Source organism: Sphingorhabdus sp. EL138, from assembly GCF_945862485.1.
Lineage (GTDB): Bacteria > Pseudomonadota > Alphaproteobacteria > Sphingomonadales > Sphingomonadaceae > Sphingorhabdus_B.
This window is the reverse complement of the sequence record NZ_CAMAYF010000017.1, coordinates 1-43,480: the sequence shown is the minus strand read 5'-3', so window position 1 is coordinate 43,480 and position 43,480 is coordinate 1. Positions and strand designations below refer to the sequence as shown.

Here is a 43,480-nt window from a genome sequence, read left to right as displayed (position 1 = left end):
ACCATGCATCCGCAGATCATGGACCTGATTGCGATATGCGCGCGCCATCAGGTGAGCCATGTTGTGCTGGCCGGTGGACTTCCGCCCAAGGGCAGTATTGAGGCCATTAAGGATTTTGGCGCAAAGGTAATTTGCTTTGCCCCTGCGCTGACACTTGCGAAGAAATTCGCGCGATCGGGCGTCGATGCGCTGGTTATTGAGGGCAGCGAGGCGGGCGGGCATATTGGGCCAGTAGCAACGTCGGTATTGGCGCAGGAAATCTTACCAGAGCTTGGCGAGCAATTGCCGATTTTCGTCGCGGGCGGCATTGCCCGTGGCGGCGCGGTGGCAAGCTATCTGGAAATGGGGGCAGCGGGGGTCCAATTGGGCACGCGCTTTGTTTGTGCACATGAAAGCATAGCGCATCCCAATTTCAAGGCCGCATTCCTGCGCGCCAATGCGCGCGATGCAGTGGCCAGTGTGCAAATTGATCCGCGTTTACCAGTTATTCCTGTCCGCGCGTTGAAGAATAAGGGTACCGAAGAGTTTACCAAGAAACAGGTAGAAATTGCGGCGATGCTCGATCGCGGTGAAATTGATATGGAAACCGCGCAGCTTGAGATTGAGAAATATTGGGCAGGGGCGCTGCGCCGCGCGGTGATTGATGGCGATGTCGAATATGGCTCTGTCATGGCCGGGCAGTCGGTGGGCATGGTCCATGTCGAGCGGCCTGTAATCGATATCATCGCGAAGTTAATCAATGAGGCCAACGCCGCTTTGGCTAGGTGATGGATGTTTCCTCTCCATCGGCTAAAGATGGAGAAAAATTACCGTCTTGCCAATGCAATACAGTGTGCGCATATCAGCGGCATGACCGATGAAAATCTGCCGGAACTTACCCCGCTTGACCCCGCATTTATAACGACAAGCCGGATAACCTCTGCGCTGGGCTTGCTGCCATTTGTTATTGGAGCTGGCGTACTGGAGTTTGCACAATTGCTACCGCCCGGCACCTTTCTTGTGCCCGTGTTGTTGGCCTATGCGTTTGTCGTCTTTACTGTGCCCGCCCGTAAATATCGGTATTGGGGCTATGATATGGGAACCGACCGGTTGCGCATCGTGCGTGGATATATGTTCTACAGCGATACGATTGTTCCCTTTGGACGCATCCAGCATATTGACGTCGATCAAGGCCCAATCGATCGGCGCTATGGCCTTGCCAAGCTGACGGTGCACACGGCCGGTAATCACAATAGCACGGTGGCGCTGCCGGGCTTGGCACATGCCGACGCTCTGGCAATGCGGGAGGCCATTCGTGCCGCTATTCGGCAAGATATGCTGTGAACGAAATCAGCGATGCCCCAACTGAGTTGACAGGGCAGGACGGCGAACGGTTGCACATAAGCGGCCTGTTTGTCGGTTTTGTTTCGGGCCTGCCGCAATTGCTGTTCCCTTTGCTTGCTGCGGTTTTTGGCGCGCGCAAAGCAGATAATCCTGCGCTCATCCCGATCATGATCGTGGCTGTGCTGGCGCTCAGTCTATTCTTCCGCTGGCTTGGATGGCGGCGTTTTCGCTATCATGTCGGCGCGGACGATATCCGCGTTGAAAAAGGCATATTGAACCGCACGGCCCGTTCCATTCCCTATGACCGCATTCAGGATGTGAGCATTGAGCAAAAGCCGCTGTCGCGCATGATGGGGCTGAGCGAGGTCAAGTTTGAAACGGGCGGTGGCCACGGTGATGACGCAACGTTACGCTTCGTCACTTTGGAGGAAGCGAACCGGTTGCGCGCGTTAATCCGCGCGCGCAAGGCGGGCGAAGTATTAGCGCAAGATGTTCCCCAAATGGCCGCACCCGAAGATACAGAAACGATCTTCGCGATGGATGACAAACGTGTTTTCATCCTTGGCCTCTATTCCTTTTCGCTCGTAATTTTTGCGGGTCTTGGGGCCATTGCCCAGCAGTTTGATTTTCTCCTGCCGTTCGATTGGTGGGATTTGAAACGATGGGCTGGCTTTGCCAAAGAAAGCGGCGTGAGCGTCAATAGTATCAATGGTGTCGGCATAACGGGGCATCTTATTCTGGCCTTTGGTGCTTTCACCAGTCTGATTTTCATTGGCTTTGCCACAGGCGTTGTCCGTACATATTTGCGTGAATATGGGTTCCGCCTGACAAAGACGGCAAAGGGGTTTCGGCGGCGGCGCGGTTTGTTCACCTTGACCGATGTCGTGATGCCCACGCATCGCGTGCAGGCAGCGGTTGTGCAGACGGGGCCCATCCGCAAACGGCGCGGCTGGTATAGCCTGAAATTCGTCAGCCTGGCGCAGGATAGCAAGGACGAAAGCAATTATGTCGCCGCGCCATTGGCGACATTGGACGAGCTGTGGCGCATATCGCAGGCCGCAGGGATCGGCGCCCCCGATGGCGATGAACGGCTGCGTAAAGGCGCTGCCTTGCACTGGATAGTTCAGTGGTTCCTGCTTGTGCCGCCGTTACCGATCGCGGTGGGGGCGTTGGTGATTTTCGCCGATGCGCCCCTTGCGCCGACATTATTGCTACTGCTGTTGTTGGGCATTGCGGCATTTCTGTTTTGGTGTGACTGGCGCAGATATCGTTTCGGGCTGGATGATCAGCAATTATACCTTCGGCGCGGTTGGTGGCGTGAGCGATTTACGCTTGCGCCGCAGGTGAAGGTGCAAAGCATAGAGATTGCGCAAGGGCCGTTGGCGCGGCGTTATGGTCTCGCGTCGCTCAAATTCGGGATTGCAGGCGGCACGCTGGAAATGGTGGCCCTGCCGCTGTCGACGGCGCAGGCCATTCGCGCGGCGGTTATGGAAAAGGTCGCCGCTGTCGATTATTCAGCTATCAATCAACCGCGTTAGTGACCTGCGTTTCAATCACGCTGCCATCGTCCTTGCGCAGCGTCATCGTCACCTTTTTTGTCGCCCAATCAATATCGATCTGCCCAAAGTTGGGGATGCCCCAGAACCCGCCTGTTCGGCGCGGGTCGGGTTCACGTTCACTGCCATCACCTTTGCCAAAGGCAAAATTGAGCGAGCTGGATGTAAAATCCCATAATGGCTTGGACAGGCCAGGGGCATTGGTTTTGTAGAAACCACCGCTATGCCGGTCACCGGTCAGGAAAATGGCGTTGTTCACGCCCTTCTGGCCGAGCAACGCATAAAGCCGTTCGCGTTCCTTGGGAAAATTGGTCCAGCCTTCAAAATTATGCGCATCGGTGATGACTTGTGTTGATGAAATGATGAAGCGGACATCGGCTGGTTTTTCGAGTTCCTGTGCCAACCAATCCCATTGCGATTGGCCCAATATCGTCGCTTTGGGGTCCATATTGGGAATATACCAACCCAGCGTTGGGCCGGGGTCGCGATAGGGCATGGTTGCAAGGTCGGAACGGAAAAAGCGGCCATCGAGCATGATGAATTGCACGCGTTTGCCCTTTGGTCCGACGATGCGGCTTTCATACACGCCGGGACGCGACTTTACTTCGTCGGAGGAACCCCAGTAGGTTTCATAGGCTTTCTCCGCCCATTCCTTAAAGGCAAAAGCGCCGCCGGCGTCATTGGCGCCATAATCATGATCATCCCATGCCGTCATCATTGGCACGCTGCGGCGGAACCGGTCAAATTCTAAGCGGCTGTTCAGCTTTTTATAGCTTGCCGCCAGCGTCGGGATATCGGCGCCATTGGTGGGCCTTGTGTCGCCATAGACATTGTCACCAATCAATAAGAAAGCCTGCGGATTCTGTGCGGCGATGACATCCCAGATTTTCATGTCGCGGTTTTCGTTCAGGCAACTACCAAAGGCAAAGCGCGTGATCACCGTATCTTCGGCCAGAGCGGGGTTTGGAGCCGCTTTAGGCAATTTGGTGTCAAGGGTCGCGTAATAAGGCCGAAGCGCCTCCTGCGCGCTCTGTGGGGCAATGGGGGTCATATTGGATGTCGACGTGACATTGATCGCGCAACCGGAGAGCAAGAGCGCGATAAATGGGAGGGCATATTTCATGATCTGACCTTGCCTTTGATGCATAATTGGACAGTCCCTTCCTCGTCCCTGAAGAGATTCGCGTCAATCCCGTAAACATGCGCCAGATTGGTCGGCGTGATGACGTCTTCGACGCTGCCTTGCGCAAACAGCTTACCGTCATGCAGCAACAATACATGGTCGGCAAAGCGCACCGCATATTGCAAATCATGCAGCACCGCGACGACACCTTTTCCGGCTGCCGCCTGCCGCCGGAGCAAAGCCAGAATGTCGAGCTGAAAGCCCGGATCTAGGTTTGCGAGCGGTTCGTCCGCCAATATCCAATCGGGTTCGCCCGCCAGCACACGCGCCAGCAGAACACGGGCGCGTTCGCCGCCGGATAGCTGAGTGACTGGACGATTTGCGAAGCTTTCGGTGGCGGTCGCGGACATTGCTGCGGCTATGGCTCTGCGGTCGTCTGCCGATAGGCCCGCACCGCGCATATGGGGAATGCGGCCAAGCGCAACCAAAGCCTCTGATGTGACCGCCCAATGCGTTTCTGCGCCTTGCGGCAAAAGGCCAATGTGACGGGCGCGGGTGGTTGGGGCCATGCGGGTGATGTTTGCATCATCAAGGCTGGCGGTCCCGCTGCACGGTTTCAAAAGGCCCGCAAGGCAGGCGAGCAAGGTGGATTTACCAGCGCCATTGGGGCCAAGAATGACGGTGAGCTTTCCGGCCTCAAATGTCGCGTCAATCGCGTCCAATATGCGCTTTTGCCCATAAGCAAAACCAAGATTTCGGACGGTCAGGGTCATGCGTTACCCCTTCGATAGCGCAGCAACAGCAAAAGGAAAAACGGCGCGCCCAGCACGGCCATGGCTATGCCCAGCCGCACTTCGCTGGGGCCGGGGAGCAACCGGAGTAGGCTATCGGCGGTCAGCGTCAGTATCGCGCCGCCCAAGGCCGAGGGCAGCAATATTTGCGATGGCTGCTCCCCATATATGGCGCGGATGAGGTGCGGGACAATCAGACCAACAAAGCCAACCACACCCGACACCGCGACCGAGGCGCCGACGGCAAGTCCAACGCCCAGTACGATAATCCACTGCAGCCGGAACAGGTTGATACCAAGGCTTTTTGCGCCATTTTCGCCCAAGGTCAGCGCATCCAGCGCGCGGCCGGTGGAGAGCAATAAAGCGACACCCAGCGCCATGAAGGGCAAAGCTGTCGCAACATCGACCATCAACCGATCGGTGAGCGCGCCCATCAGCCAGTTGATAATCTCGCTCGCGGCGAAGGGGTTCGGCGCGATGCTGATGACAAAGGCGGTCAGCGCACCCGCCAATGTCGACAGCACCATGCCGCCTAAGATAAAGCCAATTGGACCGCCATTTCGTGAAATTACCAGCAATAACAATATGCTAGAACCTGCACCTAACATCGCGCAGGCAAATAAGCCGAAGGGCAGCAGGTTGAGCCCGAAGTAAATCGCAACGACACCGCCAAATGCCGCGCTGGCTGACACGCCCAGTACCGTCGGGTCGGCCAGCGGGTTGCGCAGATAGCCCTGTAGGACCGCGCCCGAAAGCCCGAGCACCGCGCCAATGCAAAGGCCAAGGAGCGCGCGGGGCAGGCGCAGTTCGAGGAAAATCCAGCCATCGGCAGTGTCCGCCGCCCAAGAGGTCGGCCAAATCCAGACCTTCCCCGCCATCAGCGACAGCAGGAACGCAGCGAGCGTGAGGAGCAGGAGGAGCGATGTTAAGGCGCGCTCATTCATGGCATATCCTGACGGAAAGTAGCGCGTGTCTTGGACAAGATCGCCGATACTTTTATGATCGTCTGACCGCCGCAGAATAAAAGCCTGTCGGGGAAATCGACAATCCGCGTGCGGTCGCCCAAATGGGCCAGCAGCTTTTGCCGTGCGGTCATTTCACGGGCATCGGAACCGTGCGGATGGGTGGGCATGAAGATGACCACTGGCGGGTTACGCATCAGGGTTTCTAACGGCAATATCCCCCATGAAGATAGGCCATATTGTGCGCTGGCGTTGCGAAAGCCGTGGCGCGCCAGTAATTCGTCCTGCAACGTGCCTTTACCCGCGACAAATCCGCCATTTTGCCAGATAATCGCCGATACAGATGGTCCGGAAAAAGGGGTGTTGGGTAGAGATTCCTGAATGTCGGAAATCAGGGCTTCTCCGGCATTTACCCTGTCGAGTACGGCCGCGATCGTCCGGATCTGTTGCATGTCGTCCGCAATCGTGGGCGCGACCCCCAAAGCCACCGTTTTTATGCCCGCGCGCGCGAGCACCGCGTTGGTGCCCCCGCTGGCCAGATTTCCGGTGAGTACGATTTTGGGCCGCGCCAACAATAATTCCTCTGCGCTGATGCCAATGGCGGGCAATTGCCGCGCCCATGCCACAGGAGCGGACGCGCTATTGGGATGATGCGAATAGATGCTGACCGCCGTGACTTGGCCGGGCAAGGCAATTTCAGCGAGCACAGAGTCAATGCACGGATTGTTGGACACGACGCCATTTGCCCTGATAGCGGGCGGGCTGCCGCATCCCGCCAAGGCAAAAGCCGCAAGGAGGCACCTGCCAAAGCGCATCAGAATTTGGCCCGCACGCCGATCGTCGCGTTGCGGCCAAAGCTGTTATATCCGGTGACGACAGTGTAATCTGCCTTCAGCACATTATCGACGCGGCTATACACCTCCAGCATGTCGGTCAGCGGCATCGACAGCCGGAGGCCGATCAACGCATAGCCGTTGATACGCACAGTGTTCGCGGCATTGTTGAAGCTGTCGCCGATTACCAGCAAGCTGCTGCCGACGGACAGGCCGAACGGCGTCTGCCAATCGGCGGTCAGGCTGGCACTATGTTGCGGGCGCAATGTTTGCCGTTTGCCGAAATTGGCGCCCGCCGTGCGGTTGATAGCGTCCACTAATGTGTAGCTTGCTTCGATATTCAGAGTGTCGATGGGGGTGAGGCTCACACCCGCCTCAAGCCCTTTAGCGGTCACCTTGTCGATATTTTCCGATTGGCCCGTGACCGATGAAAAGGCAATCAGGTCATTGCTGCGGCGGTTGAAATAGGTCGCGAAGATTTGCGCCTTGTTGCCCAGAAATTGATGTTCAACGCCCAGATCGAAATTGCGCGCGGTTTCGGGCTTAAGGTCCGGATTGCCATAAGGCGGTTGCCCTTCGGTGAGGGTAGGCGCGCGAAACCCTTCGCCATAAGTTGCGCGGAACGTCGTCCGCCCGTCATTGGGGGTGAAGGCCGCATTACCGCCAAAGCTTGTTTGCCCGCCATAATCATCATAAGCATCATGCCGCATACCAGCGGTTAATGTCAGGCCGGGGACGGGACGCATGATGACTTGGCCAAAGCCGCTGCTTACTGTGTTGCGGGCGATATCGGGCGCAGCGCCCTCAAACGAGGTGCTGGCGAAGCTGCGTTCATATTCTGCGCCAGCGACGAAAGTCAGCGCATCGTTCAGGTCAAACGCCGCATGATATTCGGCGCGGTCAATTGCGCCGCGCACGTTGAAATTGTTGAAGCTAAACACAACTGGATCCGTACCCACCCGCTTTATGTCGGTGCGGGTGTAGGCGATCCGGTTTTGCAGGCGGCCATTGAGCAGGTCGAACTGCGCGCCGACATAGCCAACGAACTGGCGGTTGCGCGACACGGGCAAGCCATTGGCCCCAACGCCAAAGGCTGAGTCATATTCGACCGTAGCGCGGTTGTAATAGCTACGAAAATCAAAGCGCACGCTGTCGCTGAGATTGACCTTTAACCGCGCATTGCCCGTCAGATTGTCATAGCCATCGCGTTCGCTGCCACCCGCGAGCGCGGAAATGCCGTCGCTGTTTACAAAAGAGCCGCCGACGCTGCCTTCCAATACGCCACTGCTGCCCGCAATATTGGCGTTTAGTCGTTTGGTGTCATAAGCCCCATATTCCGTCCCCATGCGGCCTTCAAAACCGGTCACGGGCGCGATGGATTGGACATTTACGACGCCGCCAATGGCTTGGCTGCCCCAGATGATCGCGTTCGGCCCACGCAAGATTTCTACGCGGCCAATATTGCCTGTCATCAATGCGCCGAAGTCGAACGCGCCATTGGGGCTGGTGAGGTCGTTGATCCGCACGCCGTCGATCAACACTAAGGTTTGCGCGCTGCTGCCGCCGCGAATGAAGGCGCTGCTCTGCCCGCCAAGGCCGCCGCGCGTGGCGATGCTGACGCCTGGCAAGGTTTGCAGGGCATCGGCAATGGTGGGGCTTTGCAATTGTTCCAACCGGTCGCGGTCAACAATGTCGATGGCTTGTCCGGTTTCGGATCGCGGCTGGGCAAAGCCGCTGGCGGTGACAACAATGTCACCCTCTGCCGTTTGCGCAAAGGCCGTGAAGGGCAGCATCGCAAGCGCGGCTGCCGTCGTCTTTAACAGGGTCATGGATCATTCTCCTTCGCATGACGTTCAACAGTATGTCGTCACGCGGAGGCAAACCCCGATTGCGCCAGTGTCCCGCAAGCACAAAGGACAAACCGCAATCAGGCAGGTCTCCTGGCTTCCGGGTCAATGCGCTTGCTCCGCCTTCCCAGTTTCACGGTCACCCGTTTTTCCAGTGGCATATGGAGCAAAAGCTCGCCGGTTACAGTTGCGGGAACAGCGCCGGATTTCCGCCGGCTTCCCTATTATCCACGCTCTCGCGCAGACCTGGTGCGTAATGCGGGGTTAGGCGGGTTTTGGTTCGAGAGCAAGGGGCGGCGCGATGATGCGCTTAGTGCCGTGTTTTGCCGGGGCGTTGCATGCCCCAAAATTGGGGGCCTTCGGGGACTTGCCAGCTATGTTTGATGGCAAAGCCAAAGCTTTGGTACAAAGGGATATTATGTTCGTCGGCGGTTTCCAGATAGGCGGGTAGGCCATCTTGATCGACGCGGTCTAAACCTGCGCGAATTGCCGCGCCGCCAAATCCCTTGCCCTGAAAATCGGGGTCGCAACCGGCAAAATGCAAATACCAGACAGGTTCCTGCGGCAAATGCTTTTCGATCAAATTGGATATTTCAAGCCCGCGCAAAATCGAGAAGCGCAATTGCTGCACAAAGGGAATGAACAGCCGCGCGGTGTCGAATAGGGTATCGCGCGCTTGGCCGGGGCCGCGCCATAAGGTAACCGCTTCTATGCCGTCCGTGCCGAACACGGCGCCTTTGCGATGTTCGTCGCGCAGGAACAAATGGAATGCACCCGTCAGCCGCCGTGCGCGCAATTTGGGGTCGGGGATGACATAGCTCCAACCGGACTCATTCTGGAACGCGCGCGCCAAAGTCTCGGCAATCTCCAGATTGTCTGTGGGCTTAAGCAGCTTTGCGTCCGGCAAAATTATCCCTTTGCCTGCGTCATGATGGGTAGATTGCGAACGCGCTTGCCCGTCGCCGCGAACAAGGCATTGGCCAAGGCAGGAGCCGCAGGTGGCACGCCGGGTTCACCAATGCCGCCCATTGGCGCGCCGCTGTTCAGGAAATGGATATCCTGCACCAATGGTGACTGCGCCATGGTCATCAACGGATAATCGCTGAGGTTGCTTTGCTGCACCTTGCCTTTTTCCAAGGTGATCGCTTCGCCAATGGCCGAGGACAGGCCCATAATCGTGCCGCCCTCAATCTGCGCCATGGCGGCGTCGGGGTTCACGATGCTGCCTGCGTCGACAACCGTCGTGACCTTGTGCACCTTTGGCATGCCGTCTTCGCCAACCGAGGTCTCAACAACCATTGCGACGATGGTTTTGAAGCTTTCGACCAAAGCGACACCGCGCCCGCGTCCAGCCGGAAGTGGGGTGTTCCATCCGCTGCGCGCCGCGACTTCGTCGAGAACACGCAAATGCCGTGAATCCGCCTTTAAATGATTGCGGCGGAAAATGACGGGGTCTTCGCCTGCGGCATGTGCCAGTTCGTCCATGAAGCTTTCATTGTAAAAGCCTTGCTGCGTCGAGTTGACGGAGCGCCACGCGCCCGTTTGCTGGTTCGACACATGTCCAAAATGCCGCCGTGACACGGCAGGCAAGATATAGGGAAATACGGTCTCGCTCTCCGCGCTTTCGGGTTGGGCATAATCATTGCGGAAAGCGGTTATGCGCTTCTTGTCGGTCAGCGATGCGGTCAGCACCGCGGAGCTTTGCGGACGATAGGCGCCTTGCGCAACTTCTTCCTCCCGGCTCCAAATCAGCTTGACGGGATAAGGCAATTGCATGGCCAGTTTGGTCACTTGGCCCACAATTTCCATATACATGGGCAAGCGGCGGCCAAAGCTGCCGCCGATGATCATGGGGTGGAACGTGACGTCATCGGCATCAAGGCCGGAAACCTCGACCGCCATCATCTTGGTCGCCAACGGGTCCTGCATCCCGCCCCAAATCTCGAGCTTACCATCCTTATATTGGGCGGTGAGGGCAAAGGGTTCCATCATCGCATGGTGCAAGAACGGCACCTGATATTTCGCCTCTATGGGCTTGGTGCCAAGGCCGGCTTGTACATCGCCTTCGCCCGCTTCACCGTCGGCCTCACCTTTGGCAAACAGCGCGTCATGCGCGGCGAATATCGATGCGGTGGAAATGCCTGCATGGCCACCGTCGGTAAAGCTGGGGGCCAAAGCGCGCAGGCCGGAAATTGCGGGCCAATAGCCCTTGGCCACAACGGCAACAGCGTCATCGAGTTTGATGACCTTCTCAACGCCCTTGATGGCCAAGGCCGGTGCGGTGTCGACGGATGTTAGTTTTCCGCCGCGCACGGGTGCGGCTTGAATCGTTGCGACGCGCATGTTTGGAATGGCGAAATCCATGCCATATTGCACGCTGCCATCAACCTTAAAGGGAATATCGAGACGCTGCATCGATTGCCGCATCAGGCGATATTGTGTGGGGTCTTTTAATTTGGGTTCATTGTCGAGCGACAAGGTCGCTGCTTCTGCCGCCAGCTCCCCATACCGCAAAGACTGGCTCGATTTTGCATGAATGACCCGGCTGTCCTGCGTCGTCAGTTCGCCGACGGGAACATTTAGCCGCTTGGCTGCCGTTTCCATCAAGGCCAGCCGCGTTGCCGCGCCTACCTTTTGAAAGGTCATTTGGCCCGTAAAGCGCAAGGCGGTTGAACCACCGGTAATCTGAAGGTTCATTTGCCGCGCGATGAACGACAAAAAGGATTGGGGAATACCGTTGATGATCGCTGGCTGACCCGTCATTTCGGCCATAAATCCGCGACCCAAGCCGACATTGGCAAAGGAGGGTTCGGCAGGCGCAGAGACGATACGCACTTGCTCCCATGCCGCATCCAATTCTTCGGCGAGCATTTGCGCAAGGCCCGTATTTGAACCCTGACCAATGTCGGTGTGCGGCGAATAAATGGTGATGACGTCATCTTCGCTGATTTTCAGCCAAGTCGCAAAACTATGCTCGCCTTCGCCCGTTATGCGGGCCTTGGCGTCTTTGGCGGCGTTGCTGTCCGCAATAGAGATGCCGAACAAGCCAGCGCCGACGATGGCGACACCGCCAATCAGGAAAGAACGGCGTTTGACGCCTTTGCGCTTCAAGGGGGCTTCGGCTGCAGTATCGGCTATGGGGGTATCGGTCATCAGACGGCTCCCTCTACGGCTTGGGCGGCCTGCCCGGTGGCGGCGCGAATGGCCTTGCGAATACGCGGATAGGTGCCGCAGCGGCAGAGGTTCGTCATCGCCGCGTCAATTTGGGCATCGCTGGGGCGACCGGTTTTTTCGATGAGCGCCACGGCGGCCATAATTTGTCCGGACTGGCAATAACCGCATTGCGGCACTTGCGCCGCTATCCAAGCCTTTTGCACCGCATGCAGCGTGCCATCGGCGGATTTTAGCCCTTCAATCGTGGTAATCGATTTGCCAGCTACTTCGCTAACCGGCACGCTGCACGAACGGGTAGGTTCGCCGTTCACATGGACAGTGCACGCTCCGCACGCGGCGATGCCGCAACCAAATTTTGTACCAGTCAGGCCAAGTTCTTCGCGGATGACCCATAATAAGGGCGTATCCGGCTCAGCGGACAGAGCCACTGCTTTGCCGTTGATTGACGTTTCTATTGCCATGTGATGAAGCTCCCGACCGATATCGCGTTTCATATAGCAACGCTTCGGTCACTTTGCTAGCGGGTAGCCATGAAAACAGGCAGTGCCAATCATGATCGTATCCTTGCCGCCGCGCGTGATTGGGCGGGCGCGCCGATGGCGATTGCGACGGTGGTCGAAACTTGGAAATCTGCGCCATGTCCGACGGGCACGCACATGCTGGTTCATGCCGATGGGCGGTTTGTAGGTTCGGTGTCGGGCGGCTGTGTCGAGGCCGATGTTCTGGAACGCGCGCAGATGGTGCTGGCTGGCGCGCCAGCGGTGCTCAGGCGGTACGGCGTGGCCGATGATGCCGCATGGGACGTTGGCCTGCCCTGTGGCGGCGATATTGTCGTGCTATTGCAGCCGGTGTCGGAGCTAGGTTTTCCCGAAAGCCTATTTGCCGACATCGTCAACGCGCGGGGCAATGGGGCCACAGTGTCCGTCGTGACGGACCTTGCCACGGGCCGCAGTATAGCATCGGACGACGCGCAGGCAGATGGCTTTGTAAATGTCTATTACCCGCCCCGCCGCTTGTTGATTGTTGGCGCAGTGGAGATTGCGGCGGCATTATCGGCAATTGCGGTGTCACAAGGCATTGATGTGACCTTATGCGACCCGCGCGGGCGGTTTTTGACAGCGGATCGTTTTCCCAATGTCCGCTTGGATGATCGTTGGCCCGATGATGCGGTGCAGGCCTTTGCGCCCGATAGTCGCAGCGCCATAGTGACCTTAAGCCATGATCCCAAAATTGATGATCCGGCGTTGATTGCCGCATTGGCGAGCCCCGCGGCCTATGTGGCGGCCTTGGGTTCGGTCCGGTCACATCAGGCGCGGCTGTCGCGGCTGTCTGCGGCGGGGGTCAGCGCGGAACAATGCGCGCGGATAGAGGGGCCAGCGGGCGTTGCGATTAATGCGATCAGCGCACCGGAAATCGCACTGTCGATTGCGGGCGGGATGATCCGCGCGTTCAATCTGGGCCTGCGCTAATGGAGGCCGAACAGGTCGCAATTGTAATCCTTGCCGCCGGACATGCGCGGCGTTTTGGTTCGGATAAGTTGATGGCGGATTTGGAAGGTGCGCCGCTGGGTGTGCGAGCCGCGCGGGTCTTGCTTGGCATTCCGGCCGCAGCGCATTTCGCGGTGTGTCAGCCCAAAGCCGCCATTGCACTGCATTATGCGGACTTGGGTTATACACTCGTTGAAAATTCAAATGCTGACCTAGGCCTATCCGCTTCGTTACATCTCGCGGTTGCGGCGGCGGCCAAGACCAAGGCGCAAGCATTGCTGATTGCGCTGGCCGATATGCCGTTCATTGATGCAGCGCATATCCGCGCGCTGATCGCGGCGTGCGATGGCGGTATCATCGCGTCATCGGATGGCGCCCAAGCCATGCCGCCCGCTATTTTCCCGCGCGCCACTTGGCCTTTGCTCTTGGCAACACAGGGCGATGCGGGGGCACGGCACATCTTGTCACAGGCCCGCAGTTTGGCCGCGCCCTTCGGCAGTTTGCGCGACATAGACACGCCATATGATTTGGCCGCTTCAAAATCGCCGCCGCTTGGCTTAGACCACAGCATATGAACCAGCCGTCCGCTCGTCCCGCGATTGAAGCCGCCTTGCGCAACCCCAACCTCATGGCTGCGGCTGTGGCTTTGTCGGAAAACCGGTTGGAAGATGCAGAGCCGTTATTGCGCAGCCATTTGCGCGATGCACCAACGGATGTGGCCGCGATCCGCATGATGGCCGAACTGGCCGCGCGCGTTGGCCGGTTGAAAGATAGCGAGGCGTTGTTGCGCCGCGCCTTGGAACTGACGCCGGACTTTGGCGCCGCGCGGGCCAATCTGGCAACGGTGCTCTATAAACAAAACCGCTTTCCAGAGGCGCTGGAGCATCTCAACGCCGTTTTGGCGGAAGAGGGCGACAACCCAGTGCAGCAAAATCTGAAGGCCGCAGCGCTTGGCCGGATTGGCGGCTATGATGAGGCAATTGCGCTGTATCAGGAACTGACCGCGCGTTTCCCCGACCATGCCAAATTATGGATGAGCTATGGCCATATGCTCAAGACCGTTGGCAATCAGGAGGAAAGCATTGCCGCTTATCGCCGCGCTCTAGCGGTGGAACCGACCTTGGGTGAGGTTTGGTGGAGCCTCGCCAATTTAAAGACAGTCAGCTTCTCAGACGATGACGTTGCGGCAATGGAGGCGGCTTTGACGGCGGACAGCCTCGGTACGGAGGATAGCTACCATCTCCATTTTGCATTGGGCAAGGCGATGGAGGAGCGCGCCGACCATGACGCGGCCTTCGCGCATTATGCCAAAGCGAATGCGTTGCGCAGTGCCGAGCTTCAGTATGATCCGCAGGCGGTGCGTAATCAGGTCGATAGGATCATTACGCAATGCACGGCCGCATTTTGGGATGCCCGCATTGGGCAGGGGCATGATGCGCCCGACCCGATTTTCATCATTGGCATGCCGCGCGCGGGTTCAACGCTGATTGAGCAAATCCTTGCCAGCCATTCGATGGTCGAAGGTACGATGGAATTACCCGATATTCCGGCAATGGCGCTGCGCGAGGGGCGAGAGGGGCGCGACACCGATTGGATTGATGCGCTTTGCGGTCTCAGCGCGCAGGACGCTGAAAGGCTGGGCGCGGAGTTTATCGAACGCACACGCATCCAGCGTAAAACCATCAAGCCGTTCTTCATTGATAAGCTGCCCAACAACTGGAATTATGTCGCGTTCATCCGCCTCATCTTGCCCCATGCGAAAATCATCGATGCCCGGCGGCATCCGCTCGATTGCTGTTTTTCCAATTATCGGCAGCATTTCGCCAAGGGGCAGGCGTTCAGCTATGACCTGGCCCATATGGGGCAATATTATGCCGATTATGTGCGGTTGATGACGCATGTCGATGCCGTTGCACCGGGATATGTCTACCGCGTCATTCATGAAGAATTATTGGAAAATCCGGAACGCGAAATTCGGGGACTTTTGGATTTTCTGGATCTTCTATTTGAAGATAATTGTTTGAATTTCCATCAAAACACACGCGCCGTGCGGACCGCGTCCAGCGAGCAAGTTCGCCGCCCCATCAACCGTGACGGCGTCGATCAATGGAAGCCCTATGCGGCGCATTTGGAGCCGCTGAAGCGCGCGCTGGGGCCGCTTTGGGAAATCTATCCCGCGACCAGATTATAGTGGCTGCATTGCAACACCATGCGGTAAAGTGACGTGCAAATAGATGTTTAGGCGAAAATATATTGCGGGCCCGCGCATTTAGGAGCCTATTTGTATCAGATTAACCAAAAGGGGGTAATTGTGCGTAAACTACATCATCGGACCAAGGTCCGGACGGCCATGGCCGCTTTGCTGACATCAACTGCTTTTGGCGTTGCCGTTCCTGCAATGGCGCAGGACGCCGCAGACACAGACAGCAACGTCATCGTCGTGACCGCGCAAAAGCGCGAACAGAATTTGCAGGACGTGCCCATCGCGATCAACGCCATCGGCAATGAAAAGCTCGACCAATTGCAGGTCAGTGAATTGCAAGATGTTGTGAAATTCTTGCCATCAGTGACCATACAGCAAGGCGGACCCGGTTTCGCGCAAGTATATTTCCGTGGCGTGGCCTCGGGCGAAAACGCGAACCACTCGGCTTCGCTGCCCACGGTTGGCACTTATCTCGACGAAATGCCGATCACGACCATTCAAGGTGCATTAGATCTGCATGCCTATGACCTTGCACGTGTTGAGGCACTCGCCGGACCGCAGGGCACATTATATGGCGCAAGTTCGATGGCCGGTACGTTGAAGCTCGTCACAAACGCGCCCGATCCTTCTGGCCTCTACGGAAATGCTGGCGTTGAGCTCAACAATGTTGCGCATGGCGATTTCGGTTCGATTTACGAAGGCTTTGTCAACGTGCCGATCGCAGAAGGTGCGGCAGCGCGTCTGGTTGGTTGGTATCGTGACGATGCCGGCTATATCGACAATATTGCGGGTAGCCGGAGATATGCCTCGTCCGGCATCAGGCAGAGCAACGCCGCGTTGGTTGAGAAAAACTATAATGACGCCGAAACCTACGGCGCGCGTTTGGCGCTAGGTATTGACCTTGACGACAATTGGACCATCAAGCCAACCGTGATGGGACAGGTTCAGAATACGCAAGGTAGCTATTCTCAAGAACGATCGGGACAGACCAAGAAGGAGCTGCAGACCGTTCAATATAACCCAGAAGGCAGCCGTGATAAATGGATTCAGGCGGCGCTGACGGTGGAAGGGAAAATCGGTAATTGGGACGTGACCGCCACGGGCGGCCATTTGCGCCGCAAGACCGAAACGCAGTCGGATTATTCCGATTATGCGTATTTTTATGACGCTTTGTCTGGTTACGGCAACTATTTTTACGACAATGCCGGGGCTCTTGTGAACCCGAACCAGTATATTCAAGGCATTGACCGTTATAAGAAAAGCTTCGGTGAATTGCGGGTCGCAAGCCCAGCCGACGCGCCCTTGCGGTTCATCGGCGGTGTGTTTGCGCAACGCCAGTCGCACAATATTGAACAAAATTACATCATCGACAAAATTGCCGATGCCATCACTGTGAAGGGCACCGACAGCAACATCTGGTTAACCAAGCAGGAGCGGGTTGACCGCGATTATGCGGCGTTCGGTGAATTGACCTATGATTTGACTGAGAAGCTCTCGCTGACCGGTGGCTTGCGTTATTATAAGTTCGACAACTCGTTGCAGGGCTTCTTCGGATTTTCTTCCGGCTATTCCAGCCGCACGGGCGAAGCGGCTTGCCTCAACACCAATGGCACAACGCGGCGCGCCAATCCGGCGGGAACGCCTGTGCCCATTCTTGTCGATGGCAGCCCTTGCACCAATGTCGACAAATCGACGTCGGACACGGGCTTCATCCACAAAATGAACGCAACGTACAAAGTCAATGACGATGTCTTGCTTTATACCACATGGTCGCGCGGTTTCCGTCCCGGCGGGATCAACCGTCGCGGTACCTTGCCGCCTTATGGTTCGGACAAGCTCGACAATTATGAATTGGGCTGGAAAACCACCTTCGGTGCTTTCCGTTGGAATGGCGCTGTGTTCCAGGAAGATTGGAATAATATCCAGCTTTCCTTCTTGGGTGCGAACGGCCTGACCGAAATCCGTAATGCCGGCGTTGCCCGCATTCGCGGTCTCGAAATGGACGCGGGATACCGTGCTGGCGGCTTCAGCCTGAACGCTGGCTTTAGCTACAATGACGCGTCCATCCGCCGCGACTTCTGCGCTATTGCCAATGCAACTTTTGATTGCACGACCGCTGGCAATTCCTTGCTGGCGGACTCCGGATCGCGCTTGCCTGTGACTGCCAAGGTTAAGGGCAATGCGATTGCACGTTATGAATTCCCCGTCGCTGATTGGGATGGTCATGTGCAGTTTGCGGCCAATCACACCGGCAGCCGCCGGAGCGATTTGCGGCCCGCGCAAAATGCCATCAAGGGCAATCTGGATGCGTATACCACCGCTGACTTCTCCGTTGGCGTGAAGAATGACGCATGGGCGATTGAGGCATTTGCCACAAATCTGTTCGATACACGCGGCGTGGTGAACACCGGCGTCCAGTGTCTTGAGACGGTCTGCGGAACGGGTGTCACGGCGTCAACGCCAACAGGCGGCGCGTTTTACGACGTCCTCATCAAGCCACGCGTGATCGGCGTGAAATTCTCGCGCGATTTTTAACGATTGTTCACTTTTCTTCGCAAAGAAAATTTGTAGTAAGAAAAGTGTAACTTCGTGCTGAAACGCATGACATAAAGTTTGTCGCCAAAAGCGACAGGGGGAGGAAGCCGGATCTGAAAAGGTCCGGCTTTTTCATTTCCCGTTTTTGTGTTCTCTAGGCAAATATCCGTTTGAACAGGCTGCGGTCGGCGAGCACTTCTGCCGCGCAATTATGCCCTGGAGCGCCCGTCACGCCGCCGCCGGGATGGCTACCCGCGCCGCACATATACAGGCCCTTTAATGGCCCGCGATAGGCGCCATGGCCCAAAATGGGGCGCGCGGACCATAATTGGTCGAGGCTCATATTGCCGTGCATGATGTCACCGCTGACCAGTCCGAATTTCCGTTCCAGTCCTTTGGGGCTAAGGATTTGGCGGCCCAAAACCGACGCGCGGAAGCCGGGGGCATAAGCCTCCACTGTGTTAATGATATCATCGGCGGCTTGGCCTTCTTCGGCATCCCAATGGCGTGGCGTGCCATCCGCATTGGCGGGGAGTTCTGGCGCAAATTGCTGGCAGAACAGGCTCGCAACATGCTGCCCTGCGGGCGCAAGGCTGTCGTCGACGGTGGAGGGGATAAGGATTTCGACGATGGGCTTTTGCGACCAGCCATCGCGCTTCGCATCCAAGAAGGCGCGGTCCATATAATCCAATGTCGGCGCGATGATGATGCCTGATTGATGATGCTCGCCCGCTTCGGGCAGGCAGGTGAATTTGGGCAGTTCGGACAAAGCGACATTCATGCGGAATGTGCCGCTGCCTGCCTTGAAACCCTTTACGCGGCGTTTGAATTCGGGTTTCAGGTCGGCATCATCGAATAGGCGTTCGTAGAGCAGCTTTGGCCCAACATTGGATATAACGCGGTCTGCGACGATTTCTTCGCCGCTTTCAAGGCGTACGCCCGCGACTTTTTCACCGTCCACCAACACGCGTGATACGGGTGCTTCTAGGCTGATGTCTACGCCCAGATCGCGGCATACCTTAGCCATGATCTGCGTAATTGTACCCATGCCGCCAATGCTGTGGCCCCACGCGCCCTTATTGCCATTCACTTCGCCAAAGACATGGTGCAGCAAGACATAAGCGCTACCGGGGGTATCGGGGCTGGCATAATTGCCGACGACGGCGTCGAATCCAAAGGCAGCCTTGACCGCTTCGCTTTCGAACCAGCTATCCAAGAAACTGCGCGCCGATTTGGTGAACAGTTCCAGCACATCACGTTGTTGCGACAGGTTGAGCTTCATCAGCCCGCGCCCTTGTACGGCGGCATCGATAAGGGTCTTTAAGCCATCGCCGACATTCGGCGGCGACCGCAATGCAAGGTCGCGCAGGACGTCTGCGACGCCTTCCAACATGTCATAATATTGCGGCAGGACCGCTGCATCATGCTTTGAAAAGCGCGCAAATTCCGCCTGCGTGCGTTCCAGCCCGCCACCGAGTTTCAAATAGCCGCCATCTTCTTGCGGCAGGAAATTGGAGATGGGCCGTTCAATGACGCGATAGCCATGATCGACCAATTTCATATCGGCAATGACCTTCGGTTGAAGCAGGCTGACGGTGTAGCTAGCGACCGAATTGCGGAAGCCGGGGTGGAATTCTTCGGTAACCGCCGCGCCGCCGACGACATCGCGGCGCTCGACGATGCGGACCTTTAGGCCAGCGCGCGCGAGATAAAAGGCGCAGACAAGGCCATTATGGCCAGCACCGATGATGAGGGCGTCATATTTCTGGGTCATTTTTTGCTCCAGCCCGATGCCGGGCGTTGTTCGAGGCAAGCCTCGGGAATGATGTTGCGGATTTGGCGGCAGAAGCTTTTCAAGCACACTTCCTTGTCGGACAGCGGCCCCATGGAAAAACTGCGGCTCGCCATGCCTTGCTGCACGCGGGTGATGAGGACGGTGTCCTCGGCATTGACTTGCCGGTTGATCCGCCAATTGAGGTAACGCGCGGCGCGCATTTCGCGGCGGTCATCTTTAAGGACGTAACTGATTTCCCGGATCACGCAGCTATCGGGGCCGGTGGGCAGCCATTGCATGAAATCCACCTGATCGGGGTAAATGTCGAAAGCGACCGAGGGCCATAGCTTGAAATAGAGCCAGCGTTTCTGATTGGCGGCGGGCAAATGCGGCACAGGTGGCAGCAGGTTTTGATAGCCGCGTTCCGACCAATTGGCCGATGGCCGGTCGACAAGGTCGCCCCACATGCGGTCCACATGCGGTTCCGCCTCAACACCATAGCTTTTGCCGAACAAGCGCGTGAGGCCAGGATGCGCGACAGGGATGTGCAAGCCATCGGAATAATTGTCGCCGACATTTTTCCAGTTCACCGCGCGCGGCCGCATGGTGACGCGGCCAAGTGCCCGCAATTCTTCAAAACGGTACGGCGCAACTTGCGCTTCATAAGGGGCCATCATGTCGGCCACCGAAGGTCCGCCGCTTTCCAGACGGACGAAAATGAACCCGCGCCAGATTTCCATATCGACGGGGACTAGGCCGGCCTTGTCCTTGTCGAGCGTGGGGTAAGAGGCGCTGTCGGGTACGCCGGTCAAGCGGCCATCGAGATCATAAGTCCAAGCATGATAGGGGCAGACCAATTTCTTGGCGCAACCGCCCGAACCATCGACCAAGCGGCTGCCCCGGTGGCGGCAGACATTGGTGAATGCGCGCAATATGTCGTCATTGCCGCGCACCACGATGACGCTTTCATTGATATAATCGAGGCTGTGCCAGTCACCTTCACCCGCAACGTCGCTGACATGGCACACCACTTGCCATGATGGACGGAAGATGCGGTCCACCTCAAGCGCGGCAAATTCAGGATCATCATAGGTCCACGCCGGCAGGCTCCAACCTTCCAAATGATCGTGCGGTGTATGTGCGCCTGATTCGGACATCTTGCTCCCCTTGTTATACGAGTGTATAACAGCGGCATGCAATTGCGACAAGTCTTCACCCGCGAAAGTGCTGATACACGCCGCGACGCATTGATTGCGGCAACGGCGCGCTGCTTATCCACGCGCGGGGCGCATGGGACATCGGTGCGCGCAATTTGCGTGGAGGCAGGGGTTTCGGCGGGTTTGCTGCGGCATTATTTTGATGGCATTGATGCGCTGGTCGCCGCAACCTATCGCGCGACGGGGGCGCGGGTCGCGGCGGCTTTGCACGCTGCGGTTGATGCGGTTACGGCAGAGGACCCGCGTGGCCGGTTGCTAGCCTTTGTCACCGCAAGTTTTCGCGCGCCGATTGCCGATCCGGAGTTGCTCGCCACTTGGCTGGCGTTTTGGAGCCTGTCGCGCACAGTGCCGGCCATTGGTGCAATCCATGACGAAATCTATGCCGAAAACCGGCAGGATATGGAGCAGCTGATCCTTGCCTGCCCCAATGCACCCACAGACGCCCGATTGGCCGCCGTGGCGCTGACCGCCTTGGTTGATGGCCTGTGGCTTGAACTCAGTCTGGGCAACGCGCCTTTCAGCGTTAGCGAGGCTGAGGCTTTGGCCGAAAAATGGCTGGATAGTTTTATTTGAGATGGCAAGCGCGCTTGTCACAGCGCTGCAACAGCAATGGATTAGCCAGTGCTGCGAAGCACCGTTGCGGTGCACCCAACGGATATTTGGGAATACAAAAGGGGGAAGCCGGACATGTCATTACTAATCGATCGCCGCCAATTGCTGGCAACCGCGGGATTTGGTCTGGGCGGGCTGATGCTGCCGGGCGGCGCTGCGATGGCGCAGACGCTTTTGGGCCTCACCGGATTTACCCATAATGTCGCGAGCGGTGAGCCCGGTCCGGACTCGGTGCTGTTGTGGACACGTTATGTGAACCCAACGGGCGGCGCATCCAAAGTGCGTGTTGAGATTTCGGAAAGTCAGGATTTTGCCAAGATTGCGGGTGGCGGTGAAATGGTCACGGGGCCATGGCGCGACCATACGGTGAAAATCACCGTCGACAATCTTGCGCCGGGCAAATGGCATTGGTTCCGCTTCATCGCGCCCGATGGCAGCATTTCGCCCATCGGCCGCACCAAGACTCTGCCCGTGGGCAAAGCGGCGAAATTTAATATCGCGGTGTTTTCCTGCTCCAATTTGGGCTTTGGTGAATTCAACGCTTATGGCCATGCCGCTGCGCGCGATGACATTGATCTCGTGCTGCACATGGGCGACTATATTTATGAATATGGCCGTGGCGGCTATGATGGCGGCGCAAAATTTGCCGCGCGCATTTTCCCGGCGGATGAAATCCTGACATTGGCGGATTATCGTTTGCGCTATGCCAGCTATCGTTCGGACACGCAGTTACAGGCGCTGCACGCAAACTTCCCGATGATCGCCAATACCGATGATCATGAAACCGCCAATGACAGTTGGGAAGGCGGCGCGCAAAACCACAGCGTGGATGAAGGCGACTGGAATTCCCGGCGCAACGCCGCAATGCAGGTATGGCGCGAATGGTTGCCTGTGGGTGAGCAACCGTGGAAGGAATATCCGATTGGCGAGCTTGCGACTTATTATCGCACCGACACGCGCGCAGTCGCGCGGACCAAGCCTTATGCTTATAGTGACCTTCTTCGCTCTGGTGATCCGGCAAAGGCACTTTCCGAATATCGTGATGGCGCGTGGCGCGATCCGTCCATGACGATGTTGGGCAGCGAACAAGAAGCGTGGCTAGCACGCGCGATTGGCCGCAACAGTTCGACATGGGCGGTGCTCGGTTCGGGTACCAATATGGGCTATAACTACACGCCGGAGAGCGCGATGGATTGGGTGCCCCAATTTGCCCCCGAACGCGCGCGTAATTATGTGCGGCAGGGCATCGCTGCGACAAAGGCAGGCTTACCTTATAATCTCGACAATTGGGGCGGTTACCCTGCAGCGCGTTCGCGCTTGTTGGCGGCGGCGCAGCGCGCAGACGCGAATTTGGTGGTGGTAACGGGCGATAGCCACAATGGCTGGGCTTATGACCTGCCCGAAGGCGGAAAGCCTGCTGGCGTTGAATTTGGCGGCCACAGCGTCTCGTCGCCGGGCTTTGAAAGTGCGATTCCGTTCACGGACCCAGCCGACGTCGCGCGCAGCTTGCTTGGCACCAGCAAACAGGAATTGCGCTGGGTCGATACATCCAACCGCGGCTATATGCATTTGTCGCTCACGCCACAGGCGGCAACCAATGAATGGGTGTTCATGCAGACGGTCAAGGACGTGTCGCTTGCCACCAAGACGGGCCATAAAATGAAAGTGCGGCCTGGCCGCAAGATATTGGAGCAAGCATAAGCGGCTAATTTAACCGCCCAGTTAAATCGCCTTGATTTTGTGCCATCCCTCACGCCATAGATGCAGCAGTGGCGTGAGGAGAGAATGACATGCAAATGGCCGGGCTGGGATATAGCGAAGAACAGATCGAGCTTTTGGATGTGGCCACGAGCTTTTGTCGCGACAAATCGCCTATCGACCGCGTCCGCAAGCTGATGGACAGCGATTTGGGCTATGACGCCGATGTCTGGGGCGAAATGGCGGCCTTAGGCTGGACGGCCATATCGATACCTGAGGCGCATGGAGGCGTTGGCCTGACGCTGGCTGAGGTTGTCCCTGTAGTCGAACAAATGGGGCGGCATTTGATGGCATCGCCTTTGGTATCAACGACCTTGGCGGCACAGGCGATCATGGTGGGCGGCACGGAAGCGCAAACGTCCGAATGGCTGCCAAAGCTTGCAGAAGGCGCAATCGGCACGCTGGCTTTGTCCGAAGCGCATGGCGACTGGGACCTGCAGAATATAACGGCGACGGCAAAGCAGGAGGGTGACAATGTGCATCTGTCCGGCGAGAAATTATTTGTGGCATGGGCCGAGACCGCCGATGTCGTCATTGCGTCAGTGCATTTGGATGGCAAGCCCGCTTTGGTCTTGTTGACCGCTGCCGACGTTGAGGGCCGCCTGCGCCGCGAGGCGATTATTGACGAAACCAAGCGCAGCTTTGCCTTATCGCTCGATGGCTTGGTCGTGGGGCGCGCGGCGTTGCTGGAAATCGACCGTGCGACATCCACCTTGGCGCATATCGAACAGGCCGCCAATCTGCTGCAGAGCGCGGAAATGTGTGGCGGATCGCAAAGCGTAATCGATTATACCGTCAGTTACCTGCAAACGCGCAAGCAATTTGGCAAGCTTATCGGCGAATATCAGGCGCTGAAGCACCCGACGGTTGACGCTTATGTCGAATATGAAAAGGCGCGGTCGCATTTGTATAGCGCGGCCAATAGTTTCAGTGACCAAGGCGTTGGCGAAATCGCCGTGCGCATGGCCAAGGCGGCGGCAGATGCAACCTATAGCTTTGCCGCCGACCGGGCGATTCAATTTCATGGCGGATTTGGCTTTACCCATGATTGCGATGCAGGCCTGCATCGCCGCGCGGCAATATTTCATGCGTCGCAATTTGGCGATGCGGCATGGCAACGCGCAAAGCTGGCTCCTTTGCTGCTTGGGTGAATGGGCTTCATGCAATTTTCTGACTTCTGATAATCACTGCACGGTCGGTCGAAGACAGGTTACGCGCCCGCGGTCGCGGCGCCAAAACGCGTTTGGCCGATCCATATATAGTCAACAGAGCAGCGGATCCCGACGTCATTTTCAAGACGGTAAAAGTTTACCTTTTTTTACAATGTATCTCTAAGCCGCAGTATTGGCTAAGTTTCGCGATATAGTTTCATATTGGCTGTATTCATTCCCGTTCCGGCGGCGATATGCCGTGCATTTATACGCACCTGACTTAACGGATTGAATATAAGGCATAAGTATCGGGTCGCCTTGATACTTATCCATGTTCATTTTGCACGAACGCGAAACATGGGTGCATATTGCGATCCTATGCACCGATGTTTTTCCATAATGCGAGCAGCTGGAGGAATATGTTTGATTTACAGAGCGATTCCGATGTGACGGATCAAATTCATACGTTTGACGTTCCGATAAAGCTGACGCGTGCGCAATTGGAAAAAATGCTGCGCGCCGTGGCGTCAGATGTCGACGATGTTAAAGTGCAGTCAAGCCCAGCAGAAACGGGCAATGCCTTAACGGCTATGGCGGTGAAAAAGGCGCAGGACCTTATCGAGATTACCAAGCGTCAACTACTTGACGATCAACGCCCTTTTCAAATTTGCGTTTTGTCGTTGACCAAATATGACTCTCCTTCGTGACGCATTGGAAGGGAATGGTGCGAGGATTCAAGACCATCGAGTGAATCTATATGTGTGTGCAACGATATGAACAGGTGGCGGTGATGTGGGTAGAAATTTAGCCAGCATCCTTTTGTATCGCAAAAGCCTTTATCAACGCATGCACCGCAGGGTCAGGATTAGCATTTCTAAGCGTGATGGCGCTGACGTCATAGCGCGCGCCGTCGCTGAGGGGCATGGGCATGACCGTCAGGTTAAGCGCACGTGCCTCGCGATGCGCGAAGGATGCGGGCAATAAGGTAATCATGTCGCTTTCCGCGACCAGAGCGAGGCACGACACGAGACTGAGAACGCGGTAATGCGGGAAGCCTGAGCGGCGATGTTTTTCCTCTATATCTGACGGAATGGCGGAACGGTAGTTTCTATCATAGCCCGGAATGGCCCATTTATACTGCAGCATTTCATCCGCGCCCAAGGTTCCTTGCAGCGCCGGATGGTCTTGGCGCATCACGGCAACATAGGCCTCGTCGATAATCTTATTGATGCGAAACAACCGCTGTTCGGGAATGGCGCTCACGCTCGTGGAGTGAAAAAGCAACATGTCCGCTTCGCGTTGGCGCAACCGGTCCGCGGCGATATCTAAAGGAAGAGTTTCGGCGGTCACGCGAATGTCGGGATACGCCTTGTAAAAGGAGGTGAGGGCTGGCGCTAAGGATGCTTCCATCACGGCGGGCCCGGCAATGAGCCGCAAATGTCGTGTGCCCGATAAGACTTCATCACCGATTTGATCGGCTAAAGCCAAAAGCTCCTCCGCCCTTTGCGCGAGGCGGTTGCCGGCATCTGTGGGGACAACGCTGCGTGTGGTCCTGTTGAACAATTCTGTGCCCAGTTCTTGTTCAAGCAATTGCAACGATTTGGTAAGCGCCGAATGTGTCATGCCAAGCTCGTGTGCGGCCCTGCTAAAGCTTTTGTGGCGATACACGGCGACAAACCGGGATAGTCTATTCAGATTTATATTCATGTTCCAATAATTACATAATATGCATTTATTATTCAATTTTATAAATTTTTGGCCCGTTTATTTCCGTCATCAATCTTGGGAGGGAAATGTGTGACCATAGGGCAGTTTATCAACCAAAATTGGTTCGTAATCGCACTTGCCGCTTTTGCACTGGGCATATTGTTCGAACTGGGCGCCATTCGCATGTTCAAACGCAAGGGCGATGTGCCGTTGAAAGATTCGGCGCTCTCGATTTTTCTGGGGCTCGCAAGTGACCCTGTAAACGCGATATTTGCCTTCATCACCACCGGCGCTTTGTTTGCCGCAGCCCCCTTTGCCGTGGGCGACATTCCCACCACTTGGGGAACGTTCTTATTGTGCTTCGTTCTCGATGATCTGCGGTTCTACGTGCACCACCGCATATGCCACCGCGTCCGGTGGGGTTGGGCCATGCATGTCGTGCATCATTCATCCACCAATTTTAACATGCCCATTGCGCTACGCCAAAGTTGGATGAAACATTTTACCGGCACGATGATGCTGAAAATTCCTCTGATTTTAATCGGCTTTGACCCGGTATTGGTTATTTTTTGCGGGGTCTTAAATGCCACCTACCAATTCTTCCTCCACACCGAGACGATTGATCGTTTGCCACGCTGGTTTGAATTTATTTTCAACACGCCGAGCCACCACCGTGTGCACCATGGGCGAAATCCAGAGTATTTGGATGCGAATTTTGCGGGCACGCTGATCATCTGGGATCGCATGTTTGGCACATTTGTGGAGGAGGACCGCGCCGTGCCCGTTGATTATGGCTTGGTCAAAAATCTGGAGACATTCAACCCCGTCACTATCTTAACGCATGAATATGTGGGCATAGCGCAAGATGCGACGCAGCGCGGGCTGAGTGTGTGGCAGAGATTGTGTTATATTTTTGCGCCGCCCGGCTGGAGCCATGATGGATCACGTTTGACATCAGCGGATATTAAACGTGAGGCGGGTTTGCTGACCCAAAATGATGCAATCGGGCCGTTGCCGAGAACATGATGCCCGCCCATTACGCATTATCGGATGCGGCCATAGTGCTCGTCTCCTTATTTGCAGGACAAGCGCTTTGGCGAAACATGAAGGCTTTGCCTGCATTTGCCATGGCGTGTTTCGGGGTGGCGGCCTGTATTGGCGTGGTGCGCTTTGGCGGCGGCTTGCAGGATGCATTGGCCGCGTTGCATTCCGGTGCGTCGCAATATTTGGGCCTTGCCGGGGCCTTCGCGATTTTGGCGCATTATTTGCTCCCGCCGAAAGGCCGAAATGGGATAGCAATAATTTTCATTATATTATCCGTTGCCTTGGCGATCTTCTGGTTCGCGAAACCCTTTCTGGGCCCCTTATTCTTGCTGGCTCTTGCGGTTGCATTTGCTGCCTCGATTGTGCGGCCCGGCCCATCGCGGCCTTCATGGCTTGTGCCTGTTGCCTGCGCCGTGATGCTTGCAAATACATTGTTCATCCGCCGTGCGGCGTGGCTGGATGAGGCGGTATCTTGGCATGCCTATCATCTAATCATCGCGCTGGCGCTCGCGGCGCTGGCAAAGGGTTTGATGACTACCAAACAGCGCGTGTCGTAACCAAAATCCAGCCTGTCTGACGGCCGGTGTTGAATAGGCGTTCAATGTTTGATACGCCAGCTCATGCCTCAAGTTAAAACTGATCGTCGTCAACATATTATTGCCTCGGCAATTGCTGTTTTGGCTGAATATGGAATAGTTGAATTCACGTTCAATAAGGTTGCGCGCCATGCAAATATCTCGGCGGCGCTGATCGTGCATTATTTCACGAGCAAAGACGCCTTGCTCGAAGCCGCCTTCCGCGCCGTCGTACGCCAGTTGAACCATCAGGCAACGGCGCGCCTCCAGCTGGCTGCCGGACCCCGCGCGCGCATAGAGGCGTTGGTGGACTCGCATTTGGGGCATAATGATTTTTCCGAGGAAATGGCGCGGGTTTGGTTGTCTTTCTGGGGACAGGCGCTGCATGTGCCGCAACTGGCGCGCGTGCAAAGGGCGCATCAACAACGCATGTTGTCGAATTTAAAGTTTGATCTGCGAAAGCTGGTCGACACGCGTGAAATATTACCCATGGCGCATACCATAGCGGCTATGATTGACGGCGTCTGGCTGCGTGCGGCGATGAATGGCGGGGCGGCGCTGCAGAATGGGTTGGCCCGCGACCTTATTTTTGATTTCATTGCGCGCAATGTGTCTGCCACGCGACCTGCGCCGCTTGCATCGCATTTTGACACGATCAACCCAGCGACAGGGCAATTGCTCGCGACCATCCGCATCGACGGACAGGCAGAGGTCGACAAGGCTGTGGCCCGCGCGGCCCATGCCCAAAAGCTATGGGCGAAAACGCCGGGTGTAGAGCGGGGGCGAATTCTGCACCGCGCCGCTGCTTTGCTGGTGGAACGCAATGACATTCTTGCGCGGCTTGAAACGCAAGATACGGGCAAGCCCATTCAAGAAACCAGCGCGGTGGATGTTATATCTGGTGCGGATTGTATCGAATATTATGCGGGGCTTGCGCGCACCATTGCCGGTGAACATCATGATCTGGGCACGGGTGCATTTGGCTACAGCCGACGGGAGCCCTTGGGCGTCGTTGCGGGCATTGGCGCGTGGAATTACCCCATACAAATTGCGTGTTGGAAATCTGCGCCCGCTTTGGCGTGCGGCAATGCCATGATCTTCAAGCCTGCGGAGTTGACGCCACTCACCGCGATAGAGCTTGAGAAAGTCTATCTTGAGGCGGGCCTTCCCGATGGTTTGTTTCAGGTCGTACAAGGCAAAGCCGAGACGGGCCGATTGCTCAGCCTCCATCCCGACATCGCCAAAGTGTCGCTGACCGGCGAAGTGGGCACGGGCAAAAAGGTGATGGTGGATGCTGCAGGCACGCTGAAATATGTTACCTTTGAACTGGGCGGAAAATCGGCTTTGATCATCTTTGAAGATGCCGATTTGGACGAAGCGGTATCGGGCGCGTTGCTCGCCAATTTTTATTCGGCGGGTGAAGTGTGCACCAACGGGACCCGCGTTTTTGTGCATAAAAATGTCCGTGATGCGTTTCTGGCAAAATTGAAGGCGCGGACGCAGGCGATGGTGATCGGCGACCCGCTCGATCCCGCCACGCAAATGGGCGCATTGATTTCGCAAGCGCATATGGAAAAGGTCTTAGGTTATATTGCTCTGGGGCGGGAGCAGGGCGCCACTTTGCTCACAGGCGGAAAGCGGGCGGTGCGTGGCAATCTGGCCCAAGGGGCGTTTATCGAGCCGACTATCTTTACGCACTGCACCGATGACATGGCTATTGTGCGCGAAGAGATTTTTGGTCCCGTCATGGCGGTGCTCGATTTCGAAGATGAGGCGGAGGTTGTCGCGCGGGCGAATGACACCGAATTTGGTTTGGCGGCCGGTATTTTCACCAACAATCTGACGCGCGCCCACCGTGTGATCGCGGCGTTGGAGGCGGGCACTTGCTGGATAAATACTTATAATATTACGCCAATTGAAATGCCATTTGGCGGCAATAAACAATCGGGTCTTGGCCGCGAAAATGGCAAGGCGGCGATTGAACATTATACCCAACTTAAAAGCGTCTATGTCGCGATGGAACCAATCGATGCACCCTATTGAGGCCGCAGATTATATCATTGTCGGCGCTGGGTCGGCTGGGTGCGTGCTGGCGGATCGGTTGAGCGCCGATGGTGCGCATCAGGTCATATTGCTAGAATATGGCGGCAGTGACCGCTCGGTCTTGATTCAGATGCCCGCCGCACTTGCCTACCCCATGAACACCAAAAGGTGGAATTGGGGTTATGAAAGCGAGCCGGAGCCGCATTTGAACAACCGACGCCTGAATTGCCCCCGCGGCAAGGGGCTGGGCGGATCATCATCCATCAACGGCCTTGTCTATGTGCGCGGCAACGCGCTCGATTTTGAACATTGGAAAGAAGAGGAAGGCGCAACAGGATGGGGCTATGCCGATGTGCTGCCTTATTTCAAACGCGCCGAAGGGCGGGCCGAAGGCGGGGACACCTACCGCGGCGGCGATGGCCCCTTGTCGACCAGCTATGGCCCGCTCGACAATCCGCTGCATCAGGCCTGGCTCGATGCGGCGCAGCAAGCGGGCTATAGCTTGACCGAAGATTATAACGGCTATGCCCAAGAAGGCTTTGGCCGGATGGATATGACGGTGCGGAACGGCACGCGCTGTTCAGCGGCGAAGGCCTATTTGTACGAAGCGCGCAAGCGAACCAATCTGAAAGTCATAGAAAAGGCACTGGTGACGCGCATCCTGTTTGACGGCACGCGCGCCATCGGGGTGGAGTATGAACGCGCAGGTCAAATGCATCAGGTGCACGCGGGGCGCGAAGTCATCTTGTCGGGCGGGCCTATCAATTCCGTGCAGCTGCTCAAGCTTTCCGGCATTGGTCCAGCAGAGGAGCTAAAAGCGCATGGCATTGAGGTGCGCGCGGACCGTCCGGGTGTGGGCGCGAACCTACAGGATCATCTGGAATTTTATTTCCAAATGGCCTGCACCCAGCCCATCACTTTGTACGGCAAGGCAAATCTGCTCGGTAAATTCATGGTCGGTGCACAATGGCTATTGGGTCGGTCGGGGTTGGGGGCGTCAAACCAGTTTGAGAGCTGTGGCTTCATCCGCAGCCGTGCCGGTATCAAATACCCCGATATCCAATATCATTTCTTTCCGATGGCGATCAATTATGACGGATCGTCGCTGGCATCCGAACATGGTTTTCAGGCCCATGTCGGCCCCATGCGGTCAAAAAGCCGGGGCACCGTAACGCTCAAAAGCGCAGATCCGCACGACAAGCCCAAAATCTTGTTCAACTATATGAGCCATCCTGACGATTGGACAGACATGCGGTCCTGTGTGCGGCTGACGCGGGAGATTTTCCAACAACCCGCCTTTGCGCCATTTCGCGGGCGTGAGATTCAACCCGGCGCGGACTGTGTTACCGATGCGCAAATTGACGCCTTCATTGCCGAACATGTCGAAAGCGCGCTGCACCCAAGTTGCACATGCAAGATGGGCAGCCCGCGTGACCCGATGGCCGTGGTTGACCCCGAATTGCGTGTCATCGGTGTCCAAGGGCTGCGCGTGGTGGATAGCGGCGTGATGCCGACCATCACCACAGGCAATTTGAATGCGCCAACGATCATGATCGGGGAAAAGGCGGCCGATCATATTCTTGGCAAGCCGATGCTCGCCCCATCGAATGCGCCATTTTACGTCGCGCCAAATTGGAATGATGCCCAAAGATGATAGAAACGATAGTTGAGCCAGCCCGTAAAGTTGATGTGATCCGCCACACCGATGTCCTCGTCGTCGGCTCTGGCCCCGGTGGCCTTGCGGCCGCATTGGCATCGGCGCGGGCGGGCGTCGAAACAACCTTGCTCGAACGTTATGGCTGTTTCGGCGGCAATATCACGCAGGTCGGGGTGGAGGGCTTCGCATGGTATCGGCACCCAGCCACCATCGACAGCGAAGGCATCGGGCGTGAATTTGAAGACCGCGCCAAATTGATGGGCGCGGCCATGCCGGAACCGCAATCGATCAGCCATAGTCTGGATGCCGAAGCCTTCAAATTTGTCGCAGATACGCTTGTCGAGGAAGCCGGCGTCATCCCCATGCTGCACCGATTATGTGTGGCGCCCATCATGGATGGGAACACAATCCGTGGCGTGATTGTCGAAAGCAAGGCGGGCCGGGAGGCCATTCTTGCCAAACGGGTGATTGACGCGACAGGGGATGCCGACATTGCCCACCGTGCTGGCGCGCCCACGCATATGCACCCCGTGGACGAAATGATGTCGGTCTCGGTCATGTTTTCCATGTGCGGCGTGAACAAGACGCGGTTCATCGATGCGGTAAAGGCCGATCCGCAAACCTATGGCGACTGGGCCGTGGGCGGGGAGTGGGAAGTGATTACCAGCGGTAAAGAGGATGAAATGTTCTCGCCCTTTTTGCGCAAGCCCTTTCAAAAGGCGTTAGAGGCGGGCCTGATACCCGATAGCGTTAAGACAATGGCTGGCACTTGGGGCACAGTGTCGGATCAGGGGGATTTGACCTATCTCAACATGTGTCATTTATATCTGGACGGCACAGACCCCGATGCCCTGACACATGGAGAAATGGCAGGGCGTAAGCAGGCAATGCATGCCATTGCAGCGTTGCAAGCGTTTATGCCCGGCTGCGAAGATGCCAAGTTGCGCAACTTCGGTATGACATTGGGCATTCGCGATACGCGCAAGATTGATGCGGTGTATAATATGACCGCCGATGATGTGATGGAGCAAGGCCGCTTTGACGATAGCATCGGTATCTTTCCCGAATTTATCGACGGCTATGGCTATCTTATCTTGCCGACGACAGGGCGCTATTTTCAACTGCCTTACCGGTCGATGTTACCCAAAAATGTCCGGCATTTGATTACCGCTGGCCGCGTGATTGGCGGCGATAAGGTCAGCCATGCTGCGGTCCGCAACATGATGTGCTGCGCCGTTGCGGGGCAGGGCGCGGGCGTTGCCGCGGCAATGGCCGTCAAATCGGATCGCGATTTTTCTGAGGTCAATATTAGCGACGTGCAACAAGAACTCCGCCGCCAAGGCGCGCGCCTATTTTAAGTTAGCGCCGTTACGAAGCGAGGTCAGATTCCAGCGTCGCTTGGAGGCGTTTGCGGAACAGCAGGATGAGAATGCCGCCAGCCAGCGCGATGGCGGCATCCATTGCCCAAAAAACCGACGGGTGCATTTGGTCAAAATAGCTGCCGATCCATCCCGCCAGCACATGCCCGATAAAGGGCGAGAGGAAGGCAACGCCCATCAAAATAGAGGCCATACCCGCAGGGGCGGCTCGGCTGACGATGGCTAAAGTTGTCGGCCAATAATACATCCAGGCCAGCCCCATGATCAGCCAGCCCGCAATGGCCCATCCGGCGTCCACACTGTCGGGCCCGCTGTGTCCCATATTGCCATAAGCGAAAAGAAGCGCGGCAACGGCAATTATGGTGGATCCAATACCGACCTTCGTCACGCTGCTCGGTTCGATGCCACGCTTTGCCTGCCATGCCCAAAATATCACCAGCGCAGGGGCCGCCAATATGGCGCCGATGGAATCCATCGATGCAAACCAACTGGAGGGCACGTCGCCCAGCGATGTCGCCAAATTCACATATTGATCGACCCACAAGATACCGATGCTCCACACCATCGGATAGGCAATTTCGGCCGGTATAGTCAGGGCAATGACGAGGAGGAGGACCCATAAGCGTTTGCGCTCAGCCTTGGTCATCGGCGCAGATTTTTCGCGTTTGCGGGCTACTGGACGATCATCGGGTAAATGGCGCTGACCCAATATATAGGCAAGCAGCGCAACCAGCATCAACACGGCGGCCACCGCGAACCCCGCATGCCAGCCATAGACCGCCGCAACCAGACCCGTCACGAGCGGCCCGCTTGCAGCGCCAATGCAGATACCGGTCGAAAAAATGGTGAAGCCGCGTGACCGCATGGACTCATCAGACGGGGGGTACAATGCGCCAACCTGCGCAGAAATATTGCCCTTCAGAAATCCTGACCCCAGGATCAGAAGCAAGAGCGCGAATAGAAAGCTGGCATAAAAGGACATCGCCAGATGCCCCGCGCTCATCAAGATGACGCCGAGCATTACCGTGCGCTTTGCCCCCAATATCCGGTCGGCAACCCAGCCCCCGACGATCGGCGTGAAATAGACAAGCCCGGCATACCAACCATAAATGATTGCGGAAAAAGCAACGTCGCTCATCGCCCCCCGAAACTCGAACAGATTGCGAAGGGCGGGGAGGCCAATGACCTGCGCCGCATTTTCCGGCAGCAGCAGCTCTTTCACCATATAGAGCGTGAGCAACGCCGACATCCCATAAAAGGAAAAGCGCTCCCACATCTCAGTGAAGGATAAATAGAATAAGCCTTTGGGGTGACCGGATGGCTGGCCAATAGCGGTTTGTTCGATGCTACCCACGCTTATTCCCCCGATATTCTGTGCGCCCTAGTCGCATGTGTTACTATGCCCGCTTAAGTGCAGGGTGCAAGGGAATGATGGACGCTGCTAAGCGCACAGTAGCAATATCATCGCATCACGTTAGGATAGCCGACTTTGATAGGAAACATCGCGGCAGTAGTGCCCAATATTTTGATGATCGTACATATGATCTGAAGAGGAGCCGAGCGTGAAATTTAGCTTTGCCGCCTTAACGCTTGCACCTTTTTGTGCATTCCTACTGGCAAGTTGTGGCGGAGACAGCTCGGGCTCCACTGCGAACGCTGGCACGCCCAACCAATCACAAGGGACATCTACGCCCGCGGCAACCGCGCCCTTTATCGAAATCAAATTTGCTTATGAGGTCCATAGGTTTGCGACACGCGATCTTGTGCCGACTTATACCTATGCCGGGGTAAATTATCCCGGCGGTGTTGCTGATATCTTCCCTCAAGCCAGCATGGCTTTGGATTTTGAGGGGGGGCGATACCCAGAGGTCATCATTCCGTTGAGCAAGGCTTATGGTACCCCCGCTTATGCGGCCTTACCTTATGTGCTGCTCTCAAACGCGGATGGCCGTCTGCGCTATGATTCTGGATTGAACGCCCAATTGCCCTCTGTCTTTGGCGCGCGGCGGGCCGCAGCTTTGCAGGTTGCGGGGAAGCCGATGGCATTTTTCGTGGCGCACAATGTTTCGGGTTCATATCGCGATCCCAAAGCACATGGCAGCGCTGTCCTGATTGGGCAAAGGTCCGGAACCATTGGGGCCGTTGCGAATGCGATCCCGCGCTTACCCCATAAGGATACATTGCCAGATGATGCGGTGGACGCCCATTCGATGGCAGCGGGCGACGTGAATGGTGATGGCTTAGATGATATATTAATCGGAAACTGGACGGCTTTTGGAGATGGCTTCCGCCCTGTCTTACTCACGCAGCAGTCCAGCGGACGATTTACGGCATCAAACGACCCATTTTTTGAACAATTGCTTTCGGTTCCGATGACCAATCCAAGATCGGAGGGCAATGAGGGCTTCAACCTTCTTCTCGATCTGCATCTGGCTGATCTGAACGGCGACAGATTTGCTGATCTCGTGGCCGGATTTGGCCATGGCTCGACACCGAGCCTGCTTTTCTTCAACAAGAATGGGCGCTTTTTTTTCAATGAGGGCGTGGCTTTGCCACCCAGCATTTATGGCATTGATACAAATCTGCATATGGAAACCAGAAGCGCCGATTTCGACAAGGATGGCGATTTGGACTTGCTTATCCAACATTCCAGATATGTCCCTTATTATGGCGGCAATTATCTGCAGCTGCTGAGAAATGATCGGGGCGTCTTTACCGATATAACCGCCGACGCGATCCCGCAGGATCAATCGGACATCCGCGCGGCGCGCCTCAACTGGTCACCTGATGTTTTTATACAAGATCTAGATGGTGATAGCCTGAAAGACATTGTCTACGGCCTCAGCAATGGCCAACTGCTTGTGTTCTTCAATCAGGGGTCTGGCCGCTTTTCGCGTTTGGCAGCGACGCTCCCTCAAAACCAATCGGGGCGTTTGTTAGCCGTGGGAGATTTCAACGCTGATGGCGGTCCTGAACTTTTATATTATCAATATGGCGGCTCTGCGACCGAGAAAGCCTACATCATCAATACGTTTAATCTCAGCTTCAAAAAGCCATGATGACCTAGATGAACGCAGCTACTGTCGCGCCGAAACAGTAATGAAGCATGAACGCTTGCCTAACCGACATTCCGCGCAATACTATTTTTTGGCTATTACTGACTGTTGCGGAACGCAAAGCGCAAAAGATAATACCATAAAGGTTTTGGGTAACGCACGATCTGGTTCAACCGTCGCCTCGTGCCCCGTGTCGGGACTACTGCTATGTGGTGGTACATGCGCAAGATTGCGGTCATTATGCGGCCTCCTTTTTTTCTGAAATGGTGTCGGCGTATGTCTGGAATAGTTCCGTAAAGTGCTCGTCGAGTGTGCGAGCAGTCATAGCTGCGCGGTGCGAAGCCGACCGAAGCTGATGTTGATCGCGATCCAAAAGCCGCATGAGCGCCAGTGCAGCATCATGCGCGTTCCCAGGCACATACGTTTCGCTGAAATCAGGATGGGCAATATCTGCGACCGCGCCTGCATTTGGGAGTAGCAAAGGCAGCCCAGACGCCAGAGCCTCCGACGCGACAAGTCCAAATGTTTCTGCAGATGACCCATGCACCAGCGCATCGCAACTCGCCATTATCGTCGCCAGCGCGGTGCGATTGCGGACAGGCTCAAGCAACTGGATATGCGGGTTGCCGTTTACGTGCTCAATGATTGACGCCTGCTGGTGGCCATTGCCAATCAACACTAAGCCCACTGGCCGTTTTGCCGCCACCCGGGATACCGCATCAACTAGGCAAGGCCAGCGTTTTTCAGGCGTATGGCGCCCAATGCCCAATAACAATGTCGCCGTATCGGGTAAGTTACAACGGGCCAACAAATCCCGGCGAACCGACATATGTCTCCGTGCCGGCGAAAAGACCCCTGCATCTACCCCCATGGGGATATTGACAGCACCAAAGATGCCGCCACTGGCCAGCCTTTTTTGAAGGCTGGGCGATGCACATACGGTGTAGTCAAAACTGTTACACATGCGCCTGAGATAACGCCAGAACCACTCAAACTGCCGATCAATGGTATCGTGCGAGGCAACGCCATCGAACCAGCGATAGGCCCAAGCCGACAGCGGGTCATGATGCATGAATATCGACCGAAGAGCCTTGCCGTTCCAGCTTCGGGCAATCCATGCACCGCGCCATGGGGAGGATGCCTCCAGCACATCGGGTTGTTCGGCGTCCAAAATGGCGTGAACTGGCGCCGCGTCCCAGAACATGCCATATTTTTTGTCAAAAGGCAGCGGCGGCGCTTTTACATAGATGATGCGGCACTCGTTTCCATATTCGACCACTTCGTCTCTATTGCCCGGCGCAATTACCGTTATGGCATGCCCAAGCCGCGCTCCAAATGCGAGCTTCGCATGGATATATGTCCGGACGCCGCCACCTTCGGGCGCGTAAAATTCGCAGACATCGACGATCTTCATGGCTGCCCCCCGGCCGTTTGACTTTTGACCGGGCCAACGCCAATTCCTTGCCGATAATTCATGACAATTGAAATCGGCCGCACACCCGCCTCAACCGCAAGTGCGACTGCCTTGGCCTTTGGTTTACGCAAGCCCAACCTGGGGTTGTTGGCAAAACCGACCCCATCCCCCGAAAGACCGAACTTTCCATTATCATCACGATCATGCAGCAGCGCCAACGCATATCGTCCAGGAGCCGGCGCGCGAATGCATATCGAGACGGGGCCGGCACTCGGCATCGTCATCGGCACCCGCCTAAAGGGTTTGCCAGCCGCAATCAGTAGCTTGTCGCTTTGAAGGAAATCAGCATCATTGTCGGGGTAAAGTTCCAGGATGAGCTTACCTTTGCGGTCCTTTAAGCCGATAACGGTCACGCTTACCGCTGGGCCTGTTTCCGCCGCCCGACAATCTGCGCCACTTCGCCCGCGTTCCGCCTTAGGTGGGACGTTAGCGTGCGCGGAAACAGATGCGCCGATGATTGCGAGGGCCAAGATATACTTCATGACGATTTGCCCATTTCGGGAAATATGTCGCGATTTCGGAAAAGCAGCGCCAATGCCCCCAATAATGCCGCGACCAATATATGTAGTGCCAAGATTGTGGTCGCCGTAAGTGTTATCAGTGTTGAAACCGCGCTGTCCTGGCCGACTAAGAATATAGCGATGACGGCGAAAAGGGCTTCCTTATTCGGCAAAAACGGTAACCGTCCGACCAGGAGCCGTATCATCGATAAGACCAGCCAAAAGCCAAAATGCGGTCCTGGTAAAATTATGAACCATAATAAGGCACACAAAAGCACGCCTGCCGCTAAACGAAGAATGTGGACTCCAAAAATCCACCATAGTTGCGTACGCTCAAGCGTGAATACACGGCGCGAAAAGAACAATATCAGGAACGACAGCAACAACAGGGCAGCGGCGCATATGACGGACGTATCCGTATAGGCGCCAAGATGCAGTTGCGACAAAAATGGATAGGTTAGAAGCAACAACAGCAACGCGACGAGATTTGCCGCCAAGGCAGAGAGAATGTTGACGTCCTTTATGGCCCCAAAGGGCGCCGCGCTTAATTCCGTGCGTTTACGCGCCCATAGATAAAAATAGACTTCGCCAGAATAGGATATGAGCACTTCATTGCCGATGCGTTTGGCAAGAAGGATAAAAAAGCCTGACGCAGGCAATGCCCAAAGACGCCGAAAAATAATCCAGTCGGCAATGGGAAGAGCGAAATATAATGCGAGTAGAACCGGCAGAAACCATAAATTTTGCGGTAATGCATTGTGCAACTGCTTCGCGTCTATCTGGCCAAGTTGAAGCACGAGGGCGATCAACAAAGCACCCGACAGGATACGCGACAGCCAGGTCGACCAAAGCTTTCGCTCGGGCTTGAGCGCTGGCAAATCAAGATGCGCAAAAGGTGTGGCGGTCAAGGTCACGCGACAACCCAGTTGCGGTCTCGCAGAACTGTATCGCGCTGTCCACGCGCATCGAACCGATTGGCTAAAAACCGGTAGAAAAAGTCATGCTGCCGTGACCGCGGGGTCAAATGGTACATCACACGCTCCGCCAGCGTCCAACGTACATTGCGGCGGTCAGCCCGACGGTCTGATGTCGTGCACCAAAATTTCGAATGATAAATTTGCCGTCCCTGTTTCAGCACGCGGTGCATCAATTCATGATCTTTTAAAACATATGGCCACAAAGAAGGATCATACCCTCCTGCGGCCTGCAATGCGGCTGTCCGGAAAGTCTGCGCGGCCCCGCTGGTATGGTTTTGATGTGGCAAAATATTCGCAGCGAGCAGCCGGTGCATCATGCTGCCCAAGCCCGCAAAAAATCGTTCGCGGCGAAGATAGGCACATGCAGCGACATACTCCGCGCCATTTGTGTCAAACAGCAAAGTCGCAGCTTCTAGATAATGCGGTGGATAATAAGTGTCGGCGTCACAAATCGCCGTGAATTCCGAATCGACCGCTGCGATTCCGGTCTGCAAGGCATAAACCTGACCAGGCCGAGGTTCATGTAAGAAGGTTACGTTGCCATGATGATCAGCAAGCTGCATGCGTGCATTATCAATGCAGCCGTCGGTCGAACCGTTGTCGACGATGATCAAATCAAAAACTGTCGTCTGTGCAATAATCGACTCTAAGGTCTGTGGCAAAAAGTCTGCCTCATTATAAACAGGTATGACAATAGACCAACGCACAAGCTACCCCCGATAAACTAAGTAGCCATTGCATTCATTTACCAAAGCGTAGTGTCAGAACTGCGTCAGATTTATGATAGAAATATATACGCGCTGTCACAAAAGTCTCCTGAGGGTTCCTGATGGTCATTCAGAGCAAAGCGTTCGGCTTCCCGCCCGGTACCCCGCAGACCAATCCGAACATCACCGTCAATAGCCATAAACCGCATTCCTCCGACTTTCTCAGCCCAATCAGGAACTTGGCGAATGAACACAGAAATTTGTGCACGATTTGTGCATAGCTAAAAAGCTTTATTTAAGCCGCAATCGGCACATCGCTGCGTTTAAATATTGTTATATATCAATGAGTTAAATGGCGCACCCAAGAGGATTCGAACCTCTGGCCTCTGCCTTCGGAGGGCACTTAATGATTAAAATAATTGTTATAAATCAATAACTTATTATGTATTTTTGGGTCGTGTGCACGTTTTGTGCATTTTTTAGCTGTGCAAAATTCGTCATATTCTGACTGTTTTACAGATATTTAAGATGATTTTTAGAAGCCGATTTTCTGTGCTCGTTGGTCTGGTCGGAGTTGCCGTCTACGATAGGGAAATTCACCGTCAAAATTCACCCTCAAGGGTCGGACGGATGCCTTCAAGATCCAAAATATACCCTTCTTTAAGTCTCTTGAACGCTCGGATCTTTTTGCTAGAACCAACGGTAATTGGATCGGTGATTACGCATTGGAAGCTTTATATGAGCAACCCTTGCTGCAGTGGGTGGAAACCAGGGGGCGCATATGAAACACGCAATAAAATCTGTTGTCTTGGCACTTTCCCTTATTTTAGCAAATGTCAGCGTTGCCTATGCGCAGCCTTCTGTGAAGGCTCAGATGGCTTACAATGAAGGTGACTACGAAACAGCATTGAGAGAATGGCGCCCGTTAGCAAAACAAGGGAATGCGGATGCGCAGAGAGCTCTTGGTGAAATGTACCTCAGTGGTAACGGCGTCACGCAAGATTACAACGAAGGCGTGAAGTGGCTCCGCTTGGCGGTAGAACAAGGGAATGCGGATGCGCAGAGAGCTCTTGGTGACATGTACTCCTTTCGCTACACTGGTAATGGCGTTCAGGAAGATTACGACGAAGCCGTGAAATGGTACCGGTTGGCAGCAGAGCAAGATAATGCGGTTGCCCAGTATAATCTTGGTGAATTGATGGTCCGCATCGGTGATGTCGGCTCGGAAGTTTACAAAGAGGGATTGAAATGGCTCCAGTCGGCAGCAATGGGAGGGAATGCGGATGCCCAGAACGCTCTCGGTACGATGTACTTCGAAGGACAAGGTGTCCCGCAAAATTACAAAGCAGCATTGCAGTGGTACCGCTTGTTAGCAGTAAAAGGGGACAAAGATGCGCAGAACCGGATTGGGGAGATATACCGCAAGGGTGAAGGTATCACGCAAGATTACAACGAAGCCGTGAATTGGTTCCGCTTAGCAGCAGAACAAGACAATGCAGATGCTCAGATCAATCTTGCTGATATGTACTACGACGGTGAGGGTGTCACGCAAGATTACAAAGAAGCAATGAAGTGGTACCGCTCGGCAGCAGAGCAAGGGAATGTGGATGCCCAGAACTCTCTCGGTACGATGTACTACGACGGTAAGGGCGTCACACAAGATTACGACGAAGCGGTAAACTTGTACCGCTCAGCCGCAGACCAGGGGGATGCAGTAGGGCAGACCAGTCTTGGTTTGATGTACTACGACGGTGAGGGTGTCACGCAAGATTACAATGAAGCCGTGAATTGGTTCCGCTTAGCAGCAGAGCAAGGGAATGTGAATGCCCAGAACGCCCTCGGTACGATGTACTACGACGGTAAGGGCGTCACACAAGATTACGACGAAGCGGTAAACTTGTACCGCTCAGCCGCAGACCAAGGTAATTCAGTCGCAATGTGCAACCTTGGTCAAATGTACGAAAAGGGTGAGGGCGTTGCTAAAGACAATGCTCAGGCAGTGAACTTGTGCCGCAAGGCTGCCGAAGAGGGTGACGAGGATGCTAAAGCGTTACTTCGTCGTCTTGGAGCGTAATAGACTGATGTGCTAAACTTTGCGCCGACAGCTCACTTGGCAATGTTGGCTTAATTTTAGGCAGTGAAGGAATTCGGGGTTTCTACCGCCGCCCTTCGGAGGGCATATAATGATTAAAATAATCATTATAAATCAATAATTTATGACGTATTTCTGGGTCGTGTGCACGATTTGTGCATTTTCTAGCTGTGCAAAATTCGTCATATTCTACTGGTTTTACAGATAGTTAAGATGATTTTGGAGCTTGTTTGAGATGCGCTCAGATCAGTTACGTAGCCATTAGCTCCAGCCGTTCTGATATTTGGTTTTACGAAATACGGGAATGCGGATCTTCGCACTCCCGTAAACGCCAGACCTTCCGTGTCCATTCTGCAGGACATTAAGGTCTATTTAGGTACTCTTAAGGTAGGACAGTGATGTCCTCATCCAGAAAAGCTCCTGCGACTGACCCACTAGCAATTCTTGCACTTGTCCCAGTGACAAAAAATCCAACTACTGGCACCAGAATGATTGCTCCAACAACGCCTGCAGTTCCGGTCACACCCTTATCGTCAAACGTACCTGATAGTCTTACCTGTCTTCCACCAACAGTGGCGTACAAGACCCTTGCGGTAATGTGCCCTGACTTGCCCCACATCCCTTTGTTGCGAACTTCAGTAATCTCGCCTTGTACAGGTGACCCCGATGGAATGACTATTTTTCCATTCAACATTAGGGTCTCAGCTATTTCCATTCGAAAGCGTTGCCCTACACGTGCTACCTTGCGTTCAGTGGTAAGTTCTTCGAGCAAGCGAACCGATACGCCCGTGCCAGCCCGCAGGATGTTGTCCTTAGACGGCGCAATTGCTGCAACTGTAGGCTCTGCAGCCAAAGAAGCTGTTGCTGGTTGCGATGTTGTGTTTGATTGAGCGAAAGCAGGTGCGCTTGCCAAAGCAAGCCCTGCACATAATAATAATTTCATAGTTTCCCTGACGTACAAATTGTTAAATAGTATTCTACCGTCGTGCGTTTCTAATTCCGCTCGGGTGTTCGCCCGAATATGATCAGAGTCAATTTATTTCAGGTCAGCCTTATTATTATTGAAATCGTCAATATTGGATAGATCACGATTTCCTTTTTGCGGCAGTGAGGGAATTCGGGGTTTCTGCCGCCGCCCTTCGGAGGGCACTTAATGATTAAAATAATTATTATAAATCAATAATTTATTATGTATTTTTGGGTCGTGTGCACGTTTTGTGCATTTTTTAGCTGTGCAAAATTCGTCATATTATGCAAATTTTACAGATAGATAACTCAATTTTTTGAGCGCTTGATTCTATTTTGTACTCCAACGCTCCTCTATGTATCGTGTTCCGAACTGCTCATCGCCCAGTGGGGGACATTTTCGGTCTAGCGCACTGCCCACATTTAGATCATCACCAGAAGCTAGCAATCAATGGGCAAGGTATTTGAAGATCATGGTGTCAGCTCAAGAAGATAGGGAGATAGTCGACTTTTTGGGAAGCTTTTCCCTGCTCAAGGAGATATGCGACGACGATCCAATCGAATTGGCAAAACTGTGTCTAACGGACGACAGCGCCATTCAGATAGCTTCGAAATGCTTTTCAGCCTATCACGCTATAAAAGAGCGAGAACATCTCAATCCAAGCGCGCAACTGGAAAGGCTTTGCTGCCCCTGTGCTGAATGTCATCAGCCAAGGCCTTCACCCTATCAACCCGACGCGCAGCGACGACGACCTGCGCGCCTGCTTTCGCACATAGTCTGGCGAAATGGGCACCCAGACCAGATGATGCGCCCGTGATCATGACCGTGCGGCCTGCAAGTGTGCCCATACCGTGGACCATTTCTTTAAAAGCGCGACCGGGCAGGCTTAAAAGGCGAACTCGGCCCGGACGCCATATGTGCGCGGCGCCGCATAGCTGCCAACGTCAGCAAGCGTC

Annotated in this window: 36 protein-coding genes and 1 riboswitch; of the genes, 18 read left to right on the top strand and 18 right to left on the bottom strand. The window is 55.4% G+C overall.

Annotated elements, in window-relative coordinates:
• The 3 genes from Q0O33_RS07945 to Q0O33_RS07935 all read left to right on the top strand — a co-directional run.
• Positions 1 to 768: nitronate monooxygenase (locus Q0O33_RS07945; RefSeq protein WP_295498012.1), on the top strand; the 768-nt coding region annotated here is incomplete at its 5' end.
• Between the two features lie 81 nt (positions 769 to 849).
• Positions 850 to 1,323: a PH domain-containing protein gene (locus tag Q0O33_RS07940; protein ID WP_295498009.1), complete on the top strand. Its 474-nt coding sequence runs from the start codon at positions 850 to 852 to the stop codon at positions 1,321 to 1,323.
• On the top strand, positions 1,320 to 2,861 hold the full coding sequence (locus tag Q0O33_RS07935; RefSeq protein WP_295498007.1) for a PH domain-containing protein: 1,542 nt from the start codon (positions 1,320 to 1,322) through the stop codon (positions 2,859 to 2,861). Before Q0O33_RS07940 ends, Q0O33_RS07935 begins: the two co-directional genes overlap by 4 nt.
• Here the strand turns inward: Q0O33_RS07935 and Q0O33_RS07930 are convergent.
• The 8 genes from Q0O33_RS07930 to Q0O33_RS07895 all read right to left on the bottom strand — a co-directional run bounded on the left by Q0O33_RS07930 (position 2,845) and on the right by Q0O33_RS07895 (position 12,070).
• Positions 2,845 to 4,002, bottom strand: coding sequence for an alkaline phosphatase D family protein (locus Q0O33_RS07930; RefSeq protein WP_295498005.1), 1,158 nt, complete (start codon positions 4,000 to 4,002; stop codon positions 2,845 to 2,847). The genes Q0O33_RS07935 and Q0O33_RS07930 overlap by 17 nt on opposite strands.
• Positions 3,999 to 4,775, bottom strand: a complete 777-nt coding sequence (locus Q0O33_RS07925; RefSeq protein WP_295498003.1) for an ABC transporter ATP-binding protein — start codon at positions 4,773 to 4,775, stop codon at positions 3,999 to 4,001. The genes Q0O33_RS07930 and Q0O33_RS07925 overlap by 4 nt, the downstream gene beginning before the upstream one ends.
• Positions 4,772 to 5,737, bottom strand: a complete 966-nt coding sequence (locus tag Q0O33_RS07920; protein ID WP_295498001.1) for an iron ABC transporter permease — start codon at positions 5,735 to 5,737, stop codon at positions 4,772 to 4,774. Before Q0O33_RS07920 ends, Q0O33_RS07925 begins: the two co-directional genes overlap by 4 nt.
• Positions 5,734 to 6,489, bottom strand: coding sequence for an ABC transporter substrate-binding protein (locus Q0O33_RS07915; protein ID WP_295497999.1), 756 nt, complete (start codon positions 6,487 to 6,489; stop codon positions 5,734 to 5,736). Before Q0O33_RS07915 ends, Q0O33_RS07920 begins: the two co-directional genes overlap by 4 nt.
• Positions 6,490 to 6,569: 80 nt before the next feature.
• A complete protein-coding gene (locus tag Q0O33_RS07910) occupies positions 6,570 to 8,417 on the bottom strand; it encodes a TonB-dependent receptor (protein ID WP_295497997.1) in 1,848 nt (615 codons plus the stop codon).
• Positions 8,418 to 8,500: 83 nt separating this feature from the next.
• Positions 8,501 to 8,700: riboswitch (cobalamin riboswitch) on the bottom strand.
• A gap of 45 nt (positions 8,701 to 8,745) precedes the next feature.
• A complete protein-coding gene (locus Q0O33_RS07905) occupies positions 8,746 to 9,342 on the bottom strand; it encodes a GNAT family N-acetyltransferase (protein ID WP_295497995.1) in 597 nt (198 codons plus the stop codon).
• A 2-nt stretch (positions 9,343 to 9,344) separates the two neighbouring features.
• On the bottom strand, positions 9,345 to 11,588 hold the full coding sequence (locus Q0O33_RS07900) for a molybdopterin cofactor-binding domain-containing protein (RefSeq protein ID WP_295497993.1): 2,244 nt from the start codon (positions 11,586 to 11,588) through the stop codon (positions 9,345 to 9,347).
• Positions 11,588 to 12,070 carry a (2Fe-2S)-binding protein gene (locus Q0O33_RS07895; protein ID WP_295498016.1) on the bottom strand — a complete coding sequence of 161 codons (483 nt, stop codon included), beginning with the start codon at positions 12,068 to 12,070 and terminating at the stop codon, positions 11,588 to 11,590. Before Q0O33_RS07895 ends, Q0O33_RS07900 begins: the two co-directional genes overlap by 1 nt.
• Before the next feature lie 69 nt (positions 12,071 to 12,139).
• On the opposite strand from Q0O33_RS07895, the gene Q0O33_RS07890 reads away from it, so the two are divergent.
• The 4 genes from Q0O33_RS07890 to Q0O33_RS07875 all read left to right on the top strand — a co-directional run bounded on the left by Q0O33_RS07890 (position 12,140) and on the right by Q0O33_RS07875 (position 17,834).
• Positions 12,140 to 13,078 (top strand): XdhC family protein, encoded by a 939-nt coding sequence (locus Q0O33_RS07890; protein ID WP_295497990.1) that lies wholly within the window; start codon positions 12,140 to 12,142, stop codon positions 13,076 to 13,078.
• Positions 13,078 to 13,671 carry a nucleotidyltransferase family protein gene (locus Q0O33_RS07885; RefSeq protein WP_295497988.1) on the top strand — a complete coding sequence of 198 codons (594 nt, stop codon included), beginning with the start codon at positions 13,078 to 13,080 and terminating at the stop codon, positions 13,669 to 13,671. Before Q0O33_RS07890 ends, Q0O33_RS07885 begins: the two co-directional genes overlap by 1 nt.
• Positions 13,668 to 15,287: a tetratricopeptide repeat-containing sulfotransferase family protein gene (locus tag Q0O33_RS07880; protein ID WP_295497986.1), complete on the top strand. Its 1,620-nt coding sequence runs from the start codon at positions 13,668 to 13,670 to the stop codon at positions 15,285 to 15,287. The genes Q0O33_RS07885 and Q0O33_RS07880 overlap by 4 nt, the downstream gene beginning before the upstream one ends.
• Positions 15,288 to 15,407: 120 nt before the next feature.
• Entirely contained in the window at positions 15,408 to 17,834 is a 2,427-nt protein-coding gene (locus tag Q0O33_RS07875; RefSeq protein WP_366048454.1) for a TonB-dependent receptor, read from the top strand.
• Between the two features lie 154 nt (positions 17,835 to 17,988).
• Here the strand turns inward: Q0O33_RS07875 and Q0O33_RS07870 are convergent, their stop codons facing one another.
• Entirely contained in the window at positions 17,989 to 19,608 is a 1,620-nt protein-coding gene (locus tag Q0O33_RS07870) for an NAD(P)/FAD-dependent oxidoreductase (protein ID WP_295497984.1), read from the bottom strand.
• Positions 19,605 to 20,765, bottom strand: a complete 1,161-nt coding sequence (locus Q0O33_RS07865; RefSeq protein WP_295497983.1) for an aromatic ring-hydroxylating dioxygenase subunit alpha — start codon at positions 20,763 to 20,765, stop codon at positions 19,605 to 19,607. Before Q0O33_RS07865 ends, Q0O33_RS07870 begins: the two co-directional genes overlap by 4 nt.
• Positions 20,766 to 20,801: 36 nt before the next feature.
• On the opposite strand from Q0O33_RS07865, the gene Q0O33_RS07860 reads away from it, so the two are divergent.
• The 4 genes from Q0O33_RS07860 to Q0O33_RS07845 all read left to right on the top strand — a co-directional run bounded on the left by Q0O33_RS07860 (position 20,802) and on the right by Q0O33_RS07845 (position 25,053).
• Positions 20,802 to 21,398, top strand: a complete 597-nt coding sequence (locus Q0O33_RS07860) for a TetR family transcriptional regulator C-terminal domain-containing protein (RefSeq protein ID WP_295497981.1) — start codon at positions 20,802 to 20,804, stop codon at positions 21,396 to 21,398.
• A gap of 114 nt (positions 21,399 to 21,512) precedes the next feature.
• Positions 21,513 to 23,138 carry an alkaline phosphatase D family protein gene (locus Q0O33_RS07855; protein WP_295497979.1) on the top strand — a complete coding sequence of 542 codons (1,626 nt, stop codon included), beginning with the start codon at positions 21,513 to 21,515 and terminating at the stop codon, positions 23,136 to 23,138.
• Positions 23,139 to 23,227: 89 nt separating this feature from the next.
• Complete coding sequence (locus Q0O33_RS07850; RefSeq protein ID WP_295497977.1) at positions 23,228 to 24,346, top strand: acyl-CoA dehydrogenase family protein; 1,119 nt, start codon at positions 23,228 to 23,230, stop codon at positions 24,344 to 24,346.
• Between the two features lie 419 nt (positions 24,347 to 24,765).
• Positions 24,766 to 25,053 (top strand): hypothetical protein, encoded by a 288-nt coding sequence (locus Q0O33_RS07845; protein ID WP_295497975.1) that lies wholly within the window; start codon positions 24,766 to 24,768, stop codon positions 25,051 to 25,053.
• Between the two features lie 97 nt (positions 25,054 to 25,150).
• Here Q0O33_RS07845 and Q0O33_RS07840 read toward each other — a convergent pair whose 3' ends face one another.
• A complete protein-coding gene (locus Q0O33_RS07840) occupies positions 25,151 to 26,053 on the bottom strand; it encodes a LysR family transcriptional regulator (RefSeq protein ID WP_295497973.1) in 903 nt (300 codons plus the stop codon).
• A 90-nt stretch (positions 26,054 to 26,143) separates the two neighbouring features.
• Here Q0O33_RS07840 and Q0O33_RS07835 point away from each other — a divergent pair, with 90 nt between their 5' ends.
• The 5 genes from Q0O33_RS07835 to Q0O33_RS07815 all read left to right on the top strand — a co-directional run bounded on the left by Q0O33_RS07835 (position 26,144) and on the right by Q0O33_RS07815 (position 32,730).
• Positions 26,144 to 27,079, top strand: a complete 936-nt coding sequence (locus tag Q0O33_RS07835; RefSeq protein ID WP_295497971.1) for a sterol desaturase family protein — start codon at positions 26,144 to 26,146, stop codon at positions 27,077 to 27,079.
• Positions 27,076 to 27,654: a hypothetical protein gene (locus tag Q0O33_RS07830; protein WP_295497969.1), complete on the top strand. Its 579-nt coding sequence runs from the start codon at positions 27,076 to 27,078 to the stop codon at positions 27,652 to 27,654. The genes Q0O33_RS07835 and Q0O33_RS07830 overlap by 4 nt, the downstream gene beginning before the upstream one ends.
• Before the next feature lie 63 nt (positions 27,655 to 27,717).
• Positions 27,718 to 29,715 carry a betaine-aldehyde dehydrogenase gene (gene betB / locus Q0O33_RS07825; RefSeq protein WP_295497966.1) on the top strand — a complete coding sequence of 666 codons (1,998 nt, stop codon included), beginning with the start codon at positions 27,718 to 27,720 and terminating at the stop codon, positions 29,713 to 29,715.
• On the top strand, positions 29,702 to 31,369 hold the full coding sequence (gene betA / locus Q0O33_RS07820) for a choline dehydrogenase (RefSeq protein WP_295497964.1): 1,668 nt from the start codon (positions 29,702 to 29,704) through the stop codon (positions 31,367 to 31,369). The genes betB and betA overlap by 14 nt, the downstream gene beginning before the upstream one ends.
• Positions 31,366 to 32,730, top strand: a complete 1,365-nt coding sequence (locus Q0O33_RS07815) for an FAD-dependent oxidoreductase (protein ID WP_295497962.1) — start codon at positions 31,366 to 31,368, stop codon at positions 32,728 to 32,730. The genes betA and Q0O33_RS07815 overlap by 4 nt, the downstream gene beginning before the upstream one ends.
• A gap of 10 nt (positions 32,731 to 32,740) precedes the next feature.
• Here the strand turns inward: Q0O33_RS07815 and Q0O33_RS07810 are convergent, their stop codons facing one another.
• Positions 32,741 to 34,105, bottom strand: coding sequence for a peptide MFS transporter (locus Q0O33_RS07810; protein WP_295497960.1), 1,365 nt, complete (start codon positions 34,103 to 34,105; stop codon positions 32,741 to 32,743).
• Between the two features lie 208 nt (positions 34,106 to 34,313).
• Between Q0O33_RS07810 and Q0O33_RS07805 the strand changes: the two genes are divergently transcribed.
• Positions 34,314 to 35,810, top strand: a complete 1,497-nt coding sequence (locus Q0O33_RS07805; protein ID WP_295497958.1) for an FG-GAP-like repeat-containing protein — start codon at positions 34,314 to 34,316, stop codon at positions 35,808 to 35,810.
• A gap of 235 nt (positions 35,811 to 36,045) precedes the next feature.
• Here Q0O33_RS07805 and Q0O33_RS07800 read toward each other — a convergent pair whose 3' ends face one another.
• From Q0O33_RS07800 to Q0O33_RS07785, 4 genes are read right to left on the bottom strand one after another with little or no spacing between them, the layout of a single operon-like run.
• The gene (locus Q0O33_RS07800; protein WP_295497956.1) at positions 36,046 to 37,221 is read right to left on the bottom strand and encodes a glycosyltransferase; all 1,176 of its coding nucleotides are present in this window, start codon (positions 37,219 to 37,221) and stop codon (positions 36,046 to 36,048) included.
• Positions 37,218 to 37,763 (bottom strand): DUF2141 domain-containing protein, encoded by a 546-nt coding sequence (locus Q0O33_RS07795; RefSeq protein WP_295497954.1) that lies wholly within the window; start codon positions 37,761 to 37,763, stop codon positions 37,218 to 37,220. Before Q0O33_RS07795 ends, Q0O33_RS07800 begins: the two co-directional genes overlap by 4 nt.
• Positions 37,760 to 38,695: a hypothetical protein gene (locus Q0O33_RS07790; protein WP_295497952.1), complete on the bottom strand. Its 936-nt coding sequence runs from the start codon at positions 38,693 to 38,695 to the stop codon at positions 37,760 to 37,762. The genes Q0O33_RS07795 and Q0O33_RS07790 overlap by 4 nt, the downstream gene beginning before the upstream one ends.
• Positions 38,692 to 39,465, bottom strand: a complete 774-nt coding sequence (locus Q0O33_RS07785) for a glycosyltransferase family A protein (RefSeq protein WP_295497950.1) — start codon at positions 39,463 to 39,465, stop codon at positions 38,692 to 38,694. Before Q0O33_RS07785 ends, Q0O33_RS07790 begins: the two co-directional genes overlap by 4 nt.
• A gap of 781 nt (positions 39,466 to 40,246) precedes the next feature.
• On the opposite strand from Q0O33_RS07785, the gene Q0O33_RS07780 reads away from it, so the two are divergent.
• On the top strand, positions 40,247 to 41,539 hold the full coding sequence (locus Q0O33_RS07780; RefSeq protein ID WP_295497948.1) for a tetratricopeptide repeat protein: 1,293 nt from the start codon (positions 40,247 to 40,249) through the stop codon (positions 41,537 to 41,539).
• Positions 41,540 to 41,939: 400 nt separating this feature from the next.
• On the opposite strand, the gene Q0O33_RS07775 is transcribed toward Q0O33_RS07780, so the two are convergent.
• Together Q0O33_RS07775 and Q0O33_RS07770 are read right to left on the bottom strand one after the other, a co-directional pair.
• Positions 41,940 to 42,500 (bottom strand): hypothetical protein, encoded by a 561-nt coding sequence (locus Q0O33_RS07775; protein WP_295497947.1) that lies wholly within the window; start codon positions 42,498 to 42,500, stop codon positions 41,940 to 41,942.
• A gap of 677 nt (positions 42,501 to 43,177) precedes the next feature.
• Entirely contained in the window at positions 43,178 to 43,372 is a 195-nt protein-coding gene (locus tag Q0O33_RS07770) for an SDR family NAD(P)-dependent oxidoreductase (RefSeq protein WP_295497946.1), read from the bottom strand.
• Positions 43,373 to 43,480 lie beyond the last annotated feature (108 nt).

Coding starts and splice junctions, on each gene's coding strand:
- Q0O33_RS07940 (WP_295498009.1), top strand. CDS start 850: ATGACCGATGAAAATCTGCCGGAACTTACCCCGCTTGACCCCGCATTT.
- Q0O33_RS07930 (WP_295498005.1), bottom strand. CDS start 4,002: ATGAAATATGCCCTCCCATTTATCGCGCTCTTGCTCTCCGGTTGCGCG.
- Q0O33_RS07925 (WP_295498003.1), bottom strand. CDS start 4,775: ATGACCCTGACCGTCCGAAATCTTGGTTTTGCTTATGGGCAAAAGCGC.
- Q0O33_RS07920 (WP_295498001.1), bottom strand. CDS start 5,737: ATGAATGAGCGCGCCTTAACATCGCTCCTCCTGCTCCTCACGCTCGCT.
- Q0O33_RS07910 (WP_295497997.1), bottom strand. CDS start 8,417: ATGACCCTGTTAAAGACGACGGCAGCCGCGCTTGCGATGCTGCCCTTC.
- Q0O33_RS07900 (WP_295497993.1), bottom strand. CDS start 11,588: ATGACCGATACCCCCATAGCCGATACTGCAGCCGAAGCCCCCTTGAAG.
- Q0O33_RS07895 (WP_295498016.1), bottom strand. CDS start 12,070: ATGGCAATAGAAACGTCAATCAACGGCAAAGCAGTGGCTCTGTCCGCT.
- Q0O33_RS07890 (WP_295497990.1), top strand. CDS start 12,140: ATGAAAACAGGCAGTGCCAATCATGATCGTATCCTTGCCGCCGCGCGT.
- Q0O33_RS07885 (WP_295497988.1), top strand. CDS start 13,078: ATGGAGGCCGAACAGGTCGCAATTGTAATCCTTGCCGCCGGACATGCG.
- Q0O33_RS07880 (WP_295497986.1), top strand. CDS start 13,668: ATGAACCAGCCGTCCGCTCGTCCCGCGATTGAAGCCGCCTTGCGCAAC.
- Q0O33_RS07870 (WP_295497984.1), bottom strand. CDS start 19,608: ATGACCCAGAAATATGACGCCCTCATCATCGGTGCTGGCCATAATGGC.
- Q0O33_RS07865 (WP_295497983.1), bottom strand. CDS start 20,765: ATGTCCGAATCAGGCGCACATACACCGCACGATCATTTGGAAGGTTGG.
- Q0O33_RS07860 (WP_295497981.1), top strand. CDS start 20,802: ATGCAATTGCGACAAGTCTTCACCCGCGAAAGTGCTGATACACGCCGC.
- Q0O33_RS07855 (WP_295497979.1), top strand. CDS start 21,513: ATGTCATTACTAATCGATCGCCGCCAATTGCTGGCAACCGCGGGATTT.
- Q0O33_RS07850 (WP_295497977.1), top strand. CDS start 23,228: ATGCAAATGGCCGGGCTGGGATATAGCGAAGAACAGATCGAGCTTTTG.
- Q0O33_RS07845 (WP_295497975.1), top strand. CDS start 24,766: ATGTTTGATTTACAGAGCGATTCCGATGTGACGGATCAAATTCATACG.
- Q0O33_RS07840 (WP_295497973.1), bottom strand. CDS start 26,053: ATGAATATAAATCTGAATAGACTATCCCGGTTTGTCGCCGTGTATCGC.
- Q0O33_RS07830 (WP_295497969.1), top strand. CDS start 27,076: ATGATGCCCGCCCATTACGCATTATCGGATGCGGCCATAGTGCTCGTC.
- betB (WP_295497966.1), top strand. CDS start 27,718: ATGCCTCAAGTTAAAACTGATCGTCGTCAACATATTATTGCCTCGGCA.
- betA (WP_295497964.1), top strand. CDS start 29,702: ATGCACCCTATTGAGGCCGCAGATTATATCATTGTCGGCGCTGGGTCG.
- Q0O33_RS07815 (WP_295497962.1), top strand. CDS start 31,366: ATGATAGAAACGATAGTTGAGCCAGCCCGTAAAGTTGATGTGATCCGC.
- Q0O33_RS07800 (WP_295497956.1), bottom strand. CDS start 37,221: ATGAAGATCGTCGATGTCTGCGAATTTTACGCGCCCGAAGGTGGCGGC.
- Q0O33_RS07795 (WP_295497954.1), bottom strand. CDS start 37,763: ATGAAGTATATCTTGGCCCTCGCAATCATCGGCGCATCTGTTTCCGCG.
- Q0O33_RS07780 (WP_295497948.1), top strand. CDS start 40,247: ATGAAACACGCAATAAAATCTGTTGTCTTGGCACTTTCCCTTATTTTA.
- Q0O33_RS07775 (WP_295497947.1), bottom strand. CDS start 42,500: ATGAAATTATTATTATGTGCAGGGCTTGCTTTGGCAAGCGCACCTGCT.
- Q0O33_RS07770 (WP_295497946.1), bottom strand. CDS start 43,372: ATGGGCACACTTGCAGGCCGCACGGTCATGATCACGGGCGCATCATCT.